Source organism: Kitasatospora sp. NPDC057595 (assembly GCF_042800875.1).
In the GTDB taxonomy this organism is placed as follows: domain Bacteria; phylum Actinomycetota; class Actinomycetes; order Streptomycetales; family Streptomycetaceae; genus Kitasatospora.
Genome location: NZ_JBHVGL010000006.1, coordinates 225,419 through 282,167, shown reverse-complemented (window position 1 = coordinate 282,167; position 56,749 = coordinate 225,419). Strand labels below are relative to the sequence as shown.

The window sequence follows — 56,749 nt, the reverse complement described above, 5'->3', positions numbered from 1 at the left end:
CCAGCAGCAGATCGGTCTTGGCGCGTTCGAAGCCGGAGTCCATGGAGGCCGTCCGCACCCCGGCGGGCAGCGGCGCGCCGCCGTCCTCGCCGGACAGGTCGTACTGGCTCTGGTGGACGAACACCGCCTGGTAGAGCGGCGCCGCGCCGGCCTCGGCGGGCAGGTCCAGGTGGACGGCGAGCCGCTCCAGCGGGACGTCCTGGTGGCTCAGGGCGCCCAGGGTGGCGGTGCGGACGCGGTGCAGCACGGTGCGGAAGCCGGGCTCGCCGGTGAGGTCGGCGCGCAGCACGCCGGTGCGGGCGAAGTAGCCGACCAGCGCCTCCTGCGCCGCCTCCGTGCGGCCGGCGAGCGGGGTGCCGACCACGAAGTCGGTGCTGCCGGTCCAGCGGGCCAGTACGCACTGGTAGGCGGCGAGCAGCACCATGAACGGGGTGCAGCGCTCGCGCCGGGCCAGCGCGTCCAGCGCGGCCGTCAGCTGCGGGTCCAGCGCCACCGTGGCGAAGCCCGCCGGGTGCCGGGGCTCGGCCGGGCGGGGGTGGTCCAGCGGCAGCCGCAGCCGGCCGGTGCCGGCCAGCTTCTCCGCCCAGTAGCGGAAGGCCGCCTCGGCGCCGCCCGCCGCCGCGCGCTCCTGCTCGGCGCGCGCGACGTCGCCGTAGCGCAGGGCGAGCGGCGCCAGCTCGGCCGGCGCCTCGCCGAGCGCCTCACGGTACAGCGCGAGCAGCTCGCGCCAGAGGACCTTGAACGACCAGCCGTCCGAGACGATGTGGTGGACGACCAGCGCGAACGCGTGCTCCTGCGGCCCGGCGGAGACCAGGACGGCGCGCAGCGGCGGGCGCCCGGCGAGGTCGAAGGGCGCGTTGACGGCCGGGCGGCAGGCCTCGGTGAAGTCCAGCTCGGCGGCGCCGGGGGCGAGCGCGAACTGCTCCAGCGGGACGGGCGCGGGCGGTTCGACCAGCTGGACGGGCGCCTCGCCGTCCAGGGCGAAGCGGGTGCGCAGCGGTTCGTGCCGGGCCGTCAGCCGCTCGAGCGCGGTGCGCAGCGCGGCGACGTCCAGCGGGCCGCTCCACCGGCGGCACAGGTACATGTTGAAGCCGGCGTCGGCGGGGTGCAGCTGCTGCAGGAACCAGAGCCGGCGCTGTTCCTCGGTGAGCGGGTGGACGGCCTCGGCGGGGCGGGCGGCGCCGGCGGTCCGGTCGGTGGTGCTGGGGTCGGTGGTGGTCATCGGACGGCGGCCTCGGTTCCGGTACGGCGCGCGGATGCGGCGGGTTCGGCGGGTTCGGCGGAGAGCGTCTCGGCGCGGGTCTCGGACGGGGGAACGGCCCCGGTGCGGGCGGCGAGGGCGGCCAGGCCCACCAGGTCGTCGGGCTCGGCGTCGGGGACGTCGCGGTCGAAGTGGCGCAGCGCCGGGACGGCCAGGCAGACGGCCACCAGCAGCGCCATGGCGAGGCCGAACAGCAGGTAGAGCAGGCCGATGCCGCGGCCCTCACCGGTGCCGATCAGCCGGCCGACGGTGCCGGCCAGCGCGCCGTCCTCGTCGATCAGCGGCTGGACCAGGCGCGGCCCGAGGGGCGCGACGAGCGCGAAACCGACCGGAAGGGTGGACCAGGCGACCATGGTGTTGACCGCGATCACCCGGCCGTGGAAGCGCAGCGGCACCTTGGTCTGCACGATCGTCGCGTAGACGCCGTTGACCAGTCCGAGCCCGTACGCCATGCCGAAGGCGCCGAGCGCCACCGGCCAGACGCTCGGGCGCAGGCCGGTCACCAGGCAGGCGGTGGCCAGACCGAGGGTGGCGAACAGCACGCCGCGCAGCCGCAGCCGGCGCGGACCGCCCCAGACCAGCAGGGTCAGACCGCTCAGCACGGCGCCGAGTCCGGCCGCGACCGAGACCCAGCCCGCGGCCGCGAGCGGGGCGAAGGAGAGCACCAGCGGGGTGGTGAGCAGGAACAGCGGCGACAGGAAGATGTTGAGCACCGCGAAGAACAGCAGCATCGCCCGGAAGTGCCGGCTGCCGAGCGCCCGCCGGAAGCCGGCCCGGATCTCGGCGGTGACGCTCTCGCGCCGCTTGGCGGCCATCACGTCGGGGAAGCGCACCGCCAGCGTGACACCGGTGGCGATCACATAGCTGGCGACGTCCATCACGAGGATGCCGCCGAGGCCGAGCGCGGAGAGCAGACCGACCGCGAACAGCGGGACCAGGAACTGGGCGAGGCCGAAGGCCATCTGGACGACGCCGTTGGCCCGGCCGAGGAAGCGCTTCGGGACGAGCTGGGGCACGGCCGAGTTCCAGGCCAGCCGCTGGAAGGTCAGCGCCGTCGACAGCACCGCGATCAGCACGTAGGCGTGCCAGACCTCCAGTGAGTCGGTGAGGTACAGCAGCAGCATCACCGCCTGGGTCAGGCCCGCCGCGACGTCGCCGTAGAGCATGATCCGGCGCCGGTCGCCGCGGTCCACCAGGGCGCCCGCGAGCGGCGCGGTGAGGATGCCGGGGACGAGGCCGCAGGCGGCCAGCAGGCCGAACTGGGCGAGCGAACCGGTGGTCAGGTAGATCCACACCGGCAGGGCGAACTCGGTGAGCGCCGAGCCGATCATCGAGATCTGCTGGCCGGCCGCGACGCCGAGGAAGCGGCGCATGGTCGGCCGCACCGTCCGGGCCGCCGCCGAAGCGGCCTCGGTGGCGTCCCCGTCCCGGGACCGGGAGAGCCCGGCCAGCCACCAGGTGGCGCCCTCGGTGCGCCCGTGCCGCTCCTCCTCGCCGTCCGCCACCGAGCGGTGCACGGTGGTGAGGATCTCGGCCAGCTCGGCGGCCCGGTACTTGAGGTAGAAGTGGCCCGCCTCGTCGAGCACCACCACGCCGGTGGTGTCGCTGAGCCGGTGCCATTCGCGGTACCGCTCCTCGTAGAACTCGGTGGCCGGGTCCTGGGAGCCGCAGACCGCGTACACCGGGGCGGCGATCCGGCCGTCCTCGCTCTCGAACAGCCGGGTGAAGTACTGCTCGGCCTCCCGGGTGCCGGTCCGCCGGTTGGCGACCATCAGCCGCAGCTGCTCGGTGCCGACCTCGTCGGTCTCCAGGCCCGCCGCCGCCAGGGCGTTGATCATGCCCTGGTCGCTGCGGAGCCTGTCGGCGGTGCGGGCCCACCACTCGCCGACGGCGGCGCCGCGCCCGCGCGGACGGGCGAACGGGAAGATGCCGCCGAGGTGGATCGCGTCGATCTCGCGGCCCGCGGCCTCGACCCGCCGGGCGATCTCGACGGCCAGCCGGACGCCGACGCCGCAGTGGCCGTACAGCACGATCCGGCCCTCGACGTTGTCCAGGATCTCCTGGGCGCAGCCGGCCGCGACCTCGTCGACGTCCATCGCCTCCTCGCCCAGCTCGTGGCCGGGGACGGCGAGCGAGTGCAGGGCCCAGTCGGCGGGCATGGCGTCGGCGAGCGGCTTGTAGATGAGCGCGCTGCCGCCGCCGTACGGGGCGCACACCAGGCTCGCGCCGACCTTGCGCCCGGGCGGGGTGAGCAGGTGCAGCAGGCTGCGCGGGCCCCGGTCGGCGTGCGGGTCGCTGACCAGCGCGGCCAGCCGGCGCACGGTGGGGTACTTGAATAGGTCCATCACCCCGACGGGGGTGGGGAGTTCGGGGTAGGCGCGGCGCAGCTTGGCGACCACCTGGGTGGCCAGCAGGGAGTGCCCGCCGAGTTCGAAGAAGTCGTCCAGGGCGCCGACCCGGGGCACGCCCAGCAGCTCCGCCCACAGGGTGGCGACGAACTCCTCGGCCTCGCCCTCGGGTTCGACGAACTCGCCGCTCGCTGCGGGCTCCTCGGGCTCGGGCAGGTTGCGCCGGTCGACCTTGCCGTGGGCCAGCAGCGGCAGCCGCTCCAGTACCACGAAGCGGGCCGGGACCATGTAGTCGGGCAGCACTTCGCCGAGGGCCTCGCGCAGCTCGGCCGCGGCCGGGGCGGGGCCGCCGCCGGGGTGCTCCAGGTAGGCGACCAGGGTCTGCCGCAGCCCCTCGCCGCGGGTCATCACGACGGCCTGGGTGATGCCGGGCAGGGCGGTCAGGGCGGCCTCGACCTCGCCGGGCTCGACCCGGTAGCCGCGCACCTTGATCTGGTCGTCGGCCCGGCCCAGGTAGTCGAGCGTGCCGTCGGTGCGCCAGCGGGCCAGGTCGCCGGTGCGGTAGAGCCGGTCGCCGGGCGCGCCGAACGGGTCGTCGAGGAAGCGCTCGGCGGTCAGGTCGGGGCGGCCCAGGTAGCCGCGGGCCAGCCGGTCGCCGCCGAGGTACAGCTCACCGGTGACGCCGGGCGGCACCGGCTGCATCGCCTCGTCGAGGACGTGGCAGCGGGCCCCGGCCAGCGGGGTGCCGATCGGGGTGCTGCCGGGGCCGGCGGCCCCGGCGGTGACCTCGTGCACGGTCACGCCGACGGTGGCCTCGGTGGGGCCGTAGTGGTTGAAGACCGCGCACCGGCCGAGGGCGGCGAGTTCGGCGGCCCACGGCCAGGCCGAGGCCTCGCCGCCGAGCACCAGCGCTCGGCGCGGCAGCAGCCGCTCCATCGGGGCGTCGGAACCGAGCGCGGCCAGATGCGAGGGCGTCATCTTGAGGTAGTCGAGCTGCAACTCCTCGATGCGATCGGCCAGTTCGGCGCCGGCGATGCGGCGCGGCAGGAGATGGACCCGGCCGCCGGTGCTCAGCGCCAGGTAGAGCATGGTGATGCTGAAGTCGAAGGAGAGCGACTGCAGCAGCCCGTAGCCCGCGCCCGGTTCGATCCGCAGCCGTTCGCGCACCCCGGCCAGGTAGTTGAGGATCTGCCGGTGCTGGACGGCGACGCCCTTGGGCGCGCCGGTGGAGCCGGAGGTGTAGATCACGTAGGCCAGCTGCTCGGGGCCCGAGACCTCCTCCAGCGGCTCGGGGTCGCGCTGCGCCGGGTCGGTGTCCAGCAGCAGCGTGGCGCCCGTGTAGCCGGGGAAGCGCTCGTGCAGCGCCGAGTCGGTGAGCAGTACCCGCGCGTCGGCGTCGGCGACCAGGTGGGCGAGGCGGGCGGGCGGCTGCTCCGGGTCCAGCGGCAGGTAGGCGCCGCCCGCCTTCAGCACGCCGACCAGGGCGACGGCCAGTTCGGGCGACTGCTCCAGGCAGACCGCGACCCGGTCGTCCGGCCCGACGCCGAGCGCCCGCAGCCGCCGGGCCAGGCCGGTGGCGCGCTCGTCCAGTTCGCGGTAGTCGACGGTGCGGCCCTCGAACTCCAGGGCGGGGCGGTCCGGGTGGGCGCGCGCGGTGTCGGCGAGCAGGGCGGTGAGGGTGCGCGGGCCGTCGGCCGGGTCGGGCAGCGCCGGTCCGGCGGCCCACCGCTCCAGGACGTCCCGCCGCTCGCCGGGGGTGAGCAGCGGCAGCCGCGAGACCGGCCGCTCCGGGTCGGCCACCGCCGCCGCGACCAGCAGCTCGAAGCGCTCGACCAGCTGCCGCACGGTGGCGGCGTCGAACAGGATGGTGCGGTAGGTGAGCAGGCCGTACAGGCCGCCGTCGGACTTCTCCCGCAGGTAGAAGGCGAGGTCGGTGCGGGTGGTGGCGGCCTCGTGCCCGAAGCTCTCGGCGGCCGGCGCGCCGGGGGAGCCGTCCGGGCCGGCGGTGGTGGTGCTGCGGTCTCCGTAGTTCTGGAAGGCGAAGCTGACCTGGAAGACGGCGGAGCGGCTGACGTCGCGCTCGATGTCCAGATCGGCGACCATCTGCTCGAACGGCACCTCCTGGTGGGTGTACGCGTCGAGCGTCGTGCCGCGCACCCGGCGCAGCAGCTCGGTGAAGGTGGGGTCGCCCTCCAGCCGGGCCCGGATCGGCAGCATGTTGACGAACAGGCCGACCACGCCCTCCAGTTCGCGGTGCAGGCGGCCGGCGACGGCCGAGCCGATCGCGAAGTCCCGCTGTCCGGCGTGCCGGCCGAGCAGGGTCTGCAGCGCGGCCATCAGCACCATGTACCCGGAGGCGTTCGCGGAGCGCGCGAGGGCGGCGACGCCTCGGCCGAGTTCGGGGCTCCAGTGGAACTCGGTGGCGGCACCCTCGAAGGTCAGCACCGGCGGCCGGGGGCGGTCGGTGGGCAGTTCCAGGGCGGGGACGTCGCGCAGTTCCTCGCGCCAGTGCGCGCGGGAGGCGGCCAGCGCCTCACCGGCCAGCCGCTCCCGCTGCCAGTGCGCGTAGTCGCCGAACTGCACCGGCAGATCGGGCAGTTGCTCGGGCGTGCCGTGGGCGTGCCGGGCGTACAGCGCGTCGAGCTCGCGGTGCAGCAGGTCGAGCGACCAGCCGTCGCTGACGATGTGGTGCATGACCAGGGCGAGCACGTGCTCGTCGGGGGCGGTGCGCACCAGCAGGGCGCGTAGCAGCGGCCCGTCGGCCAGGTCGAAGGGCTCCGCGACCCGCTCGCCGATCTCCCGGGCGGCGCGGTCGGCCGGGTCGGGGTCGGCGGAGGCGTCGACGAACTCGGCGGTGCACGGGGCCGGTTCGGCGATCCGGACCAGCGCGGTGCCGTCGGCCGTGGCGGGGAAGGTCATCCGCAGCGCCTCGTGCCGGGCGAGCAGCGCGGTGAGGGCGGCGTCCAGCGCGGTGCGGTCGAGCGGACCGCGCAGCCGGCGGGCCGGGGCGAGCGTCCAGGCGGTGGAGCCGGGGGCGAACTGGTCCATGAACCAGAGCCGTTCCTGGCCGCTGGAGAGCGGTACCCCGGTGCCCGGGGGCCGGGCGGGCACGGTGCTCGCGGGGGCGGGTCCGGTGGCGTCCGCGGAGCCGGCCGCGGCGGCGCGCAGCCGCTGGGCCAGCAGCGCACGCTTGGTCGCGGACAGCCCGGTGGCGGGGTCCTGGAGGTCGGTCATCGGGTGTTCCATTCGGCGCACGTCGGGGCGGTGGGCGTCGGGCCGTCGGGCGGGTTCGCCGCGTGGCCGGGCCACCGCGGGGGGGAGGGGAGGCGAGGGCGCAGGGAGGGAGACGGGGAGCGGCTGCCGGGCGGCGCGGGGGGACCGCGCCGCCCGGGGGTCAGCGGAGTTCGCGGACGGCCGCGGCGATGCCGACCGGGGTCGGGGTGGCGAAGAAGACGTCGAAGTCCAGCTCGACGCCGAGCAGGTCGCGGATCCTGGCGGTGATCTGGATGATCGTCAGGGAGTGCCCGCCGAGCTCGAAGAGGTCCTCCTCGGGCCCGAGGTCGGGCAGCCGCAGCACCTCGGACCAGATCCCGAGGACGGCGGTGAGCACCTCGTCCCGGTCCTGGGCGTCGTCCGGCGCGGCGGCGGCCTCGACCGGGACCGGGGGGACGGGCAGCGCGCGCCGGTCCAGCTTGCCGTTGGGCGTCAGCGGCAGCCGGTCGAGCACCAGGAAGCGCTGCGGGACGGCGGCGCCGGGCAGCGAACGCTGGAGGAAGGCCCGCAGCTCGGCGGGGGCGGGGGCGCCGCTCCCGGCGGCCGGGACGAGGTATCCGGCGACGAACGGCTCCTCGCCGTCCTCCTCCCGGTGCACCGCGGCGGCGGCCTCGGCGACGGCCGGGTGGGTCAGCAGCGCGGACTCGATCTCGCCGAGCTCGATCCGGTGGCCGCGGATCTTGACCTGGTCGTCGAGCCGGCCGAGGAACTCCAGTTCGCCCTCGGGGCTCCAGGCGACCAGGTCGCCGGTGCGGTAGAGGCGCTCGCCGGGCGCGCCGAACGGGTCGTCGACGAAGCGTTCGGCGGTCAGCTCGGGCCGGCCCAGGTAGCCCTCGGCGAGCCCGTCGCCGCCCAGGTACAGCTCGCCCGGCACCCCGACGGGCAGCGGGCGGCGCCGGGCGTCCAGGACGTAGGCGCGGGTGTTGGCGATCGGGCGGCCGATCCGGACGGCCTCCGGTGCGGCCGGGAGTTCGGCGCAGGTGGACCAGATGGTGGTCTCGGTCGGCCCGTAGACGTTGAGCAGCCGCTCGGTGCCGGACCGCAGCTGCCGGGCCAGCGGCAGCGGCAGGGCCTCGCCGCCGACCAGGCCGGTCAGCCCGGCGGGCAGCGGCCCGGCGCCGAGCAGGACCCGCCAGCCCGAGGGGGTGGCCTGGACGTGGGTGACGCCCTCGCGCTCGACCAGGGCGCGCAGCCCCGGCCCGTCCACGGCCAGGCCGTCCGGGGCCAGCACCAGCCGTCCGCCGGTGGTCAGCGGCAGCAGCAGTTCGAGGGCGGAGATGTCGAAGGAGAGCGAGGTGAGGCCGAGCCAGACGTCGCGGGGGCCGGAGCCCAGCCGCTCGGCGAAGGCGGCGAGCAGGTTGACCAGCGCCCGGTGGCCGATCTCCACGCCCTTGGGGCGGCCGGTGGAGCCGGAGGTGTAGAGCACGTAGGCGAGCCGACCGGGGGCGGCGCCGGTCGGCGCGGGGGTGTCCGCCGGCTCCGGGAGGCGGAGCACCGCCGGGGCGGCGGCGGTCACCTCGGGCGCCGGCTCGCGGTCGGCCAGCAGCAGGGCGGCGCCCGAGTCGGCAAGTACGAAGGCCAGCCGCTCGGCCGGGTAGCCGGGGTCCAGCGGCAGGTAGCCGGCGCCGACGGTGTGTACGGCGAGCAGTGCGGCCGGCAGGTCGGCGGTGCGGGCGAGGTGCAGGCCGACCAGGTCGCCCCGGCCGACGCCGGCCGCGGTGAGCGCGCCGGCCAGCCGCTCGGCGCGCCGCAGCAGTTCGCGGTAGGTCAGCCGCTGCTCGCCGGCGACCACGGCGAGGGCGTCCGGGGCGGTGGCGGCCTGCTCCCGGACCAGGTCGAGCACGGTCCGCTCGGCCGGGTGGGGGCGGGCGGTGTCGTTCCAGGCGGTGGTGACGAGGCGCTGCTCGGCCGCGTCTAGCAGCGGCAGGTCGCCCAGGGCCGTGCCGGGCCCGGCGGTGGCGGCGGCGAGCAGGGTGGCGAGGTGGCCGGCGATCCGCCGGGCGGCGGCCGGGGCGAGGACGGCCGGGTCGTACTGGAGGGAGAAGTCGATCGCGTCCGCGTCCTCGACGGCCTGCAGGTGCAGGGTGTTGCGGGAGGCGTGGTGGAAGACCGTCCAGTCGACGCGGGTGCTGCTGCCCGGGAAGTCCGGGGCGGCGGTGGTGCGGCGGCGGTAGCCGAAGGAGACCGGGGCGAGTCCGGCCCGCGGGGTGAGCCCGGGCACGGCGGTGCCGAACGGGACGCCGCGGTGGGCCGCGACCAGCCGGACCTCGGCGCGCACGGCCCGGGCGTACTCGGCGAACGGGGTCCGCTCGTCGGCGCCGTCCGGTGCGTACACGGGCAGCTCGTTGACGAACAGGCCGATCGCCTCGTGCCGGCCGGAGCGGCGGGTGGAGAACGGGACGGCGACCGGTACGGCCTCGCCGCCGTAGCGGCGCAGCAGGCCGTGCAGGGCGGCGAGCAGGAACTCGAAGACGGTGACCCCGGCCTCCCGGGCGGCGTCCGCGAGGGCGTCCCGGCCCGGGCCGTCGAGCCGCCAGTCGACGGCCTCGCCGGGGCCGGCGTCGGTGGTGGCCCGCGGGCCGCCGGGCAGCACCGGGTCGGTGGCGGCGGCCCAGCGGGGGCCGTGGAACGCGGCGGCCGACGCGGCGAGGGCGGCGTCGAGCACCGGCGGGGCGCTGTCGGCGACGGCCGCGGCGGGCGCCGTGCCCGCGAGCGCGGCGGCGTACCCGGCGGCCAGGTCGGCGGCGAGCACGTCCTTGGAGTTCCCGTCGAAGACCGCGTGGTGGGCGACCACCAGCAGCTCGGCGCCGCCGTCCGGCCGCTGGTGCAGGGCGAACCGGGCGAGCGGTCCGGTGGCGAGGTCGAAGGGGAGGGCGAGTTCCTCGGCGAGCCGCTTGGCGAGTGCCTCGCCGCTGTCGGCGGCGGTGTCGAGGACGGTGAGCTCCGGCGTCCGGGCGGCGGGTATCAGGTGGACCACGCCGTCCCGCTCCACGAGGGCCGATCCGAGCGCCGGGTGCCGGGCGGCGGTCGCGGTGACGGCGCGGGCCAGGGCCCCGGTGTCGATCCGGTCGAAGGTGAGGCGCAGCGCGAGGTGGAAGACCTCGGGCACGTGGGTGAGTCTGCTGGTCAGCCAGATCCCGTGCTGGGCGGGGGAGGCGGGCCCGGCGGCGTCCGTGGTTCTCGCCGGTTCCCCGGCGGCGGTGGCGGGGTCGGGCCGGTTGGGGGACTCGGACATGCTGTGCTCGATTCGGGAGTCGGATACGGAGCTGCGGGGCACCCGTCCGAGCGGTGGCCGTGGCGGCGCGGACGCGGCACGGCGCGGTCGGACGGCGCGACTGCCGAAGGGCGGCCGGTCCGCCCCGCGGACCGGTCGGCAGGACGCCGGGGTCCGGCCGGACCCGACTCCCAGGATTTCCCCCCTGATGCGTCAGGCGGTTCGATCTTCTCCCCCGTTCGAAGATCATTGGCCTGGACCTGCCGAGAGATTTCCACAGACCCCATGCCTCGTCAAGGGTTGTCCACGACCTGGCCGGTGACCGCCGACGGTTCGTCAACTACCTTTTGTTTCCGGCATTCCCGGGAATTTGAAGGGGTGCTGTCAAAGGGTCTGCGACAGGCGCTCCGGCGGATGTGGTGGCGGGTGCCGCCGAGGGAGGGCGATGCGGGTCAAGTTGTCTGTACAGCTCTGGGTTCACTGTCCGTCACTGGCGCGCCATCGAACCCGCCGCTCCCGTCCATCTGGGGCCCGTACACATAACGGGTCTGGACCAAAGCGCCCGACCACCCCCGCTTTGTACAAGGAGCCACCCCCGATGAGTCCGAAGCCCGAACTGTCGCGCCGCACCCTGCTCGGCGGCGCGGCGGCGGCCGCCGTGCTGTCCGCCCTGCCGCTCAGCGTGCGCGAGGCGCTCGCCGCCCCGGCCCGCCCCGGCCGGCTGGCGGACATCCAGCACGTCGTGGTGTTCATGCAGGAGAACCGCGCCTTCGACCACTACTTCGGCACCCAGGCCGGCGTCCGCGGCTTCGGCGACCGCACGGCGGTGCGCGGCGTCAACGGGCGGTCGATCTTCCACCAGCCCGACCCCGGCCGCAAGGAGGGCTACCTGCTGCCCTTCGCGATGAACGCCGCCCACACCAACGCCTACCAGCAGGGCGCCCCCGCGTTCGGCTTCGTCGACTCGATGAAGGCCTGGAACGACGGCCTCGCCGACGGCTCGGTCACCCGCCGCTCCGGCGGCTGGCTCGGCCAGGGCTACTACGAGAGCGCCGACATGCCCTTCTACCACGCGCTCGCCTCGGTGTTCACCACCTGTGACGCCTACTACGCGTCGGTGCAGTGCAACACCAACACCAACCGCGACCACCTCATGACGGGCACCAGCGGCGGCACCGTCCGGGACACCCCGGTCACCGACAACACCGAGATCCCCGGCGGCTACGAGTGGACCACCTACGCCGAGCGCCTGGAGAAGGCCGGCGTCAGCTGGCGGACCTACCAGGCGCTGGACAACTTCGACGACAACGCGCTCGCCTGGTTCACCCCCTTCGTCAAGGCCAAGCCCGGTGAGCCGCTCCACGAGCGCGGCATGCGCGCCGTCGGCGACCCGGCCAAGAAGGACGACCCCTTCGCCATGGGCGACGCCCTGGTCGAGGCCTTCGCCGCCGACGTCCAGGCCGACACCCTGCCGCAGGTCTCCTGGATCGTCGCCCCCGCCGCGCTCTCCGAGCACGCCAACTACGCGCCGCCGAACGGCGAGCACCTCACCGCCCGGCTGCTGGCGGCGCTCGCGGCCAAGCCCGAGGTGTGGCAGAAGACCGTCTTCATCCTCAACTACGACGAGCACGGCGGCTTCATGGACCACCAGCTGCCGCCCGTCCCGCCGCTGGCCACCGGCCGCGGCAAGTCCACCGTCCCGGTCGACGGCGAGGTCGTCGTCCGGGTGAGCAAGGGCGGCTCCACCTACCACCGGGTGGTCGGCCAGGACGGCAGGTACCGGGTCAGGGCCGCCGACGGCTCGCTCACCTGGTCCGACATCCTGCCCGCCGGCGAGACCCTGGTCTCCGGCCCCTACCCGATGGGTCTGGGCGTGCGGGTGCCGATGGTCGTCGTCTCGCCGTGGACCCGCGGCGGCGTCGTCGACTCCACCGTCTACGACCACACCTCGGTGCTGCGCTTCCTGGAGCAGCGCTTCGGCGTCCAGGAGCCCAACATCAGCCCCTGGCGGCGCTCGGTCTGCGGCGACCTCACCAACGTCTTCGACTTCTCCGGCCGCGACCCGCGCTGGCCCGCGCTGCCGGACACCAGCGGCAACCGGCAGAAGGTCACCGACACCGGCAAGCTGCCCGCGCCGACTGTGCCCAGCCCGCAGGTCTTCCCGCAGCAGGAGCGCGGCACCCGGGCCGCCCGCCCGGCGCCGTACAACCTGATCGTCAAGCCGCGCCTCAAGGGCGACCAGCTGACGATCGACTTCATCAACCAGGGCAAGCAGGGCGCCGTCCTCGCGGTCCACCCGGAGCCCGGCACCCCGCCGCGCCACTACACCGTCGGCGCCAAGTCCCGGCTCTCCGACGTCTGGACGGTCGGCCAGGACGGCTACGACCTGCGGGTGCACGGCCCCAACGGCGCGCTCTGGCACCTGCGCGGCACCGTCGACGCGCCCTACGAGATCTCGCTCTCCGAGGAGCACGACGGCAAGGTGCTGGAGGTGGACGTGATCAACCGCTCGCGCACCGCCCAGACCTTCCTGGTCGGCGACCTCGCCTACGGCGACGGCCTGCGCGAGGTCCGGGTCGCGGCCGGCGACGACCGGACCGTCAACGTCAAGGTCGGCCCCGAGGGCTGGTACGACGTCGCCGTGGGCGTGCGCGGCGAGCTGGGCTTCCGCCGCCGGATCGCCGGCCGCTTCCCCTGGGACGGCGAGCACCTGCTCACCGACCCGGCGATGGGCCTGCCCGACCCGCTGGCCGTGGACGTCGCGCTCAAGGCCGCCTCCACCACCATCGACGAGGCGATCCTGCTGCCCGGCCGCCCGGCCCGGGTCACCGCCCGCTTCACCGCCACCACCGCGCTGACCGCGCTGGAGGCGCAGCCGGTCGTCCCGGCCGGCTGGACGGTCGCCGCCGTCACCGCCGCGCCGACCGCGCTCGCCGCGGGGGCCGCCGCTACCGCCGAGTGGGACGTCACCCCGCCCGCTCAGCTGCCGGACGGTGCCACCCACCGCGTGCTGGTCACCGCCCGGGCGCAGGCCGGCGACCGCTTCGCCGTCGCCGACGGCGAGCTCGCCGCCCGCACCGCGCCGGTGATGGCCGGCCACCTGCTCGGCGAGGACTTCGAGTCGCTGGCCGGCGCGCTCCAGCCGGTCGGCGGTGTCCTCGGCTGGACGCCGCAGGCGCCGCAGGGCTGGTCGGTGGTCAACGCGCCGGGCATGCCGCAGGGCACCACCCGCCTCCAGGGCTGGACCTTCCACACCAAGCGCGAGTGGTCCAGTCCGGCCGGCCAGGACCGCGGCAACTTCACCCGGGGACTGGGCATCCTGGCCGTCGCCGACCCGGACGACTGGGACGACACCGGCTCGCCGTCCAAGAAGGGCGTGTTCGACTCGACCCTGGTCTCGCCCGCCGTGCCCGTCCCGGCCGGCGCCACCACCCTGCACCTGGGCTTCGACTCGCACTACCGGCAGGAGGCCCCGCAGAAGGCCGCCGTCACCGCGGTGTTCGACAACGGTGCCGAGACCCGCCTGGTGTTCTACAGCTCCGACGCGACCGGCAACGACAACGCCGGCAAGGACGTCCAGAACACCTTCGTCGCCAGGCAGTTCGCCGTCCCGGCGGGCGCGCGCAGCGTGACGCTGAAGTTCCGGATGTACGACGCCGGGAACAACTGGTTCTGGGCCGTCGACCACATCCGTCTGGACGTCAGGCCGATCACCGGCTGACGACCCGCCGCTCCGCCCGGCCCGCCCGGCCCGCCCGGCCCGTCCGCGCCCCGTTCCCCGGGGCGCGGACGGGCCTCCGGGTGTCCGACTCCTGGCAGATCAAGCGCGTCTCCCGGTGCGGCATATGCCGGGAACAAGTGTGTCGGCGCACTGTCAACGGGTGCGAATGCGACGCGTAAGGCGGCGTACCGGACCGGAAAGTCACTGTCCGTGTCCATCTTCCCACCGGTAGGAATGGGGACCGGCGCGGAGAGCCCGCGCCGTGGAGAGGAGCCGCTCCGTGTCCCGTCTTCGTGCCGCCGCCCTGGCCATCGGCTGCGCCGCCGCCGCGCTGACCCTGACCACGACCACCGCGACCCTCGCGCACGCCGCCCCCGGCGACACCCAGAACGTCTGCGCCAGCCAGCTCACCCCGACCGGCTGGGTCGACGTCCAGTGGTGGAACGACATCAGCTGCTCGTCGACCTTCAGCCCGAACAAGAAGCAGATCAAGCAGATCGCCGGTCTGCCGATCGGCACCACGCTCACCGTCTGTTCGTCGACCTACCAGCCGGCCGGCTGGGTGCAGCTCTCCTCGTTCTACAACAGCAGCTGCAACTACTCGGCCGTCCCGAGCCTCAACAACAACGCCTGGCAGATCAAGCGCGTCTCCTGACGCCCCGGGCACCCTGCGGGCAGCCGCCGACGGCCCACCGGTCCCGCACCGGTGGGCCGTCGGCGTGTCGCGGGCCGGACGGCGCCAGACTGGGCCCGGTCCCCGACCCGCCGTCCCCGACCCGCCGCCGTCGACCCGTCCCCGACCCGCCCCGGAGGTCCGCCGTCATGCACTCGCCCCTGCTGCGCCTCACCGGCGCCGCCACCGCCGTCTACGGACTCGCCGTCGCCCGCCGGCCCGCGCTGCTCGCCCGCCCCTCCGGCCTCACCGCCCCCGACGGCTCGGTGCCCGCCCCGGTCGCCGCCTGCCTGCGCCCGCTCGCCCTGCGCGACGCCGCCTGCGGCCTCGCCATGGCCCTCGCCCCGAACGACGCCGCGCTGCGCACCGCCACCGCCGTCCGGATCGCCTCCGACCTCGGCGACGCCGCGCTGCTCGCCACCGCCCTCCCCGCCCGGCGGCACCGGGTGATGGCGGTCGCCGTCTCGGTCGGCTGGGGCGCGCTCTCGGTGGCCGGGCTCCTGGCGCGGCCCCGCGATCTCTCCACCCGTCAAGTCTCTTGACGGTCGAGAGATATGATCCGGGCTGTCCGCCACCCCGCCCCAGCCCGGAGGGCGCCCCGCCATGCCCGCTGACCGTCCCGCCCCCGCTGCTCCACCGGCCTCCCCGTCGGATCCGTCGGCCTCGTCCGCTTCCGCTGCCTCGTCCGCTTCGTCCGCCCGGCGGCGCCGGGCCCGGCTGCTCGTCCCGCTCGCGCTGCTGGTCGTCTGGCTCGGCCTCGGCGGCGCCTTCGGCTCCTACGCGGGCCGGCTCGGCGAGGTCGCCACCAACGACCGGGCCGCCTTCCTGCCGCGCAGCGCCGAGTCCACCGAGGCCGCCCGGCTCGGCGCGGACTTCCGGGCCGGGAACGCCCTGCCGGTCATCCTGGTCTGGGAGAGCCGGACCGGCCCCGTCGACGACACCCGGCGCGCCGCCGCCGAACAGGCCCTGCACGCCGCCGCCGCGCTGCCCGGCGCCACCGGACGCGTCTCGCCCGCCCTGCCCGCCGCCGACGGCCACGCCCTGCAGGGCGTCGTCCAACTGCGCGCCGACCTCGGCCGGGAGACCGGCGACACCGTGCGCGCGGTCCGCGCCCTCGCCGAGCGCGTCCCCGACACCACCGTCGGCGTCGCCGGACCCGCCGCGATCCTCGCCGACCTCGGCGGTGCCTTCGCCGGTATCGACGGCCTGCTGCTCGGCGTGGCGCTCGGTGTCGTCCTGCTGATCCTGCTCGCCGTCTACCGCGCCGTGCTGCTGCCCCTGCTGGTCATCCTCGGCGCCGTCTTCGCCCTCGGCATCGCCTGCGCCCTGGTCTACCTGCTCGCCGACCACGGCCTGGTCACCGTCGACGGCCAGGTCCAGGGCCTGCTGTCGATCCTCGTCATCGGGGCCGCCACCGACTACGGCCTGCTGCTCTGCGCCCGCTTCCGGGAGGAGCTTCACCTGCACGGCGACCGGTTCGCCGCGATGCGCACCGCCTGGCGGCAGTCCGTCGAACCGATCACCGCCTCCGGCGCCACCGTCGCGCTCGGCCTGCTCGTCCTGCTGCTCTCCGACCTGACCAACAACCGGGCGCTCGGCCCGGTCGGCGCCATCGGCATCGGCTGCGCGGTGCTCTCCGCGCTCACCTTCCTGCCCGCCGCCCTGGTGCTGGCCGGCCGCGCCGCCTACTGGCCCGCCCGGCCCACCGCCGACGGCCGGGCCCCCGTGCACGCGGTCTGGGGCCGGGTCGCGGCGCTGGTCGCCCGCCGCCCGCGCGCCCTGTGGGCGGCGAGCCTGGCCGTGCTGGCGGCGCTGGCCGCGCTCGCGCCCACTCTCGACGCCGGTGGCGTGCCGCAGAGCGAACTGTTCGTCAAGGCCCAGCCCTCGGCGGCCGGCCAGCGGATGCTCTCCGCGCACTTCCCCGGCGGCAGCGGCAACCCCGCCGTGGTGATCGCCGCCGCCGACCGCTCCGAGGCCGTCACCGCGGCGGTCGCCGCCGTCCCCGGGGTGGCAGGCGTGCGCGCCACCACCGCCGGGGCACCGGGCGGCGCGCCGCTGGTCGTCGACGGCCGGGTCCGGCTGGAGGCGACGCTCACCGACCCGGCCGACAGTGACGCGGCGATCGCCACCGTCCACCGGCTGCGGCAGGCCGTGCACGCCGTCCCGGACGCGCACGCGCTGGTCGGCGGCTACACCGCCCAGCAGGAGGACACCCGGACCACCGCCGCGCGCGACCGCACCCTGATCACACCGGTGGTGCTGCTGTGCGTGCTCGCCGTGCTCGTCCTGCTGCTGCGCTCGCTGCTCGCACCGGTGCTGCTGGCCGCCACCGTCGCGCTCTCCTACCTGGCGACGCTCGGCGTGAGCGCGGTGGTCTTCCCGCACGTCTTCGGGTTCTCCGCCGTCGACCCGTCCGTGCCGCTGTACGGGTACGTGTTCCTGGTCGCGCTCGGGGTCGACTACAACATCTTCCTGATGACCCGGGTGCGCGAGGAGGCCTTGCGCTCCGGCACCCGGGAGGGGGTGCTGCGCGGGCTCACCGCCACCGGAGGGGTGATCACCTCGGCGGGCGTGGTGCTGGCCGCGACCTTCGCCGCGCTGGGCGTGATCCCGCTGGCCTTCCTCGCCCAGATCGCCTTCATCGTGGCGTTCGGGGTGCTGCTGGACACCCTGCTGGTGCGCTCGCTGCTGGTGCCCGCCCTGGTGCGGGACCTCGGTGACCGGGTCTGGTGGCCGGCCCGGACCGGGCGGGCGGTCGTCGCCCGCCCGGCGTTGTCGGAGCCGGATCCGGCTCCGGCGGGTGAACGCGTCGGCCCGGGGGTGTGAGCGCGGGCGACACCGTTAGGCTGAACGGGTTAGCCCGACGTCGCACGCAACCGGAGAACACGCCTTGGCGCACCAGGCGGAACAGGCGGAGCAGGGGGAACCGCGGGGATCCGGTACGCCGGAGCTCGGCCGTCTGCTGCAGGACCTCGCCTCCGAGATGAACCTGCTCGGCCACGGCTTCGCCGCCGCGAGCGGTCTGCACACCACCGACGTCCAGGCCCTGCTCGCGATCATGCGCGCCGGTCCGACACCGCACGGCGCCCAGGACGGCCCCGCCGAGCCGCCGCCGGGGATCACCCCCGGGCGGCTCGGCGAGGAGCTGGGCCTCTCCTCGGGCGCGGTCACCGCGGTGCTGGACCGCCTGGAACGCGCCGGGCACGTCCGCCGCACCCGGGACGCGGCCGACCGGCGGCTGGTCCTGGTGCACTACCTCCCCGGCGCCGGCCGGATGGCGGCCGAGTGGTTCGCGCCGGTCGCCCGCCGCACCGAGACGGTCCGCGCCGAGTTCACGCCCGGCGAACTCGCCGCCGTGGCCCGCTTCCTGGACCGGATGACCGGCGAGCTGGAGGAACTGCGCCACTCACGCTGAGCCGTCCGCGGGGACGCCGCCCGGTCCGCGTGCCGCTCCGCTGCCCGGTCCGCGTGCCGCCTGCTCGGTGATCCGCCGGGCCATCCCGCCGAACACCACGGCGTGGAACGGCGCCACCGCCCACCAGTACGCGTGCCCGGCCAGTCCGCGCGGGTGGAACAGCGCCCGCTGCCGGTAGCGGCTGCCGCCCGCGCCGTCCGGGGCGACCGTGAGCTCCAGCCAGGCCGGGCCGGGCAGCCGCATCTCCGCGCGCAGCCGCAGCAGCCGCCCCGGTTCGATCTCCTCCACCCGCCAGAAGTCCAGCGACTCGCCGACCCGCAGCCGCGCCGGGTCCCGCCGCCCCCGGCGCAGCCCCACACCGCCGACCAGCCGGTCGACCCAGCCGCGCACGGCCCAGCCGAGCGGGAAGGAGTACCACCCGTTCTCGCCGCCGATCCCCTCCACCACCCGCCACAGCGCCGTCGGATCGGTGTCCACCCGCAGCTCCCGGACGTCCTGGTAGAGACTGCCGCCGGCCCAGTCCGGGTCGGTGGGCAGTGGGTCGCTCGGGGCGCCGGGAAGCGAGGCGGAGGACCACCGGGTGGCGACGTCGGCGTCCCGGATCCTCCGCAGCGCGAGCCCGACCGCCGCGTCGAAGCCGATGCCGCCGCCCGGTGGCTCCGGCAGGTAGCGGTCGAGGTCGTGCTCGCCGCGCACCACCTCGTACCGCAGCGATTCCACCAGCGGCCGGGCGAGCGACCCCGGCACCGGCGTCACCAGGCCGACCCAGAGACTGGAGAGCCGAGGGGTCAGGACCGGGACGGCGAGGATCAGCCGGCGCGGCAGCCCGGCCACCGCCGCGTAGCGCTCCATCATCCGCCGGTACGTCAGCACCTCCGGCCCGCCGATGTCGAAGGCGCGGTTCACCTCGGACGGCAGGCCGGCGGTCCCGACCAGCAGCCGCAGCACGTCCCGTACGGCGATCGGCTGGATCCGGGTGTCCACCCAGCGCGGGGTCACCATCACCGGCAGGCGCTCGGTGAGGTACCGGAGCATCTCGAAGGAGGCCGACCCCGAACCGATGATCACCGCGGCCCGCAGCTCCGCGGTCGGCACGCCGCTGTCCCGCAGCACCCGGCCGACCTCGACCCGTGAGCGCAGGTGCGGGGAGAGCCGCCCGGCCGGAACCCCGACGGGGGCGAGTCCGCCCAGGTAGACGATCCGGCGCACCCTGGCCCGGGCCGCCGCCCGTCCGAACGCCGCGGCGGCGGCCCGGTCGGTGGCCTCGAACCCGGGTCCGGTCCCGAGGGCGTGCACCAGGTAGTAGGCGACGTCGATCCCGGCGAAGGCGCCGTCCAGGCTCTCCGGGCGGGTGACGTCCCCGGCGGCGGCCTCCACCCGCTCGCGCCACGGGTGGTCCCGCAGCCGGTCCGGATCCCGGACCAGGCACCGGACGCCGTACCCGGCCGCCAACAGCTCCGGTACCAGTCGGCCGCCGATGTAGCCGGTGGCCCCGGTGACCAGGCAGCGCAGCGGACGGGGAGGGAGGGGGTCTGCGGCATCGGTCACGGCGGCTCCCGGAAGGCGGTCGGCCATCGCCACGATGATCGCCGCCCCCGACCGCACCCGCACCCGCAGCGGCGCGGCCGGCCGCGCCGCTGCGGGTGCGGCCCGTTGTCACAAGCCGGGATGCCGTCCGGTCACAAGGGGTGACCAGCCGCTCCGCCGCCAGGGGCCCGAGGTAAGGCCTACGGACGGCAAGGGGATCTACATCCAGAAGACCCAGCCCAACGTCAAGACCATCCACCCGTGGTTCACATCGGCACGGTCGGGTAGCCCGCCCCTGCTCATCGGGGCCCGGCCGGGGCCTCATCGGTCAGCGGGTCGTCCCGGGCAACCGGGACGACCCACTGACCGGCACCGCCGCCGCTTGATGTCCACCGCCGTTCCGGTCTCGGCGGAAGCGCTCCGGTTCCCTCTGCCGGGCCTGGTACCCGGCTACCGGCTGCGCAGCGCGTCGGCAGCGATCCGGGCGGCCGTGCCGATGGCGGCGTCGGCCGCCGACCGGCGGTCGGTCCGGGCACCGCGCGGGTGCGCCGGAGCGTACGATCGGCGCCGACCGTGCCGCACCTGACCTACGACGTGATCCGGTGATCCGATGACCACAGTCAACGCCAAGGGGATCACCCTGGGCATCGAGTCGTTCGGCGACGACGACGCGCCGCTCGTCCTGCTCGCGGGCGGCACGACGATGCTCTCCTGGCCCGACGCGCTCTGCGAACGGCTCGCGGCCGGCGGGCGCCGTGCGGTGCGCTACGACCTGCGCGACAGCGGGGAGTCGACGGCGGCGGATCCGCAGGCGCCCGCCTACGCCCTGCGCGACCTCGCCGCCGACGCGGCGGCCCTCGTCGACGTACTCGGCGGGGGACCCGCCCACCTCGCGGGCATCGGCGTCGGCGGAATGGTCGCCCAGGTGGCCGTGCTCGACCACCCGGGCGCGTTCTCGGAGCTCACCCTGGTCGGTACCCGGCCGGTCGCCCCCGGCCCGACCGACGACGACCTCCCCGACCACGACCCGGCGACGATGAGCCGACTGTTCGCGCGCCCGATGCCCGACTGGGCCGACCGCGAGGCGGTTTCCGCGTTTGCCGCCGCCGGCGCGGAGATCCGTGGCGACGACCCCGCCGCCGCACACGCCGTCGCCGCGCGCGTCTGGGACCGCACGCCCGGCACGACGCCCCCGGTCCACCTGGCCAACCAGCTGGGCCTGGTCTTCGCCAGGCTCGACTGCACACCCCGCTGGCGCGAGCGGCTGCCGGGGATCGCGGCGCCCACGCTCGTCGTCCACGGCCGCCGCGACCCGTTCTTCCCCGTCGGCAACGGCGAAGCACTCGCCCGCGAGATCCCCGGGGCACGGCTGCTCGTCCTCGACGAGGCCGCCATCGCGATCCCCGACACGGCGGTCGGCGAGGTCGCCGCGGCGATGCTCGCGCTCCGGTAGCCGACGGGCGGCCCCGGGCGGGTGACCGGGTGGGTCGGCAGGCGGGTCGGCAGGCCGGTGCAGCCCGGCGCAGGCCGGTGTCGCCCGTCCGGCGTAGTGGTGCCGTTCCGGGGGCGGGGCGCGGGCGGGGCGGTCCGGTGCCGTCCGGGTCTGAACGGCGTAGGGCGGGAGGGGTCCTTGGTCCCGTCGATTCAGCCCCTTGGCCCCTGGCGGATCGCCCGGTCGGGGGAGATGCTCGCTGGTACAGCCGATTGGACGACGGGGTCCGGTCGGACCGCGCCTTCGGACGAGGTGAACCGGCGTGCGGCATGCCACCGTCGAATCAGTCATGACCAGTCCCGTGGTCCAGGTCGCTCCCCAGACCGGCTTCCGGGAGATCGTCGCGCTCCTGGCCGAGTACGACATCACCGGGGTGCCGGTGGTGGACGGCGACGGCCGGCCGCTCGGCATAGTCTCGGAGGCCGACCTGCTGCTCACCCTGGCGGCCCAGGAGGACCCGGGGAGCCACATGCCGCCGCCGGACCTCCCCCGGACCGGCCCGGGCGGCGCGGTCACCGCCGCCGATCTGATGACCGGCCCGGCGGTCTGCACCACCCCGGAGGCCAGCGTGGTCGCGGCGGCCCGGCTGATGAGCCGGCACGGCCTGAAGCGGCTGCCGGTGCTGGACCAGGACGGCCGGGTTTTCGCCATGGTCAGCCGGGGCGACCTGCTGCGGGTCTTCCTGCGCGAGGACCGGGTGATCCGCCGGGAGATCGTGGAGGAGGTGCTCGGCCGGATCGAGGGTGTGAGCCCCGCCGAGGTGGGCGTCGAGGTCGACCAGGGGCGGGTGGTGCTCAGCGGCACGGTGCCCGAGCCGCACCTCGTCCCGATCGTGCTGAACCTCTGCCGCTCGGTCGACGGCGTGGTGTCGGTGACCGACCGGCTGAGCGCCGACATCTTCGGCGGCGTGGGCCCGGACGGCGGCTCCCCGGCCGCCTCCGACGATGGATTCGGTGAAATCGGCGGAATCGGTGGGTCGGGGGGCGTGGGCGGTGATGGCGCGCGCGGGAGCGACGCGCCTGCGCCCATAGCCTGAACCCGCACGCCCGCGCATCGGGCCCGCTTCCGCGTCGTTCGACCGGACGCCCGGCTGGACCCGGAGCGTCCGGTTCGAATATCGCGCTGCGTACCGGGTATCTCACTCGGCGTGTGCGGCGGTAGCGGGCCGCCGCGCCGCCGGGTACCGGGGAGGCAGCCGTGGCCGTCGTGTTCGACGCGGACTTCACATCGACCAGCCAATGGGTCGCGGGGCGCAGCAGCGCGTATCCCCGGATGGGGCCGACCAACCGGGGCGATCACAAACTCGACTTCCTCAGCCGCTCCTACTGCCCCGACGGCCTGTTCACCGCCGCCCGGCGGCACGGCGGGGACCTGTGGACGTGCAACCTGCTCACCACCGAGGGCAGCCCGGACGGCTTCCAGCTCCGCACCGGCGACACCCTGAGCGCGCAGGTCACCCTGCCCGTCGCGCTGGGCGCCTGGCCGGCGATCTGGACGTGGCGGGACGGCGGCAACGAGATCGACGTGTTCGAGTACCACCCCGACAACCCGGACCTGCTGGAGATCTCCAACCATGTCCGGGGCGGCTACCGCTACTGGCACGGGGCCGACGCCGGCATAGCCCCCGGGGCCAGCTTCGGCCTGCGGGCCGTCTTCGGCGCGTACTCGGTGGACTGGTTCGTCGACGACACCCTCATCCACGCCGACCGTCGCGGTGTCGGCTCCGACTGGCACGCCTACCTGATCGTCAACCTGTCGGTCGCGGACGGCACGTACCACGCCCGTCCGCCGGCCTACGGGCCGGACCGGTTCGGCTGGACCTGCCACAGCCTGCGGGTGGAGCGCGGCGGCCCGGGTGCGGGAGCGGGATCGCCGGGGCGGGCGTGACCGGGGGGTCGTGCGGTGGTGGCCGGTGTTCGGGCGGTCGGTGTTCGGGCGGCCGGTGTTCGGGCGGTCAGTGTTCGGGCGGTCAGTGTTCGGGCGGGAACATCGCCGTGATCAGGCCGCGCGGGCCCGAGCGCTGGAACCAGACCACCCGCCGGTACGGGCCGATGTGCGCGGGATACGTCACGTAGAGGTCGTTGCGCGGCGCGGACTCGTTGCCGGGCGAGAGCGCCGCGTCCACCGCGTTGGCGGCGATGGTCCGCAGCAGTGCGTGCGCGGTCGTCGCCGCGGCGTCGGGCGAGATGGCCAGCGCGGTGAGCTCGAACCAGAGCACCGTGGAGACGTAGCCGATGGCGGAGTGGCCGAGGGCGGCATGAGGGCGGTGGTCCTGGTAGCGGAGCAGCACCCCGGCCGCGACGAGGCGCTCACGGTCGTCGGCCGGCGGGTGGTGGTTCATGGGGCGAACGCTACCCGGCCCGGTGCGGGCGGGCCCGGGTCCGGGGGATTCCCGGATCGCCGGGCGGGCGCCGACGATGCTCGTCGGCGCTATCCGCGCCGTGCTCCCCGCCCCCGTCCCCGGGTCGCCGTCCCGGCTCCTCACGCCGTCCCGACGGGCGCGGGCGCACGATGGTGGTGAGGCGCCGATCGCCCCGGTGCGGGCCGGCCGTCACGGCCGCCACCCGCCCGGCCGGGGTGGTGAGGAGGTCGTGATGAGGTACTGGAACGGCCATGGCTACGGCCATGGGTTCGGCGGCTGGGGCCTGGGTCTGATGGCGCTGGGGCTGCTGCTGGTGGTGCTGGCGCTGGTGGCCGTCGCGGTGGTCCTGGTCCGGCAGTCGCGGGCGCCCGGGCCGCCGTCCAAGGGCGCTTGGGTCGCGGGCCCGCCGGGTCCGCCCGGTCCGCCGGCCGGGGCGCCGTCGGGGCCGTTGCCCGAGCAGGTTCTCGCGGAGCGGTTCGCGCGCGGTGAGATCGACGCCGAGGAGTACCGGCACCGCCTGGACGTGCTGCGTGAGACGGGCGGCGGGCCGACGCCCGGCGCGCCGCCGCCTGTTCCGTCCGGCCCGCCTCCGCCGCCGCGTCCGCCCGAGGCGCCGGGCGGCTGACGCGACGGGGCCCGCCGCGCACCTGCGCGACGGGCCCCGTCGACCGCTCGGATGGTCCGGCTGCTCGACCTGCTCGACCTGCTCGACCCGCTCGATCGGTTCGATCTACGCGACGTGCGTGACCTGCGTGACCTGCGTGACCTACTCGACGACGAGCTCGACCGGGATGTTGCCGCGGGTGGCGCGGGAGTACGGGCACACCTCGTGAGCCTTCTTGACCAGCAGTTCGCCGGTCTCGCCCGCCAGCGCCTCCGGCAGCTCGACCCGCAGCACCACCGAGAGGCCGAAGCCCTCGCCGTCGCGGCCGATGGAGACCTCGGCGGTCACCGAGATGTCACCGGTGTCCACCTTCGACTGGCGGCCGACCAGGCTCAGCGCGCTGGCGAAACAGGCGGAGTAGCCGGCCGCGAACAGCTGCTCCGGGTTGGTGCCCTGACCGCTGCCGCCGAGGCCGGGCGGCATGGCCAGGGCGAGGTCGAGCTGCCCGTCGGAGCTGACCGCGCGGCCCTCCCGGCCGTTGGCGGTGGCGACTGCGGTGTAGAGCGCGTCCATGTCCGTTCCCTTCCGTCCTGCGGTTCGAAGTCTCGGTCCGGCGGTCCGGGCGGGCCGCCTGCCGGAGACAAGTAGAGCACGCAATTCAATTGCGCACAACTCAATAGTGCGTGCGTCCTCGCTACCATGGACCCATGACCGAGCCGACCGAGCCGACCGCGCTGTCCGACCTGCCTGACGTCCCCGAGCTCCCAGACCTCTCGGACCTGCCCGACGACGCCGATCTGCTCCGGCTGGACCGGCAGATCTGCTTCTCGCTGAACGCCGCCTCCCGCGCCTTCGGGGGCGTCTACCGGGTGCTGCTCAAGGACCTCGGCCTGACCTACCCGCAGTACCTGGTCATGCTCGTCCTCTGGGAGGACGGCGACCTGCCGGTCAAGCGGATCGGTGAGCGCCTGCGGCTCGACTCCGGCACCCTGTCCCCGCTGCTCAAGCGGCTGGAGGCGGCCGGCCTGGTGCGCCGCGAGCGCAGCCCCGAGGACGAGCGCTCGGTCACCGTCAGCCTCACCGACGAGGGCTCCGCCCTGCGGGAGCGCGCCGGTCTGGTGCCCCGCCGCCTGCTCGCCGCCACCGGTCTGCCCGTCGAGGAGCTCGCCGCCCTGCGGGCCCTGCTGGACCGGCTCACCCTCGCCCTCGACACCGCCGTCCCGGGGCTCGCCGTGGAGGACTGAGTCCGACCCGGACGTCGGGCGGCAGCGACCGCGGCCGGGCTCAGTTCCCCGCCGCTTGCCAGGGGTCGAAGGGGCTGTCGGCCCCCGGGCCGCTCTGCCGGGCGGTGCGCAGGACGGCGTCCGGCCCGAGCGCCAGGACGACGCGGTGGCCGACGGCGTCGAGTGCCACGGTCGGCGCGCCGACGATCAGCCGGCCGAGGTCGGACCACGACGCGGCGGAGCCCCGGTTGGCGGCCGGCTGCGAGGCCAGGCTGATCCCGCCGGCGGCGTTGCGGATGGCCACGGTCGTCCGGCCGTCGGTGCCGGTCACCGCGGCGACACCCTCCAGACCGGCCGGGCCGCCCAGCGACTCCGGTGTGGTGGTCCAGGAGCCGTTCGGCCGCACGTAGCGGGTGACGACCTGTCCGGTGCCGGCCTGGTGGAAGAAGAGCCCCAGCCGGCCGTCCGCGGTGCGGCTCGTGGTGAGCGGTCCCGCCGGGGGCGGGCCGAGGAAGGCGGCGTCCCGGACGAAGGGGCCGCCGGGCGCCGACTGCCGCCAGTGCCCGATCCCGTCCCTGGTCGGCGCGAACAGCTCGACCCGGCCGTCGGCGGCGAGGGCGGCGGCCAGGCCGTCCCGCACCTGGGTGCCGCCGAGGTCGGTCCAGTCCGCGGGCCAGCCGCCGTCGGGCAGTTGGCCGAGTGCGCTGACGCCGCCGCCCGTGTTGCGGACGAAGACGGTCAGCCGCCCGTCTCCGCCGAGGACCGGGACGGGGCTGCCGATGAACCCCGGGGTGACGCGGTCGGGGTTGCCGAGCACCGTCCAGTCGCCCCAGCTGCCCGGGGCGGTCTGGGCGACGGTGACGATCCGGTCGTCGTCGAGCCGGACGCCGAACAGGTGGATCAGCCCGGCGGCGTCCCGCACCACGCCGAGCGCGGCCGCGAGGCCCTCGCCGCCGGGCACGGGCACCGGTCCGCTCCATGCGCCGCCCGGCCCGGACTCGCGCCAGGCCTGCACCCGGTTGTCGAGCACGGCGAAGGCGTTCAGCGTGCCGGTGCCGTCCTGCGCCGCCCATGCGGTGCCGTTCGACCAGCGCGGATACTGCCGGGACGGGAAGTCCGCGTAGAAATTCGCCTCGTCCGGATTCGGCTGGGGGTCGTACGCGCCGGAATATCCGCCGCCGGTTCCGGGGCGTTTCGGTCCCAGATAGGCGAGAAAGGTCTTCTTCTTCTCCTTCGCGGAACTGGCGGGAAGATTCGGCGGCTCCATGCGCACGTTGTAGTCGCGGTAGTTCCGGAGAATCACCCGGCCGTTTCCGTCCGGTCCGTGATAACCGAGTGCGGCCTTTCCGGCGAATCGCGCGGCGGCGATGTGGTCGGCGTGGTCGGCGGGATTGAGCGGATCGCGGCTGTAGCCGTACGGCACGCGCGGGTCCTGGGCACGCAGCACGGTCGGGCGGAACCGTTCCATCAGCTCGGTCAGCGTGGCCACGAGCTCGTCGTGGGTGTAGTCCTGGTGCGCGTACGCGGGGTCGCACTCGCCGTCCGCAGGCAGGCTGCCGAGCGTGGACTGGTGGGACGGCCCTCCCGAGCCCTCGGTGAAGAGGGTGTCGAGGGTGGCCCGGTTGCCGCCGTCGGGGTAGTTCCCGTCGCCGCCCTCGTGCAGCCTGAGGAACACCAGCTTGATCTGCGGCGCCTGGTCCAGGGTGTCGAGCTGGACGGTCTTCCCGCCGGTCAGCCGTAGTGCGGTGGTGCTCCAGGTCGGCTCGGCCACCCCGGCCAGCCGTGCGTGCGCGGCCCGGGCGCCGGAGTTCCGGCTCTCGGAGTAGGCGCACGGGCTGCCGAGCGAGGTGCCCGGCGTCTCGCCGCCGGTCAGGTAGACGGTGACCGACGGCGCCGCGTACTGCCGGTTCAGGTCCGGGTTCATGAAGAGGATGTCGTCGTCCTGGTGCGCGACGATCTGCAGGAACGATTCGTCGCCCGATGCGGCGGATGCGACGGCCGCGGTTGCCGACTCGGTGAGGTCCTTCGGGGTGGCGCCGACCGGCGCCTGGGGCGCGCTCAGGGCTGCCACGAGCAGCGTGCCCACAACCTTGGGAAATCGCATCGAGCCCCCGCTCTCCTTGCCCCCGAGCAGGAGATCGGTGGTGTCGCCCGGTCGGTCCGGAACGGACTATCCCCAAGGCGATCGGCCGACGTCAAATCCCGGTCGGCGAACCCCGCCGATCGTCGGGGGTGCGGGCCGGACGCCTCGTGATGAATCCCACAGAGAACGGATGAAGTAGATCACTGCTCGCATAGCGCTCTGTATCGCTACAAACCGGACAATGGGCGGGCGGATCATTGGGGAGGAAATCCGGGTGGGGGCCGATTTCGGGTGACCGGGTCTGCCGCGGGCGGCCCGTGGGGGTCCAGGGGCGGCGGGCATGCCGACGCCCGGCCGGGATCGTCCCGGCCGGGCGTGCGAATGTCGGATCCGGCGGCCGTCAGCCGTTGGTCCGCTCGTTCAGGCAGAGGATGTTTCCCTCGCTGTCCTTGAACCAGGCGGCGCGCATGCCCTCGGCCTCCGCGACGCCGTTGACGGTCTTCAGTCCGGGTATGTCGTAGTCCTCGAATTCGACGCCCCTGCCGCGCAGCGCGGCCATCTCCGCGTCCAGATCGGGAACCTTGAAACTGGCCAGGGTGTGGGCGGCCTGGCCGCCGCTGGGTGTCTCGTAGATGCCGAACTCGGTGCCGCCGCATTCGAAGGTCAGGTCGCCCTCCGGGCCGGCGTCGGTGAGTTTGAGGCCGAGGGTGTCGGTGTAGAAGGACTTCGCCCGGGCCAGGTCGACGGCAGGGATGATCGCCACCAGGGGTGCGTCTCCAAGCATGCTGATCGCCTCCTCCCTCCAGCGTAGGTACGCCCCACTGGGCTCGGCCACGCAGGACGACCATCGGACGCCTCTTGGACGGCCGGTGTGGCCCGCTGTGCCCGGCGGACGACGGGGCGTCACGCCGGGGCGAGACGCCACAGCGATGTCACCTCGGCGGCGCGGGCCGCACCGAGCGGATCGATGTCCCGGACGCCGGTGCGTCGGGTGGCCCCGGTCGCGCGGGGGTGCCGGGGGCGGGTGTCGAGGCGACCGGCGACGCGCAGACCGGCGGCGGCGAAGGCTGCGTGAAGGTCGGCGCGCGAACGCAGACCGAGGCGCTCGGCGAGGTCGGAGAGGATCAGCCAGCCTTCGCCGCCGTGCGCGAGGCGCTCCGCCAGCCCCCCGAGGAAGCAGTGCAGCATTCGGCCGCCGGAGTCGTAGACGCCCTGTTCCAGAACGGAGGTGGGCTCGGCCGGCAGCCACGGTGGATTGCAGACCACCAGACCGGCCCGCCTGCCGCCGGGCGGGTAGAGGTCGGTCCCGGCCGCTCGGACGCGGTGGGCCAGGCCCAGGCGGCGCGCGTTGTCGCGGGCGCAAAGCAGGGCTCGCGGATTCACGTCGGTGACCAGCACCCGTCCGGCCCCGCGTCGCGCCAGGACGGCGGCCAGTACTCCGGTGCCGGTGCCGAGGTCGAACACCGTCCCGCCGTCGAGCGCGGCGGCGGGAATCGGCGCCCGGGCCACCAGGTCGACGTACTCGCCGCGGACCGGGGCGAACACGCCGTAGCGCGGATGGACACGTGCACCGAGTGCGGGCACATGCACGCCCCGCTGGTGCCACTGCCACGCGCCGAGGACGCCGAGCAGTTCCCGGAGCGCGACCAGTCGCGGCCCGTCGGACGGTCCGTACGCCTCGCGGCAGGCCTGCCGGACGTCGGGTGCGCGGCGCAGCAGGAGGGCGTGGTCGGCCTCCAACCGCACCACGAGACGGCCGAGCAGACCCGCGGTCCGGGCGCGCTCACGCCTCTGCTCCCGGAACGCCTCACCCGGGGTGGTCGTGCCGGCGGCTCGTTGTGGGCGTGCCTCGCGTTCGGCCCGGCGGGCGAGGGCGGTGAGCAGCTGGCGGGCGCCGTGGTAGTCGCCCTGCCAGAGCACGGCGGCACCCTGGGAGATCAGCCGGTGGGCGGCGTCGGCCCGCAGCCGGTCGTCGGCGAGGACGACGCGGTCGGGTGGCGGCGCGCCGGTCTCGCTGTGCCAGCGGGTGGTCGAGAGATCAGCAGGAGTGAGGGCGGTGACGGTTGTACCGGCGTCGGTGCGGGTGGTTGCGAGCACTGGGACTCCTCGTGGTCGAACGTGCGGAAGGGCACGAAGGACACGCCGACGAGGAGGGGAACAAAGGTGCGTCAGACGCGGTGCGGCTCCCCGGTCGGCGTGCCGACCGAGGAGTCGCCGAGCACCAGGCCGGGTACGGCGCGGCCTGCCATGAGCGGCCCCTTTCGTGGGATCACTGACGTGGGGATCACGGTCACGGTGTCACGCGCTGCGGTCGTCCCGCAACCGGATTTGTCCGGTGGCGGCTCGTCACCAGGTGTGCGGGATGCGCTCCAGGACACCGCCCGCGAAGATGTCGTACAGCGGCAGGGTCTCCAGGTGGACGTAGCCGATGTGGCAGTCGCAGACCGGCAGCGGGCAGGGGCGCGGGGCGAGCCGGGCGCGGTAGGAGCCGTCGTAGAGGTTGCCGAGTTCCTCGCGGACGAAGTGGCAGCGGCGGACGGTGCCGTCCCCGTCGACGGAGAGCACCGACTCGCCGGTGCGGCAGGGGCGGCCGGCGCTGGGGTGGGCGTGGCGGCTGAAGCCGAAGTGCGGGTCGAGCGCGGTCCAGGCGGCCGCCTCTTCGTCGGTGTAGGTGTACCCCTCGGCGGCGTTGATCCAGAGGTAGACGGCGGGGGACAGCTCGGCGCGCAGCCGCCGGGCCGCCGCCAGGTGCTCCGGCTGCCCGACCACCCCGATGCTGTACCGCGCGCCCAGGGCGTCGAGTTCGCGGCACTTGGCGAGGAAGCGGTCGTGGTCGACCTGGCCGGGGTGGTAGGTGACCCAGAGCGCGAGGGTGTCGAGGTCGGCCTCGGCCAGCCAGCCGGTGCGGCAGCTGAGATTGGTCTGGACGGCGATCCGCGGGACGTGCGGCAGATGACTCAGCTCCACCATGGCGCGCCGGTACCAGGACCGCACCAGCGCCTCGCCCCAGGGCGTGAACAGCACCGAGACGGTGTCGCCGGTGCCGGCGCGGCCGGCCACCCAGCCGGCGAACCGCTCCAACGCGGCACGGTCGGCGCGCAGTTGCCCGGGCGTGTCGCGTCGCTTGGCGAACGGGCAGTACGGGCAGTCGTAGTCGCAGGAGGCCAGCGGGCCCCGGTAGAGGATGCCGAGGTCGACGGGCTGATCGGGAGCGGGGTCGGGGGAGGCGGACGCGGCGGTGGGCATGCCGAGGAAGGTCACTTCGCCTCGTATCCGGCCATCAGCGTGCGCACCTCGGGCGAGAACAGCATCGGCCCGACCGCGTCCGAGTGCGCCAGCCCCTCGGGGGACAGCCGCAGTCGGTGGGCCGTGTCCGCGTCGTCCGCCAGCCAGCCGCGGGCCGCGAACTCCGCCAGTTCGGCGGGGAAGTCCTCGGTCGGCGTGCCGCCGAAACGGGCCCGGTACTCGCCGAGCGCCAGCCCCTCGGCCTGGAGCAGCGACTGCACGAGGTGCCGCCGCCGTGCCTCGGCCGGTGTCATCGCCCGGCCGACCACGGCACGGTCGAACGACTCGGTCGCCACGTAGTCGTCGATGATGCGGCGCACCTCGGTCGCGTCCACCGCGTAGTCGAAGGAGTAGTGCAGGCGGGACGTGTAGGAGCGGGCACCGCAGCCGAGGCCGACCATGCCGTCGGTCTGGCAGGCGTACTCGCTCACCCCGGCCTGTGGCGCGGCCGCGCGGCGGAACATCCGCATCGACACCTGCTGGTAGCCGTGCGCGAGCAGGTGGTCGCGCCCGGCGCGGTAGAGGGCCAGCCGGCGGGCGTCCCACTCGTCCGGGCCCTCCGCCTCCCCGCGCCGGGCCAGACCGGTCAGCGGGCGCACGTAGAGCGGGTAGAGGTACAGCTCCTCGGGCTGCCAGGCCAGCGCGGCGTCCAGCGAGTGGAGCCAGCTCGCCTCGGTCTGGCCGTCGATGCCGTAGATGAGGTCGATGTTGAGGACCGGGAACCCGGCGTCGCGGATCCGGCCCAGCGCGGCCTCGACGTCGGCGCGCTTCTGCGGGCGCACCGCCGATCGCGCCTCCGCGTCCACGAAGGACTGCACACCCAGGCTCAGCCGGGTGGCGCCCCGCTCGGCGAGCACCGCCAGACGGTCGGCGGTGGCGGTGGCGGGGGAGGCCTCGACCGACAGCGGGACTGCCCGCAGGTCGGCGCCCATCCGGTGCTCGGCGATGGCGCAGAGCCGCTCCAGCTCGGCGGCGCTCAGATAGGTCGGGGTTCCGCCGCCGAACGCGGCGAGCGCGAACCGGGCGCCCTCGTCCAGCGCCGCGCGCACGGCCACGGCCTGCCGGTCCAGCGCGTCCAGGTAGGCGGTGGTCAGGCCGTCGGGGCCGCCGATCCGGGTGAACAGGTTGCAGAAGCCGCAGCGCACCTCGCAGAACGGGATGTGCAGGTAGAGGGAGAGCGCGTGCTGCGGCTCGCCCGCCCACAGCTCGCGCAGCGGCGGCCGGTCCGGCAGTTCCCGGTAGGCGGTCTTGTGGGGGTAGGCGTAGACGTACGACTGGTAGGGGGGAGCGTACGGCGGCTCGGAGACGGGCTCGGAGACGGGCCCGGCGGTCGGCTCGGCTGTCGGCGTGGAGCCCGGCGCGGAGGGGGTCGCGGGCGCCGGGTCGTGGGCCGGCCGGGCGGGGGCGGTGGTCATGCGGTCTCCTCGGCGGGCGCGGCGGACGGCGGGGTGCTCGCGGGGAGCGTGAAGTGCGCGTACGGGACCGTCCAGACCACCTCGTGGCCGATCCGGTGGCCCGTGTAGCCGTCCTCCCCGTAGGCCGTGCCGTGGTCGGAGCAGACGATCGCGAAGCACGGCCGACGGGCGCTCATCGCCGCGAACAGCCGGCCGATGTGGGCGTCCACGTACTCCAGGGCGGCGGCGTGGCTCGCCCGGCTGTCGCCGTGCTCGCGCGTGGCGCCGGGCAGGTGGAACCAGTTCGGCTGGTGCAGCGCCGAGACGTTGAGGAAGAGGAAGAGCGGCTGGTCGGTGGGCTGTTCGGCGGCGACCCGCTCGGCGCGGGCGACCTGTTCCTCGAAGGAGGTCGGCGAGGGGACGCCCATCTCCGGTGACCAGTGGCTCTCCTGGAAGAGACCGGGCAGCACCGAGCCGAGCGGGCCCTGCTTGTTGAAGAAGCCGACCCCGCCGATGCAGACCGTCCGGTAGCCGGCGCCGGCGAGCGCGGTCGGGAGGTCCGGGGCGTCGAACACCCAGGTGCGCGGCGCGGTGCTCTCGGAACCGGCGAACCGGGCAGCGAACAGGCGCGGGTGCGGCCCGTTCGGCGAGGCGGGGGTCGGCAGGAAGCCGGCCAGGATCGCCTGGTGGGCGGCGTAGGTGAAGCTGCCGGGGGAGTGCCGTCGCTCCCAGCGCCCGCCGGGCAGGTGGGCGGCCAGGTGGGGGATCCGTCCGGCGGCGGCCAGTTCCTCGGCGACGTCGAAGCGCAGGGTGTCGAGCGTGACGAGCAGCAGGTCGTGGCTGCCCACCACCGCGTTCATGTCGGGCGAGTCGGCGGGGACGGCGGGGGCGGGGGTGCTGGGGCGGTGGTTCATCAGGGCTGTTCCGTACGTGGGTGGATCGTTGGTGCGGGTGCGGGTGCGGGTGCGGGTGCGGGTGCGGGTGCGGCGTCGTGGGTGGGTGCGGCGCCGAGGACGGCGAGTTGGGCGGCGTAGGTGTCCAGGCCCTCGGCGGGGCCGCCGGGCAGGCCGGTGAGGCCGGGCAGCAGGTCCCCGAAGGCGTTGACCTCGCCGACCACCGTGCGTCGCCACGCGGCGGTCGGCAGCACGTCGACGCCGACCATCGGGGAGTTCGGGAAGCAGGCCGCCGCCCGTTCCGCCGTCTCCAGCAGGTCCGGCCAGGCCGGTCCGGCGGCCTCGCGGGCCAGGTCGAGGCTGCCCCGGGCGCCGCCGAGGTGGAGGTTGGTCATCGGCTGGGCGCTGGTGCGGACCACCGCATGGGTGGCCCGTCCGGCGACCACCACGACCCGCAGATCGGCCGAGCGCCCCGACTGTGAGGCCTTCGGCACCCACTGCTCGACGTGCAGGCCGTCCGGGGCGAGGCGGTCGACCAGCTCCGCGACCAGCCGCTCCTCCCGGTAGCGGCGCACCCGCAGCGAGTTGTGCAGCCGCCCGTCGGCGAGCTCCACCGAGGTGGTGGCCCGCAACTGGCCGCGCGGCCCGAACTCCAGCGCCACCACCCCCGACGCGGAGGAGCCGTGGGACGGTTTGACGAAGACCCGGCGCAGCCCGTCGGCGTCCAGCCGGGCACGGAGGTCCTCCCAGCCCGTGACGGTGGCCCCGCCGAGGGCACGCGGCACCGGCACGCCGGCGCGCGACAGCAGTGCGTGCGTGCGCCGCTTGTCGAACATCACGGCGATCTCCTCCGGGTCGCCGAGCAGCCGCACTCCGGGGGTCCCGGCCAGCGCGCGCAGCGCGGCCGTCACCCCGGCGTACCAGGCCGCGCCGCCCTCGACCCGGGTCGGCGCGTACTGCGCGCCGAGCGCCGGTCCGCGCAGCAGCACGTCCACCGCCTCCTCCTCTCCCGGCGACTCGATGCGCAGCACGGTGCCCTCGGGCAGCCGGTACGCACCGCGCAGCAGGTCGAGCCAGGGCAGGACGGTGGGCTCGGGCAGGCCGGCGGCCCGGGCGGCGGCCGCGAACAGCGTCACCCGGCGGTGGCCGGGATTGCCGAGCACGGTCAGCCGCCCGTCCGGCGGGAGCCGGTGCTCTGGCCGGGGCGGACGCGGAGCCCGGGCCCGGGTTGGGTCGTCGGCCCGGGTGGCGGCCCGGCCGGCGGTCCGGTCGGCGGTCTGGGGGGTCGTCGTCAGCATCGGTGCCCGCCTACTCGGCCACCGCGACGTAGCGCCACTCGTCCTCGTCGTCCTCCTCGGCGTCGGAGAGGTCGACCTCCACGCCCGGCAGGGCCTGGTGCACCCGCTCCTGCATGGCGTCGGTGAGGTAGTGGTGGTGCAGATCGAGGGACTTGAGGTGGGTGAGCGGCTGGCCGTCGAGCAGCGCGGCCGCGCCCTCGTCGCTCAACACGCCCATGGCCAGGCTCAGCGACTCCAGCTGCGGCACGACGGGGGCGTGCGCGACAGCGGCGGCGATCTCGTCCTGGAACTCGCTGTTCTCCAGGCCGAGGTGGCGCAGCGACGGCAGCCGGGTGCCGGCCAGGAACGGCGCGAGGTCGTCGATCGTCGCGTCGCCCCCGTACTCGTCGACGCCCAGCCACAGCTCCAGGCGCTCCAGCGCGGGCAGTTCGCTGGCCGCGACCGCCCGCACCACGTCGTCCGGCAGCCCGCCGCTCTCGAAGCGCAGGTCGGTCAGCCGGTCGTGCCGGACCGGGTGGAGCACGAGTCCGTTGCCGCCGCGTACCACCAGGTCGGTGAGCTGCGGGAACGCCTTCAGCACCGGGGTGATGTCCGACATCTCCAGCCAGGAGATCTCGCAGTCCTCGGACGTCACGTCGGCGATGAACAGTGCCTCCAGGGCGGGGAACCGCTCGGCGTCGGCGACGATCCGGGCGAGCGTCTCGCCCACCGGCACGTAGTCCCGCATCCACCAGGGGCCGATGAGCAGGGCACGGACGGCGGCCGGGTCGACCGCGGCGAGGAAGGCCGACCAGACGTCGTCGAAGCCGGCCTTGGAACCGTAGCCGACGGTCAGCCGCCAGGCGGCGGCGTCCGCAGCCGGCAGCTCGTCGATCAGCCTGTGCCGGTCGCCCCGGTGGGGCTCGTTGAGCGAGAAGGTGACGACCGGCAGGTGGAGGAAGCGGTCGACGGATTTGGTGATGAACACGGGTGCCCCCCCTGGGCGGCATGACTGGCGCTGGTGCTTGAGCGGATGCGGGTAACGGACGGGTGGGCGCGGGCGCGGGCTACTCGGCGACGGCGACGTAGCGCCACTGGTCGTCGGGCCGGCCGGCCCCGGACAGGTCGATCACCGCACCCGGCAGGGACTCGCGCAGCCGCTGCTGCATGGCGTCGGTGAGGTAGTGGTGGTGCAGGTCGAGGGACTTGAGGTGGGTGAGCGGCTGGCCCTCCAGCAGCGCGGCCGCGCCCTGGTCGGTGAACGCGCCCATCGACAGGTTCAGCGACTCCAGCCGGGGCACCACCGGGGCGTGCGCGACGGCGGCGGCGATCTCGTCCTCGATCTCGCTGTTCTGCAGGCCGAGGTGGCGCAGCGCGGGGAAGCGAGCGCCGTCCAGGAACGGCTCCAGGTCGGCGAGCCTGGTGGTGCCGCCGTAACCCGCCACGCCGAGCCAGAGCTCCAGCCGCTCCAGCGCGGGCAGCTCGCTCGCCGCGACCGCCTTCGGCACCCCGCTCGGCAGGCCGCCCGACTCGAACCGCAGCGCCCGCAGGTGCTCGTGCCGCACCGGCCGGAGCGAGATGCCCTCGCCCCCGCCCGATTCGTCGGAGGCACCACGCACGACCAGCTCGGTGAGCAGCGGGAAGGTCGTCAGCACCGGCGTCACGTCGACCATCTGGATCCAGGAGATCTCGTTCTCCTCGTACGTGATGTCGCCGATGAAAAGGCCGCGCAGGGCGGGCAGCCGATCGGCGGCGCCGAGGATCGCGGCCAGCGGCCCGGCGAAGCTCTCCGGGCCGTCCTGCGACCACTCGCCGACCACCACGGCGGTCACCCGGGCGGTGTCCACGCGCTCCAGGAACTGCTGCCAGCGCGCGGCCCAGTCCTGGTCGGCCTCGAACTCGACGGCGATCTTCCAGGCCGCGGCGGCGGGCTCGGGCAGCGCGCCGCCCTCGTCGACGGCCGCGACGAAGTCGAAGACGGGAAGGCCGTGGAACTCCTCGATGTGGTTGTTGACCGTCATGCGCTGCTCCTCGGAGGGTCGGTGCGGGCCGAACAAGTGTCTACCAGCCCGGACCGACAATCCGGTGCCCGGGGCGTCGCCCGGGCGCGTTGCACTCTGCTCCCCGCACGCCCCGCCGGCCCCGTCCGGCACAGCCGCCACGCGGGTACCGGGCGTCGTTGTCGGACCCTTGCCCTATGGTCCGTGACGTGGGATTCCGATGCGTCGTCGAGTCGGCGAGGGAGAGCTGATGTTCCGTCAGGGAGACGTGCTGTTGGTGCCGGTGGAGGAGCCGGCGGTGCCGGGCCGGGTGGGTTCGTTGGCCGCGCAGCCCAGGGACGTGCGGGGCCGGCTGGTGCTGGCACTGGGCGAGGTCACCGGGCACGCGCACGCCGTGGTCGGCCCGGGGGAGCTGCGGCGCGAGTCGGGGCCGTTCGGCACGGCGTGGCTGCACCTGCCGGAGGGCGGCCGGGTGGTCCACGAGGAGCATGCGGCGATCCCGCTGCCCAAGGGCTGGTACCGGGTGGTCCGCCAGCGCGAGTACGTGCCGGGCGCGGTGCGCATGGTCGCGGACTGACGGACGGACGGCGCGCGCCGGGGCGCGCGGACGAGGGACCAGGATCGGGGCGGGCGCGTGGCGCCCGCGGCACGGCCGGGCGGGGTGCCCGGCCGGGAACGGAGAGTGTGATGGTGACTGGACAGACGGCACCGGCCCCCGCGGCGGGCGGGCCGGCCGAGGTGACGGCCCGCTGGCGGGCTGCGGCCGCCGCCACCGGCCCGGCCGACCGGGCGGGCGTCGAGCGGGCGGTGCGGGCCGCCTACCGGGCGGCCGGCCTGGCCGAGCCCGCCGCGGTGCGGTGGTTCGGCTCGCCGCAGGCGGCCGTCGAGGCGGCGCTGGAGCTGCGCGCGGCGGGCGCCGTGACGGTGCGCGAGGCGGTCCGCACCCTCCCGTGGGACGCCGTGCGCCGGCAGGCCGTCGACCGGACCGGCGCGGCCGGCTGGGCACCGCTCTGGGCGCTGACCGGCGGCGAGCTTGGCCCGGTGACCAACGCGCTCGCCGACCGGATCCGCGGCGCCGTCCTCGACGGGCTCGCGCCCGAGCCGGACACCGAGAACGACGATGACGACGTGGTCGAGGCGGCCCGCGAGCGCCGGACCGCCGTCCGCCTCGCGCTGCTCGACGCCGTCCGCGGCCAGCACGACGCCCCCTGGTTCGCCGCCTTCGAGGCGGCCGGGGTGCTCGGCTCGTCGTCGGACGTGCCGGGCGGCCCTGCGGGCGAGGCGATCGCCGCGCTGGCCGAGGTCGCCGGCGGCGCCGGCTGGTGGTGGCCGTACGCGGACGTGGCACTGGTCAGCGAGCGCCCGGTCGCCCTGCACCGCGACGAGGCCGGCCGGCTCGACCGCGCCGACGGCCCGGCCCTGGCATACTCCGACGGCTTCGCCCTGCACGCCTGGCGGGGCATGCCGGTGCCCGCCGAGTTCCTCGCCGGGCTCGGGACCGTCACCGTCGAGCGGATCCGCACCGAGGAGAACGCCGAGCTGCGCCGCGTCCTGCTGGAGCACTACGGCTACGAGCGGTACCTGACCGACTCCGGCGCCGTCCCGGTGCACCAGGACGAGACCGGGGTGCTCTGGCGGATCGAGCTGCCCGACGACGAGGCGGTGGTGATGGTCGAGGTGGTCAATTCCACCGCCGAGCCCGACGGCACCTTCCGCACCTACTGGCTGCGGGTGCCGCCCAGCACGCTCACCGCCCGCGCCGGGGTGGCCTGGACCTTCGGCATAACCGAGGCGGAGTACCACCCGCAGCGCCAGACCTGAGCGCGTGGTGCTCCGCGCGGGGCGGCCGGTCCCGGAGGGCGGTGCGGCCCGGGGCGTCCTCGTTCCTTGACAACAGCAGAGGGAAGTGTCGAAGGGCCGCTTCATCAAGGGGAGCCGATGCCGCGCGGGCCGGGTTGCCGAGGCCGGGGTGGAAATCGGGTCGACGCGCCGGGTCGCGGGGCGGCACCCTGCGGGCATGGAGTTCTTCACCTACCACCGGGACCGGCCGCACTCCGGGTCGCTGCGCCAGGACCTGAGGGAGGAACACTGGTCCTACATGGACCGGTTCGCCGCCGAGATGATCGCCCGCGGCCCCACCTTCGGCGACGCCGGCACCCCCACCGGCAGCGTCCACATCCTCGACCTGCCGGACCCCGCCGCGGCCCGCGCGTTCGCCTTCGACGAGCCCTGTTACCAGGCGGGCGCCTACCGGGACGTCCTGGTGCGGCGGTGGCGCAACCTCCTCGGCCGCACCATGGCGGAGTTCCCCGGCGGCCCCACGGGTGGCGACCGCTACCTGGTGCTCGGCCTCGGTGCCGGCCGGCCCGCCGACCTCACGCCCCCGCCCGACCGCGACGAGCTGATCGCCTACGGTCCGCTCCTCTCCGACGACGCCGGCACCTGGCTGGGCACCGCCGCCCTGCTCCGCGCCCCCGACCCGGACGCCGCCGGGGCCGTCCTCACCCCGCACCACTACGCCGCCGTCGAGGTCCACCGCTGGGAGTTCGGCGGTCGCCGCTGACCGTCCCGGGGCCGACCGTCCTGGCGGGTCCGGCCGGGTGGACGCGGCACCGCCCGCGCCTGGGGCGGGCGCGGGCGGTGCGTGTTCGATGCTGCGTGTCCGGTGCGGCGGTGGGGTCAGTGGACGTCGATGCCGTCGAAGGAGCCGATGATGGCGTCGCCGCCGACGTTGGTGATCTCGCCACCGGCGAGCTGGTTGCCGGTGCCGATCACGGTGATGGTCGTCGTGTTGACCGTCACCTCGTCGGCGAAGGCCTGGGTGGTGGGCAGGGAAACGGCGCCGATGGCGGCGATGAGGACGGCGAAGGTACGGACGGTGCGGTACATGGCGGGTATCCCTTCGTGAACCAACGGTGCTTCAAACCCTAGATACCGGGGCCGCGTCAAAGATAGGCATGTCACCCGAAGGGGTTGATGTGCGTGTCGTCCGAGCCTGTCCGTCGTTAGCGTCTGAATGGCCCTGATCAGGGGGGCGCGCATCGGGAAAACCGGATTGCGAGGCCACCGGCGCGCTGTCACAGTGCACCTACGGTCGAGCTCCGACCGGAACGAGGGCCGGGGGACGGGGGAGGGCCCGTGACGGTGTCGCGATCACCCGCCGAACTGGCGGCGGCCTACGCTCAGCCGCCCTACCGCATGCCATCGCCGCCACCACGGGAGGGCCACCAGCTGGTCCTGGACGTGCTGCTGCCGTGGCGGCTGGCGAGCCGGGTCTACGGACCGTACCGGATGATGCGGCTGACCGCCTCCGGGGTCACCGCGGCCGTCGGTGCCGACGTCCTCGGCCCGTACGCCCAACCGGTCGTGACCAGGGCCGCCGCGCAAACGCTCGACCCAGTCGTCGAACGCCTGCTCACGCCGCGCGCGCTCCTCGGCCTCGGCATCGTCCTGTTCCTCGTCCGCACGGTCACCGGCACCTGGACCTCCGGCGACCTGCTCATCGAGCTGATCGGCGAGGACAGCGTCGTCATGCTGCTCACCGGCCCGATCGCGTTGCTGCTGGCCTGTCTGCCGCTGGTTCTCCTGGCCTATCCGGGCACCCGGCGGCAGGTGGGGCGGCTGGTGGCGCGGCCGCTGCTGGTGGGGGTGTTCACCGCCGTCGTGTTCGTCGTCATGATGCGGTCGGCCCTCCTTCCGTTGGCCGGCGTGCTCCTGCTGTGGCTGGCGCCGTTCAACCTGTGCGTGCTCTACCTCGTGCACCGCAACTCCTTCGCGGTGCGTGCGCATCCACTGGTGAGGCCCCTGGTGGCGACACTGCTGGTCTGGCTGACCGCGCTCGGGCACGTCCTGTTCGTCGACAGGGACGGGACCTCCACCCACGGCGCGGCCCTGGTCGCGCTGGTCGCGGGCCCGGTCGGGGTCACGGTGACGGCGGTGATCGAGATCGTGCTGCTGCGGCGCCGGCACGGGGTCGGGTTCCGTGGACCGCTCGGACCGCTCGGACCGCTCGGACCGCCCGGTCCGCTCGATGCGGCCGGGTCGTCCGGTCCGGCCGGGTCGTGATCGCTGACGACGGTCTTCAGCGGCTGTGGCCCGGCCCGGCGGCGCGGGCGAGCAGGATGGGCTGGAAGAAGCCGCTGGCGGCGGGCGGCTGCCACTCCACGTCGGTGAAGCCCGCCTCGGTGGCGAACCCGTCGATCCGGTCCCGGGTGAGCGCCCAGTAGGAGCTGCGGCGCACGCTCGCCTCGCCCCACCCCGCACCGCCGCCGCCCTCCCGCTCCGCGAGCCGGAAGTGCTCCAGGTCGTACCGCTCGCCGTCCTCGTGCCAGTGCCACAGCTGGAAGGTGACGGTCCGTCGGCCATCGTCGTCCATGGACGGCTGGGGCGCCGTGGACGTCGGTCGGCTGAGCCGCAGTTCGTCGTACGGCCGGGTGGACAGCATCAGCAGGCCACCGGGCCGCAGTACCCGGTGCAGTTCGGCGAACGCGGTGCGCACGTCCGCCGCGGTGAGCAGGTGCGGCAGCGAGTTGTCGGCGCACACGACGGCGTCGAACCGTCCGTCGGTGCAGGGCAGTCGGCGCATGTCGGCGGCGGCGGTCGGCAGGTGCAGCCCGCGCGCCGCCGCCTCCCGGCCGGCCCGGGCGGCGGCGGCCGGGCTGAGGTCGGTACCGGTGACCCGGTGGCCGTGCGCTGCGAGGCCGATCGCCTGGGTGCCGATGCCGCAGGCGCAGTCGAGCACCTCCGCCGGCGCGTCGCCGAGCCGGGCACGCAGGAGCGCGTCCAGGCTCGCGCCCTGCCGGGTCACGCTGGCGGCCCAGTCGGCGTACACCAGGTGGTAGTCCTCGGCCAGTTGGTCGTAGAAGCGGGCGACGGAGTGGCCCGACCCGCCGGACGACGCGGCCTCGGACGACGCGGTGCTCGGGCCGGTCGGTTCGCTCATGCGGTCACGCTACCGAAATCCCGGCCGTCCCGTCCTGGGGGCTTCCGGTGGCCCTGCCCGGTCCGTGCCGGGTCGGTAGACGGTCAGCGCCCGCGGGGCCTTCGCCAGTCGGAGCGCGCCTGCGGCGGGCACGGATTCGCCGTCGACGGCGATCCGGCCGGCGTCGCCCAGGGCGTCCAGGTCGAGGGCGCGGATCCGGGCGGAGTGGTAGACCCGGGAGCGGGCGAGCGTGCCGGACAGGAAGGCGGCGGCGAGCCGGGTGCGGGTGAACGGCCGCCCGCCGTCGACCACTCGGACGTCCAACAGGCCGTCGGCGAGCCCGGTCCGGTGGGTCGGGGCGAAGCCCGGCGGATCGTAGACACCGTTGCCCGCGAACAGCAGCCAGAGCCGGCGGTCGCGGCCGCCGGCCCGGACGGTGACCGGCCCGGCGGTCGCCAGCACCCGGGCGGTCGCCACCGCGAGCGCCGGCCACTTGCCCATCCGTCCCTCGAACTCCTCGCGCAGCCGGACCAGTTCGGGGTATACGCCGAGGCTGAACGTATTGATGAAGTGCCGGCGCCCGGTGTCGTCGGCGGCCACGCCGAGGTCCACCCCGCATGCCCGGCCGGCCATCACGGCGGCCGCCGTCGCCTCGATGCCGTCGATTCCGAGGTCCAGCGCGAAGTGGTTGAGCGTGCCGCCGGGGAAGACCGCGAGCGGCACGTTCCGCTCGACGGCCAGCCCGGCGGCGAGGTTGACACTGCCGTCGCCCCCGCAGATCCCCAGCGCGCCGCCGGCCGCCGCGGCCCGGTCGGCGGCCTCGGCGAGCAGGGCGGGCAGGTCGTCCCCGGGCTCGCAGAGCCGGACGTCGGCCCGGGGCAGCAGGTCGCGCAGCGCGGCGACCGTGTCCTCCGGGCCGCCGGCGGAGAACGCGCCGCTGCCGGAACCGGAGTTGACCACCACCGAGAGACCGGCCCCCTCGGGCAGCGCCGGGGCCGGGCGGCGCGGCGGTCCGGCAGCCGGCCGCAGGTGGGAGGCGCGCGGCCACCACCGGAGGGTGAGCACCGCCAGCGCCGAACCCAACGCGAATCCGGCCAGGACATCGCCCGGATGGTGCGCGCCGGTGTACACCCGGGAGACACCGACGGCCAGCGCGGCGGGTGCCACCAGGGCGGCAGCGGCCGGGGACTCGATCGCCACGGCCGTGGCGAAGGCGGCGGCGGAGGCGGAGTGCCCGGAGGGGAAGGAGGTGGTGACCGGCTGGCGGAGCAACCGCCGGGTCGCCGGGACCGGGCCGAGCGGGGGTCGCGGGCGACGGGTGAGCTGCTTGGCCGCGATGTTGGCGGCGGTGGACGCGAGCAGCAGCGAACTCACCCCGCGCAGCGCCGCCCGCCGTTCGGCCCGCCCGCCGATGGCCCCGAGCGCGGCGGCTGTGCCGAACCAGAGCATCCCGTGGTCCGCGGCCCGGCTCAACCGGCGCAGCCAGCGGCCGGTCAGTGACCCGGTCCCGAACGGACGGTCGGCCGCGGCGACCCGGTGGAACAGAGCCCGGTCGATGACGTCCAGTCGCCTCATTCGTTCGAGCCTAGACGCGGTCGCTTCCCCGCGCTCGGCGAGCGGCCGCGCGGGGCCGGGGGGATACCCGGGCCAGGCTGAGTACAGCTACTCAGGCGCCGCCCGGCGGGGCCCGCGCAGACTGGTCGGCAGGACCCGCACCACCATCACCGAGGACCCACGCCACCGCCATGCTGAGCCGCGCCTCCGCCCTCCTCGTGCCCGCCTTCGGGCGCCTGTACATCACCGCCGATGCCACTGATACCACCGCCGAGGCCACGGACGCCGCCGACGCCGGCCGCCCCGCGCCGGGCAGCATCGTCGCGGCCAACCACACCTCGCTCGCCGACCCCGCCGTCGTGCTCGCCGCCCTGCACCGGCTCGGCGCCCGCCCGGTCGTCCTGGCCACCGCCGGGCTCTGGCGGGTCCCGGTGCTCGGACCGGCGCTGCGCCGGGAGGGGCACATCGCCGTCCACCGGGGCACCGCGCGGGCGGCGGAGTCGCTCGAAGCGGCGGCCGAAGCCCTCGCGGCCGGGCGGGTCGTGCTGATCTACGGGGAGGGCAGGCTGCCGCGCCGCCGTGACTCCGGGGAACTGCCGCCCGGCCCGTTTCGCAGTGGCCTGGCCCGGCTCGCACGGGCCACCGGCGCCCCGGTCGTCCCGCTCGGCCAGGCCGGCGCCCGCAGACTGACCTCCGGCGGGCCGCTCAAACAACTCGCGGGCCTGGCCACCGCTCCCGTCCGCCGCCCCGCCCTGCACGTCCACCTCGGCCGCCCGCTGCACCTGCCGCCCGACACCGTCGAGGCCACCGTCCGGGCCCACCACGCCGTCACGGCCGCCTGGAAGGTCGCCGCCCGCCGGGCCGAGGGGGAGGGCGACTCACGCCGGCCGGCGTGAGTCGCCCTGTCCGGTGGCGCGGGGCGATCCGTCGTCCGGCTGCGCCCACGCGGCCGGCGCTGTCCGTCACCGTCAGGAGAAAATTGCCTGGTGGACGGAGGGCATCCCCGTCACAATCCCGGCCATGCCCACAACGACAGTTCTGGTGATCTGCGGTCCCGCAGGTGTCGGCAAGTCCTCGACCGCCTACGAGGTCGCCCGTCTGCTCGCCGAGCGGAACATCGCCCACGCCCTGATCGATTCCGACGGACTGGACCGGGTCCATCCCTGGCCGCTGGAGGGGCGGGAACCCAGCGAGCTGGCTCGTCGCAACCTCACCGCGCTCTGGGCCAACTTCGCGGCCCTCGGCCATACGCGGCTGATCATCGCGGGGGTGTTCGCCGACCTCGACGACGAACTCCGCTGGATCTCCGACGCCGTCCCCGACGCCGAGATCACGCCCGTCCGTCTGATCGCCGATCTCCCGACCCTGGAGGCCAGGGTCTTCCGTCGGGAGATCGGTTCGGGCGGCGCCGACCAGCTCCGCAGGACGATCCGGCAGCTCGACCGGATGGGGCGGTCGGACTCGACGGCCGCGGTGGTCATCGATACGAGTGACCAGCAGGTCGGCGACATCGCGAAGCGGGTCATCGACGTCTGGCTGGCGGGTCCCGGCCGTCGGTGACCGTGCCGTCCTCGGCGTGGCCGGCCCGGTGTCAGGGGGGGTCTACGGTTCGCGGCACGAACGACGAACACGACGCGCCGACAGGGCTGTTCACGGCGGTGGTCCGGACGGTGGTGCTGGTCGAGGACGCCGAGGCGGCGCTCGCCGTCTACCGGGACGGCCTCGGCTTCACCGTGCTCTTCGACGGCGACCTCGACGGCTACCGACTACTGAACGTCGGCCCGGCGGGCGGTCCGGGCGGTCCGGGCGGTGATCCGGGGGCAGGGCTGTGACTGATGCCGGCCGACTCCCGGACGCCCGGGCGGCGGTCGGCCGGCAGACGGGCGGCATGCCCCTCCTGGTGCTCCACACCGACGACCTCGACCGGGTGGCGGCCAGGCCGGCGCAGCTCGGTGCGCCCACCCGCCCCGGTGTGCCGGACGGCGGACCGGGGCGCTCGCTGCACTTCCGGGACTTCTACGGCAACAAGCCGATCGCCGCGCAGCTGTAGGGCGGGCCGGGGGCGGACGCGGCAGGATGGGCGGCATGGAGCGTACCTTCGAGGAACTGGTGGACGAGGCGGCCGAGGCCCCGGTCGACGGGTGGGACTTCTCCTGGCTGGACGGCCGGGCCACCGAGGAGCGCCCGTCCTGGGGGTACCAGCGGCTGCTGGGGGAGCGGCTGGCGCTCGCGTCGGCGGCGCTGGACGTGCAGACCGGTGGCGGGGAGGTGCTCGCGGGCGTGGCGGACCGATTCCCGCGCACGATGGCCGCCACGGAGGCGTGGCCGCCGAACGCGGCCAGGGCGACCTCCGTGCTCCATCCGCTCGGCGCGCTCGTGGTCGCGGATCCGGACGAGCCGCCGTTGCCCTTCGCCGATGCTGCCTTCGACCTGGTGACCAGCCGTCACCCGGTGACCGTGTGGTGGGCGGAGGTCGCCCGCGTGCTGCGACCCGGCGGCAGCTACCTGGCCCAGCACGTGGGTCCGGCCTCGGTGTTCGAGCTGGTCGAGTTCTTCCTCGGGCCGCAGCCGGAGGCGCGCCGGGCCCGGCGGCCGGAGGACGCCGCGGACGCCGCCCGGGCCGCCGGGCTCGAGGTGGTCGACCTGCGCTCCGAGCGGCTGCGGGTGGAGTTCCTGGACATCGGCGCGGTGGTCTGGTTCCTGCGCAAGGTGATCTGGATGGTGCCGGGCTTCACCGTGGAGGCGCACTGGGCGCGGTTGCGCGAGCTGGACGCCCTGATCCGGGCGGAGGGGCCGTTTGTCGCCCACTCCGCCCGGTTCCTCATCGAGGCCACCAAGCCCTGACACCACCGCGGGCCCCGATACCGCCGGCCCCGGCCGGTTTCCACCGGCCTCCACCGGCCTGCGGCGTCACCGGGGCCTCGGGTCAGTCCGCGGCGACCAGGTCGAGGCAGTCCTCGCTCCACAGGTCCTCGTCCCCGCCGGGCAGCAGCAGCACCCGGTCCGGCCGCAGCGCCTCGACCGCCCCGGGGTCGTGGGTGACCAGCACGATCGCGCCCGGGTAGTCGCCCACCGCCGCCAGCACCTCGTCCCGCGAGGCCGGGTCGAGGTTGTTGGTGGGCTCGTCGAGCAGCAGCACATTGGCGCCCGAGTGGACCAGCCCGGCCAGGGCGAGCCTGGTCTTCTCGCCGCCGGACAGCACCCCGGCCGGCTTGTCCGCGTCGTCGCCCCGGAACAGGAACGCGCCGAGCACCTGCCGCACATCACCGTCGGTGAGCGCCGGCGCGGCCGCGGCGAGGTTCTCCCGGACGCTGCGGCCCGGATCGAGGGTCTCGTGCTCCTGGGCGAAGTAGCCGAGCCGCAGCCCCGGTCCGGGGACGACGCGCCCGCCGTCCGGGGTCTGCCGGCCGGCCAGGACCCGCAGCAGCGTGCTCTTGCCCGCCCCGTTCGGGCCGAGCACGACGAGCCGGCTGCCCCGCTCGACGGCGAGGTCCAGTCCGTCGAGCACGGCGCGCCCGCCGTACGACTTGGTGAGGCCGACCGCGCCGAGCGGCGTCCGCCCGCAGGGCGCCGGCTCGGGCAGCCGGATGCGGGCGGTGCGCTCGGCCCGGCGGACGGGTTCGAGGGCGGCGAGCATCCGGTCGGCCCGGCGGGCCATCGAGCGGGCGGTGACGGCGGTCGCCACGTTCGCCCGCATCCGGTCGGCCTGGGCGTGCAGGGCGGCGGCCTTGCGTTCGGCGTTCGCCCGCTCTCGGGCGCGGCGGCGCTCGTCGGCCGCGCGCTGCGCCAGGTAGGCGGCCCAGCCGGTGTTGTGGACGTCGACCGTGGCGCGCTGCGGGTCGAGGTGGAAGACCCGGTTGACGGTGCCGGCCAGCAGCGGCACGTCGTGGCTGATCAGCACCAGGCCCCCGGGGTAGCCGGCCAGGTAGCCGCGCAGCCAGGCGACGGCGTCCGCGTCGAGGTGGTTGGTGGGCTCGTCGAGCAGCAGGGTGGCGTGGTCGGCGAAGAGGATCCGGGCCAGCTCGACCCGGCGCCGCTGGCCGCCGGAGAGCGAGCCGAGCGGGCTGTCCAGCAGCCGGTCGGGCAGGCCGAGGCCGGCCGCGACCCGCGCGGCCTCGGCCTCCGCCGGGTAGCCGCCACGGGCCTGGAACTCGGCCTCGGCCCGGGTGTAGGCGGTCATCGCGCGGCGCTGCGCGCGCTCGTCGCCGGCCGTGGCCATGGCGCTCTCGGCGGCCCGCAGCTCCCGGACGGCGGTGTCCAGACCGCGGGCGGACAGGATCCGCCCGGTGACGGTCACGGCCGGGTCGGCGGCGCGGGAGTCCTGCGCCAGGAAGCCGACCGGTCCGGTGCGGGTGACGGTACCGGCGGCGGGGCGCAGCCGCCCGGCGAGGGTGGCGAGCAGGGTGGTCTTGCCGGCGCCGTTGCGGCCGACCAGGCCGATGCGGTCACCGGGGGCGATGTGGAGGGTGAGGTCGGACAGCAGCAGGCGGGCGGCGACGCGCACGTCGACACCACGGGTGGTGATCAAGGGGATGACGCTCCGTAACAGCTAGCGGACACACGGGTGGCGTGGAGGCGGGTCCGTCAGCTAGGAGATGCGGGGCGTCGGCATGGCGCCGAGGTTAACCCCCGGGGCCCGGCGGGCGCATCCGGATTTACCGGGGGACCGACATTCCGGAAAGTCCTTGCCCGGGCATGTCCGTGACATGTTCGATGTGCCCATGGGGCGTAGCGAGCTCGTTCTGATGACCGATCACAGCTCGACCGAAGGCAGCCGGGAGGCGCTGGTGGCCGCCGTTCGGCGGCTCACCGGAAGGGCGCCGGTGCTGCTCGACGCGCGGCACTTCATGACCGGCGGACCGGACGGGCCGGCCGGTGGCGGCCGGGTCCGCGGCAGCGGCGACGGCGTCGCCCTGGAGGTTCCCGCCGAGGGCCTCGCGGTGACCGCCCGGTCGGTGATCCTCTACGAGATACCGCCGCACCGGCGTGCGGAGCTCGTCGACTGCCAGCGGACCCTGCTCGCGCACGGCGTCCGCTCGCTCGGCACCGCCGCCGACGGATGGCGCACGGCGAGCGACAAGCGGCTCACCGTCGAGTGCTTCGCCCGCGACGGCGTGCGCCAGATGCCCACCGTCACGCTCTCCCGGCCCACCGCCGCCGAGGCCGCCGAGGTGTTCGACCGGCTCGGCGGCGACGTCTGGGCCCGCCCGACCGTCGGCATGAGCGGGCAGGACGTCTTCCACGTCACCACCCACGCCCAGCTCGCCGAGGCGGCCGAGCGCTACGCGCGGGCCGGCACCGACTGGCTGCTGGCCCGGGACGCCCGCAACTTCACCGCCGACGGCCGCCGCCACCAGTACCGGGTGACCGTGCTCGGCGGGCGGGCGCTGCGCGCCGTCGAACACGTGCAGGACGACCCGGACGAGCCGTGCAACCTCGCCCGGGGCGCCGTCTCCACCCCGCTGCCGCTGGCGGAGCTGCCCGCCGGCCTGGCGGAGCTGGCGGTGGCGGCCACCGGGTCGGTCGGGCTGCCGTTCGCGGCCGTCGACCTCGCGGCGGAGAGCGGCGGCGTGGTCTTCGAGGTCAACGTCCACCCCGCGTTCGGCTCGCCCGGCGCGCTGGAGGCGGTCGCCGTGCCATACGTGGCGGCCCACCTCGGCTCCTCCGACTGACCCCGAAGTCGTCCCCCCACCCCGAAGCCGAACCCGATCCGGGCCCGATCCGATCCCTTGTCCGCACAGGGAAAATGACGCAACGTCGGCAAAACCGGCCGCCGGGGCGCCCGCCGCCGCTGCGCGCCCCCCGTCGGGTCGCCGCAGGGCCCCTGGTCGAAGGACCCCTTTCGGGGGTACTAGACTCGGGGAGGTTGTGAAGGCACCTCGTTCGGTGAGGCGTCGCCATGGACACAGGCCACTGACCCCACGACGTCGAGAGACGCCCAGGGTCAGGACAGGTCTCCCCGGCCTAAGGGGTGACCCCAAGTGGCTGCACCCCGGAATCCCGGGGCGCTACGCCGTGGCGTGCCAAAGCTCTGACGAGATTCAGGGGTGCCCACCCGTCGTCGCGGCGCCCGTGTGCGCCCGCTCGGCGGTGTGGAGCCTCCTGGTGGCCCGGTAACGGCGACCCCTCGCGGGCGCCCCGACGGCGAGGAGGTGAGAGCAGTGGAGTGCGGTAGTCCGGGTCGAAGTCGGCCCCGCCCCAGGACGTCCCCCACTCTTCCTGGCACCCGGCACCCCTCCTCCCGCACCGCTCCCGACCCCCACCGCCGCACCGCCCGCCGCTGACCCCGGCGCGGCCGCGCGCGGCCCGGGCGCCGTGCGTGGTGGAGGGCGGCCGGGCGCCTCCCGCCCGCCCCGCACCCCGCGACGTGCCACGTCCCCGGGTGCGGCGGCCCCCGAACCGCGGAGGTACCCCGTCATGTCCGACTGGCGTGTGCGCGCTGTGCGCGCGAGCAAGCGTCCCTTCACCCGTCCCGTCACCTCGGCCGGCGGCGCGCCCGCCCAGCCCGCCCCCGAGCACTCCATGGACCCGCGCCCGGACCAGCCGGTCGAGCACGTGAGCCTGGAGCGCTCCGTCGTCGACGCGGCCGTCTACCGCGACGGTCACCGCGTGCAGTCGGCCGCCAACCTGGCCGACGTCTACCGCGAGCTGCCCGGCAAGCCCGGCACGATGGCCTGGATCGGGCTCTACCGCCCCGCCGAGGCCCAGCTGCTGGAGGCCGCCGAACGCTTCAACCTGCACGAACTGGCCGTCGAGGACGCCATCGTCGCCCACCAGCGCCCCAAGCTGGAGCGCTACGGCGACACCCTCTTCGTGGTGCTGCGCGCCGCCCGCTACCTGGACGACGTGGAGGAGGTCGACTTCGGCGAGATCCACCTCTTCGTCGGCCCCGACTTCGTCCTCACCGTCCGCCACTCCCAGGCCCCCGACCTCTCCGCCGTCCGCCGCCGGGTGGAGGCCGACCCCGAACTGCTGGCCCTCGGCCCCGAGGCCGTCCTGTACGCGGTGCTCGACGCCGTCGTCGACGGCTATGCCCCGGTCATCGCCGGCCTCCAGCACGACATCGACGAGATCGAGACCGAGGTCTTCGGCGGCGACCCGCAGGTGTCCCGGCGCATCTACGAACTCTCCCGCGAGGTCATCGAGTTCCAGCGCGCCACCCGCCCGCTGCTGGAGATCATGAAGAGCCTGGAGGCCGGCTTCGGCAAGTACGGCACCGACGAGGAGCTCCAGCGCTACCTGCGGGACGTCGCCGACCACGCCACCTACGCCGCCGAGCGCGTCGACGGCTTCCGCCAGATGCTGCAGAACATCCTCACCGTCAACGCCACCCTGGTCTCCCAGCGGCAGAACGAGGAGATGAAGCAGCTCGCCGAGGCCGGCCACGCCCAGAACGACGAGATCAAGAAGATCTCCTCCTGGGCGGCCATCCTCTTCGCCCCGACACTGATCGGCACCGTCTACGGCATGAACTTCGACGAGATGCCGGAACTCCACTGGGCCTTCGGCTACCCCTTCGCCATCGCGCTGATGGCCCTCGTCTGCACCAGCCTCTACTTGATCTTCAAGCGCCGCAACTGGCTCTGACGCCTCTGACGCCTCCGGCGGCTCCGGCGGGCGACGAAGGGGTGCCGGGGGAGGACGGCCGCCGCAGGCGCTTCGCGGCAGGAGGTCTGCCGACGGGTCGCCCCTGAACGGTCACGATTCGGGTGCGCCGCACCCGGTCCGAGTGCGGGCGCCTGCGGCAGGAAATGACTTGGCGTCAGTCAAGTGGCGAAGGAGGTGACTTGGCTCGGAGGTGGATCCTTCGTGTCAAGGCCCGTGGCGGTGCTGTCGGTGGTGGCGCGGACGTTCATGAGGATGAGGCGCCGGGGTCGGGGGCCCGACCGGAGGCGGAGGGAGGATCCGCCTGTCGGTGCATGGGCCGGTAGTCGGTGTGCCTGCTACTTTCCCGAACCATGGGATCACGTGGAGCACGTGGGATGGCGGCGCAACAGGCGATCGAGGGGCTCCGGGAACTCGTCGGAGCGGGGCTGACGGCCGAGAAGGTGTTCCGCAGGGCCGATGAACTGCTGCGCACGCTCCTGGAGTACGACGCGGTCTGCTGGCACTCGGCGGACCCGGCGACCGGGTTGGTGACCTCGGTGCTGAGCGACGACCTCAGCCTGGTGGGGTTCGAGAACGCCGTGCGTCTGGAGGTGTGGGCGGACGACGTGGCGACCTTTCCCGCGATCCGCCGCAGTGGCGTCCGCGCGGAGACGCTCAGCCGGGCGACCGGGGGCCGGCCGGCGGACAGTGTGCGGTTCCGCGAACTGATCGGCCCGGCTGGGTTCGGCGACGAACTGCGGGCGGTGTTCGACGCACATGGTGGGATGTGGGGCTGCGCGGCGTTCATGCGGGCCGCCGACCGGGGGCCGTTCCTGGCCCAGCAGCGGGAGCTCGCGGACCTCGCCGCGCGCCACCTGGGCAATGCCCTGCGGGCCTGCCACGTGCCGCCGGCCGTCGCCGAGGGCCGCTGGGAGACGGAGTCGGGCTGGTCGCGGGACGACGGGCCGGCCGTGGTGGTGCTCGGTCCGGCGAACCGGCCGCTGGCGCTGTCCGGGCCGGCGGAGGAGCTGCTCGGCCGGTTGGCCGACCCGAGCCGGACCTCGCTCGGTGTGCCGACCGCGTTCGCGGTGGCCGCCGAGCAGGCCCGCCGGGCGGCGCGCGGGCTGGCCACGCCGCAGTCGAAGATCCGGGTGCAGGACGGCGACGGCCGGTGGTACGTGCTGCACGGGTCGACCTTGAAGGGCGGCAGCGAGGGCGAGGTGACGGTGGTCGCGGCCCCGGCGACCCCCGCCGACGCGATGCCGCTCTACCTCTCCGCGTACGGGCTGACGGCGCGTGAGCAGGAGGTGGCGCTGCTGCTGGTGCGCGGGTGCGACACCCGGGACGTGTCACGGCTGTTGGCGATGAAGCCCTACACCGTGCAGGACCACCTGAAGTCGGTGTTCGCCAAGGCCGGGGTGGCCAGCCGCCGTGAGCTGGTTGCGCGGATCATGCTCGGCGGCGGGACGGCGTAGCAAGGGGGCGACCCGGCCGGGTGGCCTGCCTGGGCACCGGGTCGCGGGTGTACGTTCTGACGGGTCGGCGGGAACCACCGTTCGTTAGCTGACAACGGGGGGTCCCGCGGCGGGGCCCGTCGGGCCGTCCGGAGGGGGCCAGGGATGAGCATCGAGGAGACCGCGGGTTCGGCGGGCAACGGTGAGGCCGGTGCGGGCGCCGGTCCGGCGAGCGGCCAGGCGGGCGCACCGGGGATGGGGGAGGCGGCGCCGTCCGCCGCGCCGGTGGCTGCCGCGGGCACCGCGACCGCCACGCACGGGCCGGAGGGGCCGGATGGGTCGCGAGGGCCGGGCGGTTCGGGTCGGCCGGGGGAGGACGGCGAGGGCACCGACGCGGCCGACGGCGGCGGGGGCGGCAAGGCGGCGAAGAAGAAGCGGCCGCTCTGGCAGGAACTGCCGATCCTCATCGGCATCGCCCTGCTGCTCTCACTGGGCATCAAGACCTTCTTCGTCCAGGCGTTCTCCATCCCCTCCGGCTCGATGCAGCACACGCTGGAGAAGAACGACCGGGTCCTGGTCGACAAGTTCACGCCGTGGTTCGGTGCCGAGCCGGAGCGCGGCGAGGTGGTGGTCTTCAAGGACCCGGGCGGCTGGCTGGACTCGGTGCCGCGGGAGAAGGGCAACGCCGTCGTCGAGGGCATCCGCACGGTGCTCAGCACCGTGGGCCTGCTGCCGTCCGACAACGAGAAGGACCTGATCAAGCGGGTGATCGCGGTCGGCGGCGACACCGTCGAGTGTCGGCAGGGCAGTCCGCTGAAGGTCAACGGGGTGGCGCTGGACGAGCCGTACCTGTTCCCGGGCGCCACGCCGTGCGACGACGCGCCGGTGGGTGAGGTGACCGTCCCCAAGGACCACCTGTGGGTGATGGGCGACCACCGCAACGACTCGCGCGACTCGCGCTTCCACGTCAACGAGCCGGGCAACGGGTTCGTGCCGGTGAAGAACGTGATCGGCCGGGCGTTCGTGATCGCGTGGCCGCTGTCGCGCTGGGACACCCTGCCGGTGCCGGACACCTTCGGGCAGCAGGGTCTGGCGTCCGGCGGGTCGGCCCTGGTCGCCGGGGAGGCCGGGCGCCCCGGGGACGCCGGGAGTGGCCGGCCCGGTGGCGACCGGCCGGCCGAGCCTTCGGCGCCCGAGGCCGCCGCCGTGGCCGCGGCGGTGCCGTTCGCGCTCTGGCAGCGGCGCCGGGCCGCGCGGGCCGGAGGCGGGCGCCGCTGACGTCGGCTCCGGTTCCGGCCGGACAAGTCACCGGGTCACCCGCTCACCAGGTCATCGGGTCCCCGCCGCCTCCGTCCCGGTCGTTCCGGGGTCGGGGGCGGCGGCGGGGCCGTTCACGCCGGGCCGTGCCAGCGCGGGGCGGTGCCGTAGCGGGCGAGGAAGAGGTCGACGCCCGCCCCGATGACCCGGGCGAGTTCGGCTTCGTCCACGGGGGTGGCCGGGGAGAAGGTGTACACCAGCTGCGGGATGCCGACGGTACTGGCCACCAGCTGCTGGACGGCGAGCTTCGGGTCGGACACGTGCAGCGCGCCGCTGTCGGTCAGCTCGGTGAGCAGGTCGACCAGCGGGCCGTTGTTCATGTCGTAGGTGACGCGGTACCAGAGCTGGCCGAGCTGCGGGAAGCGGTCGATCTCGCCGATCACCAGACGGCGCAGCAGCATCACCTCGGGGCGCAGCAGGATGCGGGCGAGGGCGGTGGCGTGGCGCACGAGCGCCGTGCGCAGGTCCGGGGCGTCGGCGAGGGTGCGGGCGGGCGGCGTCAGATCGGCGTAGGTCTTGGGCAGCACGCCTCCGACGACGGCCAGGAACAGGCGCTCCTTGCTGCCGAAGTGCTTGTAGATGGTGGCCTTGGAGACGCCGGACCGGCCGGTGATGGTGTCCATCGAGGCGGCGGAGTAGCCCTCGGCGAGGAACTCGGTGAGGGCGGCGTCGATGATGGCCTGCCGCTTGCGCGTCGCGGCGTCGCCCGGGTCGGGAATGATCGGGATGCCGTACTCGTCGGTGGCGTCCTGGCGCTCGGCTGCCATGTGCGGCCGCCCTTTCATCGGGTGGGGGAGTGCTGAGGGTGGGAGTGCCGACCGTGTACTGACCGGTCGGGTCCGTTGTACTGACCGGTCTGTTCGGTGGACTGCGCAGGTCAGCCTATGAACTGAACCGTTCGGTACGCAAAACCCTCGGGGCTCCGGCCGACTGAACTACACGGACCGGCCTGCCGTCAAGACTGAACTGTTCAGTTGACAGACTGAACTGATCCGTTTAGTTTTCTCGACGTCGGCAAGCCCGACACCCGACGGAAGCCCGATCACCCGCACCACGTCCGAGGAGCCCCCCATGACCGCGTCCAAGATCTTCGCCATCTCCGGCTCGCTGCGCGCCGACTCCCACAACACCCGCCTGCTGCGCGCCGCGCAGAAGTTCAACCCGGGTGGCCAGGAGATCGAGATCTACGAGGGCCTGCGCGATATCCCGCCGTACGACCTGGACCTCGACACCCCCGAGCTGAGGCCGGCCGTCGTTCAGGACCTGCGCCGGCGGGTCCAGGAGGCCGACGGCCTGCTGATCGCGACCCCCGAGTTCAACTACTCCATCCCCGGCGTCCTGAAGAACGCCCTCGACTGGCTGAGCACCGACTGGACCCGCAGCGAGGGCCTGCCGCTGCACCGCAAGCCGGCCGCGATCCTCGGTGCCGCGCCGACCAACTTCGGCACCGTCCGCGCCCAGCTGGCGCTGCGCCAGGTGTTCGTCTGGACCGACACCGACGTCGTGGTGAAGCCCGAGGTCATCGTCTTCCGGGCGCACGAGCGCTTCGACGAGAACGGCAACCTGACCGACACGACCACCATCGAGCTCCTCCAGGGCCTGCTCGTCGCGCTCCAGGAGAAGATCGACGCCAAGGCGGCCCGCGAGGCGAGCTGAACCACGACGCCGCCGGCCAGGCGCACCCGGTACACCCGGCAGACGCCGGCCACTCGGCAGACCCTGGCCACTCGGCAGACCCTGGCCACTCGGCAAGCCCGGGCCACTCGGCAGACCCGGCGTCCTCGGCCGGTGGGGCGACCGGCGGGCCGGTCAAGGGCCACCGGGCCCGGATTGGACCTGTTCCCGTCGGGCCCCGCCCCGCCAGCATGGGCGGCATGAGCGACCACCACCGCGCGCTGCGCCCCGAGAGCCGGATCGTCCACCCGCCCGTCGAGGAGGTGACCGGCAGCCGCCCGCTGGGCGTGCCGCTGCACCAGGGCCACGTCTTCGCCTTCCCCGACAGCGACACCCTCGCGGACGCCTTCGGCGCCCCTGACGGGGCGTTCCTCTACAGCCGGTTCGGCAATCCGACGGTCCGCTCGCTGGAGCGCGCGGTGGCCGATCTGGAGGGCGGCAGCGGCGCGCTGGCCGCCTCCTCCGGCATGGGCGCGATCACCACCGTGCTGCTCGCGCTGCTCCGCTCCGGTGACCACGTGATCGCCCAGCAGAGCCTGTACGGCGGCACCTTCGCGGCTCTCGCCGACCTGACGGCGCGCTGGGGCGTCACGGTCACCTTCGTGCGCGGCGACGACCCGGAGGAGGTGCGGGCGGCCCTGCGGCCGACCACCCGGCTGCTGTACCTGGAGACCGTCTCCAACCCCGTCGCGCGTGTCACCGACCTGCCGGCGCTGATCGGCGCGGCCCGTGAGGCCGGTGTGCTGAGCGTGGTGGACAACACCTTCACCACGCCGCTGCTCTGCCGCCCGATCGAGCACGGCGCGGACATCGTGCTCCACTCGGCCACCAAGTACCTCGGCGGCCACTCCGACGTCCTGGCCGGGATCGCCGTCTTCGCCGACGCCGGGCTGCACCACCGCGTCTGGCACCACGCCCTGGAGCAGGGGGCGGCGCTCGACCCGTTCGCCGCCTGGCTGACGCTGCGCGGGATGCAGACCCTGGGCCTGCGGATGCGCCGGCACAACGAGGTCGCGCTCGACCTGGCCGGGCGGCTCGCCGCCCACCCGGCGGTCGCCGCGGTGCACCACCCGGGCCTGCCCGGCCACCCGGACCACGAGCGGGCCCGGCGACTGCTGCCGGACGGTCAGGGCGGGGTGTTCGCCTTCGACCTGGCCGGCGGGCGGGAGGCGGCGCGCACCTTCGTCGGCGCGGTCCGCCTCGCCTCGCTCGCGCCCTCGCTGGGAGGCGTGCACACCCTGGTCCTGCACCCGGCCAGCACCTCCCACCGCCAGCTGTCCGACGACGAGCTGACCGCCGCTGGCATCGGCCCCGGCACGGTGCGGATCGCCGTCGGCATCGAGCACCCCGAGGACCTCTGGGCCGATCTGGAGCAGGCCCTGGCCGGACTCTGACCGGTCCCGGGCCCGGACGGGGGCCACCGGCCGCCGCGCCCCTGCGCCGCGGGCCCCCTGCGCCGCGCCCCTACGCCGTGGGCCCCCTATGCCGCAGGCCGGGGCCGCGGCCGGGCCGCCAGCACGGCGATGTCGTCCTCCGCCGGGTGGCCGGCGTCCGGGCCGACGCCGTGCAGCGCCGCGTCCAGCAGGTCGTCGAGCGGCCCGGCGGCCGGCAGCCGCAGCGCGGCGAGGCGGGCCAGCGAGGCGTCGATGTCCTCGCCGCGCCGCTCCACCAGACCGTCCGTGTACAGCAGCAGGGTCTCGCCCGGCAGCAGGTCGCGGCCGGCCTGTTCGTACCCGCCGAGCCCGGTGCCGAGCGGCGGCCCGGTCGGGAGCCGCAGCAGTTCGGTGGGCCGGCCCGGGGCGATCAGGGCCGGCGGGAGGTGCCCGGCGCTGGCGAACGTCCACCGGCCCCGGCCCGGGTCGGCGAGGGCGAGCAGGCAGGTCGCCGGGCGGGCGGACTCGTTGGCGGCGATGACGGCGTCCAGCTGGCGCAGGATCCGGTGCGGCGGCAGGTCCATCGCGGCGACGTCGCGCAGGGTGGCGCGGTAGCTGCTCATGTCGACGGCCGCCTCGACGCCGTGGCCCATCACGTCGCCCATGACCAGCAGGGTGCGCCCGAACGGCAGGCGGACCGTCTCGTACCAGTCGCCGCCGACCACCGAGCTGCTGCCGGACGGCAGGTAGCGGGAGGCGAGTTCGAGGTTCTGGTGCGGATGGCCGGGCTCGCTGAGCAGCGCGCGCTGGAGGTCGAGCGCGAT

General features: G+C 74.9%; 46 protein-coding genes and 1 riboswitch (2 of these 47 cut by a window edge). Of the genes, 25 read left to right on the top strand and 21 right to left on the bottom strand.

The annotated features are described in order from the left end of the window. The 3 genes from ACFU9E_RS12940 to ACFU9E_RS12930 form a co-directional block, all read right to left on the bottom strand. On the bottom strand, positions 1-1,222 hold the 5' end (the start) of the coding sequence (locus ACFU9E_RS12940; protein ID WP_380686084.1) for an amino acid adenylation domain-containing protein. 1,958 nt of this gene lie to the left of the window's left edge; the window shows 1,222 of its 3,180 coding nt (coding positions 1-1,222); it begins with the start codon at positions 1,220-1,222; its stop codon lies off the left edge, out of view. Then, positions 1,219-6,843 carry an amino acid adenylation domain-containing protein gene (locus tag ACFU9E_RS12935; protein ID WP_380686086.1) on the bottom strand — a complete coding sequence of 1,875 codons (5,625 nt, stop codon included), beginning with the start codon at positions 6,841-6,843 and terminating at the stop codon, positions 1,219-1,221. The genes ACFU9E_RS12940 and ACFU9E_RS12935 overlap by 4 nt, the downstream gene beginning before the upstream one ends. Positions 6,844-7,003: 160 nt before the next feature. Then, positions 7,004-10,117, bottom strand: coding sequence for an amino acid adenylation domain-containing protein (locus ACFU9E_RS12930; RefSeq protein ID WP_380687431.1), 3,114 nt, complete (start codon positions 10,115-10,117; stop codon positions 7,004-7,006). Positions 10,118-10,694: 577 nt separating this feature from the next. On the opposite strand from ACFU9E_RS12930, the gene ACFU9E_RS12925 reads away from it, so the two are divergent. The 5 genes from ACFU9E_RS12925 to ACFU9E_RS12905 all read left to right on the top strand — a co-directional run bounded on the left by ACFU9E_RS12925 (position 10,695) and on the right by ACFU9E_RS12905 (position 17,905). Further along, positions 10,695-13,817: a phosphocholine-specific phospholipase C gene (locus ACFU9E_RS12925; protein ID WP_380687433.1), complete on the top strand. Its 3,123-nt coding sequence runs from the start codon at positions 10,695-10,697 to the stop codon at positions 13,815-13,817. A gap of 280 nt (positions 13,818-14,097) precedes the next feature. Next, positions 14,098-14,472 carry a hypothetical protein gene (locus tag ACFU9E_RS12920; protein WP_355359033.1) on the top strand — a complete coding sequence of 125 codons (375 nt, stop codon included), beginning with the start codon at positions 14,098-14,100 and terminating at the stop codon, positions 14,470-14,472. A 167-nt stretch (positions 14,473-14,639) separates the two neighbouring features. Continuing rightward, entirely contained in the window at positions 14,640-15,032 is a 393-nt protein-coding gene (locus tag ACFU9E_RS12915) for a hypothetical protein (RefSeq protein ID WP_380688556.1), read from the top strand. A gap of 61 nt (positions 15,033-15,093) precedes the next feature. Next, positions 15,094-17,316, top strand: a complete 2,223-nt coding sequence (locus tag ACFU9E_RS12910) for an MMPL family transporter (protein WP_380688554.1) — start codon at positions 15,094-15,096, stop codon at positions 17,314-17,316. A gap of 64 nt (positions 17,317-17,380) precedes the next feature. Then, positions 17,381-17,905, top strand: a complete 525-nt coding sequence (locus tag ACFU9E_RS12905; RefSeq protein ID WP_380688552.1) for a MarR family winged helix-turn-helix transcriptional regulator — start codon at positions 17,381-17,383, stop codon at positions 17,903-17,905. Here the strand turns inward: ACFU9E_RS12905 and ACFU9E_RS12900 are convergent. Next, positions 17,897-19,453 (bottom strand): SDR family oxidoreductase, encoded by a 1,557-nt coding sequence (locus tag ACFU9E_RS12900; protein WP_380714979.1) that lies wholly within the window; start codon positions 19,451-19,453, stop codon positions 17,897-17,899. The two genes, ACFU9E_RS12905 and ACFU9E_RS12900, sit on opposite strands and share 9 nt — an antisense overlap. A 589-nt stretch (positions 19,454-20,042) precedes the next feature. Between ACFU9E_RS12900 and ACFU9E_RS12895 the strand changes: the two genes are divergently transcribed. From ACFU9E_RS12895 to ACFU9E_RS12885, 3 genes are all read left to right on the top strand, one after another. Next, on the top strand, positions 20,043-20,885 hold the full coding sequence (locus tag ACFU9E_RS12895; protein WP_380689011.1) for an alpha/beta fold hydrolase: 843 nt from the start codon (positions 20,043-20,045) through the stop codon (positions 20,883-20,885). 328 nt (positions 20,886-21,213) lie between these two features. Next, on the top strand, positions 21,214-21,960 hold the full coding sequence (locus tag ACFU9E_RS12890) for a CBS domain-containing protein (RefSeq protein ID WP_380689013.1): 747 nt from the start codon (positions 21,214-21,216) through the stop codon (positions 21,958-21,960). A gap of 161 nt (positions 21,961-22,121) precedes the next feature. Then, positions 22,122-22,811 (top strand): beta-glucanase, encoded by a 690-nt coding sequence (locus ACFU9E_RS12885; RefSeq protein WP_380689015.1) that lies wholly within the window; start codon positions 22,122-22,124, stop codon positions 22,809-22,811. Between the two features lie 82 nt (positions 22,812-22,893). Here ACFU9E_RS12885 and ACFU9E_RS12880 read toward each other — a convergent pair whose 3' ends face one another. Beyond that, positions 22,894-23,265: a hypothetical protein gene (locus ACFU9E_RS12880; protein ID WP_380689017.1), complete on the bottom strand. Its 372-nt coding sequence runs from the start codon at positions 23,263-23,265 to the stop codon at positions 22,894-22,896. A 253-nt stretch (positions 23,266-23,518) separates the two neighbouring features. Between ACFU9E_RS12880 and ACFU9E_RS12875 the strand changes: the two genes are divergently transcribed. Beyond that, the gene (locus ACFU9E_RS12875) at positions 23,519-23,911 is read left to right on the top strand and encodes an SHOCT domain-containing protein (protein ID WP_380714977.1); all 393 of its coding nucleotides are present in this window, start codon (positions 23,519-23,521) and stop codon (positions 23,909-23,911) included. Positions 23,912-24,052: 141 nt separating this feature from the next. Here ACFU9E_RS12875 and ACFU9E_RS12870 read toward each other — a convergent pair whose 3' ends face one another. After that, the gene (locus ACFU9E_RS12870) at positions 24,053-24,463 is read right to left on the bottom strand and encodes an organic hydroperoxide resistance protein (protein WP_355359061.1); all 411 of its coding nucleotides are present in this window, start codon (positions 24,461-24,463) and stop codon (positions 24,053-24,055) included. Between the two features lie 134 nt (positions 24,464-24,597). On the opposite strand from ACFU9E_RS12870, the gene ACFU9E_RS12865 reads away from it, so the two are divergent. Further along, the gene (locus ACFU9E_RS12865; protein ID WP_380682954.1) at positions 24,598-25,134 is read left to right on the top strand and encodes a MarR family winged helix-turn-helix transcriptional regulator; all 537 of its coding nucleotides are present in this window, start codon (positions 24,598-24,600) and stop codon (positions 25,132-25,134) included. 40 nt (positions 25,135-25,174) lie between these two features. Here ACFU9E_RS12865 and ACFU9E_RS12860 read toward each other — a convergent pair whose 3' ends face one another. From ACFU9E_RS12860 to ACFU9E_RS12820, 9 genes are all read right to left on the bottom strand, one after another. Continuing rightward, entirely contained in the window at positions 25,175-27,217 is a 2,043-nt protein-coding gene (locus tag ACFU9E_RS12860) for a PIG-L family deacetylase (RefSeq protein WP_380682953.1), read from the bottom strand. 379 nt (positions 27,218-27,596) lie between these two features. Next, positions 27,597-27,980: a VOC family protein gene (locus ACFU9E_RS12855; RefSeq protein ID WP_380682952.1), complete on the bottom strand. Its 384-nt coding sequence runs from the start codon at positions 27,978-27,980 to the stop codon at positions 27,597-27,599. 119 nt (positions 27,981-28,099) lie between these two features. Further along, positions 28,100-29,293, bottom strand: a complete 1,194-nt coding sequence (locus ACFU9E_RS12850; protein WP_380682951.1) for a methyltransferase — start codon at positions 29,291-29,293, stop codon at positions 28,100-28,102. Positions 29,294-29,542: 249 nt separating this feature from the next. Beyond that, positions 29,543-30,442: an STM4011 family radical SAM protein gene (locus ACFU9E_RS12845; protein WP_380682950.1), complete on the bottom strand. Its 900-nt coding sequence runs from the start codon at positions 30,440-30,442 to the stop codon at positions 29,543-29,545. An 11-nt stretch (positions 30,443-30,453) separates the two neighbouring features. Next, positions 30,454-31,896 carry an STM4012 family radical SAM protein gene (locus ACFU9E_RS12840; RefSeq protein WP_380682949.1) on the bottom strand — a complete coding sequence of 481 codons (1,443 nt, stop codon included), beginning with the start codon at positions 31,894-31,896 and terminating at the stop codon, positions 30,454-30,456. Next, a complete protein-coding gene (locus ACFU9E_RS12835) occupies positions 31,893-32,735 on the bottom strand; it encodes an STM4013/SEN3800 family hydrolase (protein ID WP_380682955.1) in 843 nt (280 codons plus the stop codon). The genes ACFU9E_RS12840 and ACFU9E_RS12835 overlap by 4 nt, the downstream gene beginning before the upstream one ends. A gap of 53 nt (positions 32,736-32,788) precedes the next feature. After that, entirely contained in the window at positions 32,789-34,066 is a 1,278-nt protein-coding gene (locus ACFU9E_RS12830) for an STM4014 family protein (RefSeq protein ID WP_380682948.1), read from the bottom strand. A gap of 10 nt (positions 34,067-34,076) precedes the next feature. Further along, positions 34,077-35,033 carry an STM4015 family protein gene (locus tag ACFU9E_RS12825; RefSeq protein WP_380682947.1) on the bottom strand — a complete coding sequence of 319 codons (957 nt, stop codon included), beginning with the start codon at positions 35,031-35,033 and terminating at the stop codon, positions 34,077-34,079. A gap of 79 nt (positions 35,034-35,112) precedes the next feature. Next, positions 35,113-36,066, bottom strand: coding sequence for an STM4015 family protein (locus tag ACFU9E_RS12820; RefSeq protein ID WP_380682946.1), 954 nt, complete (start codon positions 36,064-36,066; stop codon positions 35,113-35,115). A 229-nt stretch (positions 36,067-36,295) separates the two neighbouring features. Between ACFU9E_RS12820 and ACFU9E_RS12815 the strand changes: the two genes are divergently transcribed. The 3 genes from ACFU9E_RS12815 to ACFU9E_RS12805 all read left to right on the top strand — a co-directional run bounded on the left by ACFU9E_RS12815 (position 36,296) and on the right by ACFU9E_RS12805 (position 38,608). After that, positions 36,296-36,622 carry a hypothetical protein gene (locus tag ACFU9E_RS12815; protein WP_380682945.1) on the top strand — a complete coding sequence of 109 codons (327 nt, stop codon included), beginning with the start codon at positions 36,296-36,298 and terminating at the stop codon, positions 36,620-36,622. A gap of 110 nt (positions 36,623-36,732) precedes the next feature. Next, positions 36,733-37,866, top strand: coding sequence for a DUF6745 domain-containing protein (locus tag ACFU9E_RS12810; RefSeq protein ID WP_380682944.1), 1,134 nt, complete (start codon positions 36,733-36,735; stop codon positions 37,864-37,866). A 196-nt stretch (positions 37,867-38,062) separates the two neighbouring features. Next, on the top strand, positions 38,063-38,608 hold the full coding sequence (locus tag ACFU9E_RS12805) for a YciI family protein (RefSeq protein ID WP_380682943.1): 546 nt from the start codon (positions 38,063-38,065) through the stop codon (positions 38,606-38,608). 116 nt (positions 38,609-38,724) lie between these two features. Here ACFU9E_RS12805 and ACFU9E_RS12800 read toward each other — a convergent pair whose 3' ends face one another. Next, positions 38,725-38,934 (bottom strand): hypothetical protein, encoded by a 210-nt coding sequence (locus tag ACFU9E_RS12800; protein WP_355359097.1) that lies wholly within the window; start codon positions 38,932-38,934, stop codon positions 38,725-38,727. Positions 38,935-39,183: 249 nt separating this feature from the next. Here ACFU9E_RS12800 and ACFU9E_RS12795 point away from each other — a divergent pair, with 249 nt between their 5' ends. Beyond that, complete coding sequence (locus ACFU9E_RS12795; RefSeq protein ID WP_380682942.1) at positions 39,184-40,110, top strand: hypothetical protein; 927 nt, start codon at positions 39,184-39,186, stop codon at positions 40,108-40,110. A gap of 16 nt (positions 40,111-40,126) precedes the next feature. On the opposite strand, the gene ACFU9E_RS12790 is transcribed toward ACFU9E_RS12795, so the two are convergent. Continuing rightward, positions 40,127-40,987, bottom strand: a complete 861-nt coding sequence (locus ACFU9E_RS12790) for a class I SAM-dependent methyltransferase (protein WP_380682941.1) — start codon at positions 40,985-40,987, stop codon at positions 40,127-40,129. A 9-nt stretch (positions 40,988-40,996) separates the two neighbouring features. Further along, positions 40,997-42,541 (bottom strand): bifunctional phosphatase PAP2/diacylglycerol kinase family protein, encoded by a 1,545-nt coding sequence (locus ACFU9E_RS12785; RefSeq protein WP_380682940.1) that lies wholly within the window; start codon positions 42,539-42,541, stop codon positions 40,997-40,999. Between the two features lie 170 nt (positions 42,542-42,711). Here ACFU9E_RS12785 and ACFU9E_RS12780 point away from each other — a divergent pair, with 170 nt between their 5' ends. The 5 genes from ACFU9E_RS12780 (at position 42,712) to ACFU9E_RS12760 (ending at position 45,364) form a co-directional block, all read left to right on the top strand. Next, positions 42,712-43,416, top strand: coding sequence for a lysophospholipid acyltransferase family protein (locus ACFU9E_RS12780; RefSeq protein ID WP_380682939.1), 705 nt, complete (start codon positions 42,712-42,714; stop codon positions 43,414-43,416). Positions 43,417-43,540: 124 nt separating this feature from the next. Next, a complete protein-coding gene (locus ACFU9E_RS12775) occupies positions 43,541-44,080 on the top strand; it encodes a hypothetical protein (RefSeq protein WP_380681457.1) in 540 nt (179 codons plus the stop codon). Positions 44,081-44,178: 98 nt separating this feature from the next. Further along, positions 44,179-44,352 carry a hypothetical protein gene (locus tag ACFU9E_RS12770; protein WP_380681459.1) on the top strand — a complete coding sequence of 58 codons (174 nt, stop codon included), beginning with the start codon at positions 44,179-44,181 and terminating at the stop codon, positions 44,350-44,352. Positions 44,353-44,408: 56 nt separating this feature from the next. Beyond that, positions 44,409-44,570, top strand: coding sequence for a hypothetical protein (locus ACFU9E_RS12765; protein WP_380681461.1), 162 nt, complete (start codon positions 44,409-44,411; stop codon positions 44,568-44,570). 35 nt (positions 44,571-44,605) lie between these two features. Beyond that, positions 44,606-45,364: a methyltransferase domain-containing protein gene (locus tag ACFU9E_RS12760; protein ID WP_380681463.1), complete on the top strand. Its 759-nt coding sequence runs from the start codon at positions 44,606-44,608 to the stop codon at positions 45,362-45,364. Positions 45,365-45,446: 82 nt separating this feature from the next. Here ACFU9E_RS12760 and ACFU9E_RS12755 read toward each other — a convergent pair whose 3' ends face one another. Then, positions 45,447-47,048, bottom strand: coding sequence for an ABC-F family ATP-binding cassette domain-containing protein (locus tag ACFU9E_RS12755; protein WP_380681465.1), 1,602 nt, complete (start codon positions 47,046-47,048; stop codon positions 45,447-45,449). Between the two features lie 193 nt (positions 47,049-47,241). Here ACFU9E_RS12755 and ACFU9E_RS12750 point away from each other — a divergent pair, with 193 nt between their 5' ends. From ACFU9E_RS12750 to lepB, 4 genes are all read left to right on the top strand, one after another. Next, entirely contained in the window at positions 47,242-48,192 is a 951-nt protein-coding gene (locus tag ACFU9E_RS12750; RefSeq protein WP_380714974.1) for a RimK family alpha-L-glutamate ligase, read from the top strand. A gap of 199 nt (positions 48,193-48,391) precedes the next feature. After that, positions 48,392-48,574: riboswitch (M-box (ykoK) riboswitch) on the top strand. 363 nt (positions 48,575-48,937) lie between these two features. Next, complete coding sequence (locus ACFU9E_RS12745; RefSeq protein ID WP_380681469.1) at positions 48,938-50,107, top strand: magnesium and cobalt transport protein CorA; 1,170 nt, start codon at positions 48,938-48,940, stop codon at positions 50,105-50,107. Positions 50,108-50,502: 395 nt separating this feature from the next. Next, positions 50,503-51,582, top strand: a complete 1,080-nt coding sequence (locus ACFU9E_RS12740; protein WP_380681471.1) for a helix-turn-helix transcriptional regulator — start codon at positions 50,503-50,505, stop codon at positions 51,580-51,582. Between the two features lie 144 nt (positions 51,583-51,726). Then, the gene (lepB, locus tag ACFU9E_RS12735) at positions 51,727-52,839 is read left to right on the top strand and encodes a signal peptidase I (protein ID WP_380681473.1); all 1,113 of its coding nucleotides are present in this window, start codon (positions 51,727-51,729) and stop codon (positions 52,837-52,839) included. A 113-nt stretch (positions 52,840-52,952) separates the two neighbouring features. Here the strand turns inward: lepB and ACFU9E_RS12730 are convergent, their stop codons facing one another. Then, positions 52,953-53,645 carry a TetR/AcrR family transcriptional regulator gene (locus tag ACFU9E_RS12730; protein WP_380681475.1) on the bottom strand — a complete coding sequence of 231 codons (693 nt, stop codon included), beginning with the start codon at positions 53,643-53,645 and terminating at the stop codon, positions 52,953-52,955. A gap of 304 nt (positions 53,646-53,949) precedes the next feature. Between ACFU9E_RS12730 and ACFU9E_RS12725 the strand changes: the two genes are divergently transcribed. Both ACFU9E_RS12725 and ACFU9E_RS12720 read left to right on the top strand, forming a co-directional pair. After that, positions 53,950-54,534: an NADPH-dependent FMN reductase gene (locus ACFU9E_RS12725; RefSeq protein ID WP_380681477.1), complete on the top strand. Its 585-nt coding sequence runs from the start codon at positions 53,950-53,952 to the stop codon at positions 54,532-54,534. A 218-nt stretch (positions 54,535-54,752) separates the two neighbouring features. After that, positions 54,753-55,946, top strand: a complete 1,194-nt coding sequence (locus ACFU9E_RS12720; protein ID WP_380681479.1) for a trans-sulfuration enzyme family protein — start codon at positions 54,753-54,755, stop codon at positions 55,944-55,946. Positions 55,947-56,032: 86 nt separating this feature from the next. Here ACFU9E_RS12720 and ACFU9E_RS12715 read toward each other — a convergent pair whose 3' ends face one another. Next, a protein-coding gene (locus tag ACFU9E_RS12715) for a SpoIIE family protein phosphatase (protein ID WP_380681481.1) crosses the window boundary here: on the bottom strand, positions 56,033-56,749 show its 3' end. 1,068 nt of this gene lie beyond the right edge of the window; only the last 717 of its 1,785 coding nucleotides appear in the window; its start codon lies beyond the right edge, outside the window — the gene reads right to left on this strand; its stop codon occupies positions 56,033-56,035.

Bases quoted from the DNA above. Each gene is read 5' to 3' on its own strand.
- ACFU9E_RS12930 (WP_380687431.1), bottom strand. From the start codon at position 10,117: ATGTCCGAGTCCCCCAACCGGCCCGACCCCGCCACCGCCGCCGGGGAA.
- ACFU9E_RS12860 (WP_380682953.1), bottom strand. From the start codon at position 27,217: ATGCGATTTCCCAAGGTTGTGGGCACGCTGCTCGTGGCAGCCCTGAGC.
- ACFU9E_RS12730 (WP_380681475.1), bottom strand. From the start codon at position 53,645: ATGGCAGCCGAGCGCCAGGACGCCACCGACGAGTACGGCATCCCGATC.
- ACFU9E_RS12790 (WP_380682941.1), bottom strand. From the start codon at position 40,987: ATGAGCGAACCGACCGGCCCGAGCACCGCGTCGTCCGAGGCCGCGTCG.
- ACFU9E_RS12865 (WP_380682954.1), top strand. From the start codon at position 24,598: ATGACCGAGCCGACCGAGCCGACCGCGCTGTCCGACCTGCCTGACGTC.
- ACFU9E_RS12890 (WP_380689013.1), top strand. From the start codon at position 21,214: ATGACCAGTCCCGTGGTCCAGGTCGCTCCCCAGACCGGCTTCCGGGAG.
- ACFU9E_RS12775 (WP_380681457.1), top strand. From the start codon at position 43,541: ATGCCCACAACGACAGTTCTGGTGATCTGCGGTCCCGCAGGTGTCGGC.
- ACFU9E_RS12745 (WP_380681469.1), top strand. From the start codon at position 48,938: ATGTCCGACTGGCGTGTGCGCGCTGTGCGCGCGAGCAAGCGTCCCTTC.
- ACFU9E_RS12935 (WP_380686086.1), bottom strand. From the start codon at position 6,843: ATGACCGACCTCCAGGACCCCGCCACCGGGCTGTCCGCGACCAAGCGT.
- ACFU9E_RS12855 (WP_380682952.1), bottom strand. From the start codon at position 27,980: ATGCTTGGAGACGCACCCCTGGTGGCGATCATCCCTGCCGTCGACCTG.
- ACFU9E_RS12740 (WP_380681471.1), top strand. From the start codon at position 50,503: ATGGCGGCGCAACAGGCGATCGAGGGGCTCCGGGAACTCGTCGGAGCG.
- ACFU9E_RS12875 (WP_380714977.1), top strand. From the start codon at position 23,519: ATGAGGTACTGGAACGGCCATGGCTACGGCCATGGGTTCGGCGGCTGG.
- ACFU9E_RS12805 (WP_380682943.1), top strand. From the start codon at position 38,063: ATGGAGTTCTTCACCTACCACCGGGACCGGCCGCACTCCGGGTCGCTG.
- ACFU9E_RS12780 (WP_380682939.1), top strand. From the start codon at position 42,712: ATGCTGAGCCGCGCCTCCGCCCTCCTCGTGCCCGCCTTCGGGCGCCTG.
- ACFU9E_RS12845 (WP_380682950.1), bottom strand. From the start codon at position 30,442: ATGCCCACCGCCGCGTCCGCCTCCCCCGACCCCGCTCCCGATCAGCCC.
- ACFU9E_RS12765 (WP_380681461.1), top strand. From the start codon at position 44,409: ATGCCCCTCCTGGTGCTCCACACCGACGACCTCGACCGGGTGGCGGCC.
- ACFU9E_RS12895 (WP_380689011.1), top strand. From the start codon at position 20,043: ATGACCACAGTCAACGCCAAGGGGATCACCCTGGGCATCGAGTCGTTC.
- ACFU9E_RS12800 (WP_355359097.1), bottom strand. From the start codon at position 38,934: ATGTACCGCACCGTCCGTACCTTCGCCGTCCTCATCGCCGCCATCGGC.
- ACFU9E_RS12720 (WP_380681479.1), top strand. From the start codon at position 54,753: ATGAGCGACCACCACCGCGCGCTGCGCCCCGAGAGCCGGATCGTCCAC.
- ACFU9E_RS12785 (WP_380682940.1), bottom strand. From the start codon at position 42,541: ATGAGGCGACTGGACGTCATCGACCGGGCTCTGTTCCACCGGGTCGCC.
- lepB (WP_380681473.1), top strand. From the start codon at position 51,727: ATGAGCATCGAGGAGACCGCGGGTTCGGCGGGCAACGGTGAGGCCGGT.
- ACFU9E_RS12915 (WP_380688556.1), top strand. From the start codon at position 14,640: ATGCACTCGCCCCTGCTGCGCCTCACCGGCGCCGCCACCGCCGTCTAC.
- ACFU9E_RS12840 (WP_380682949.1), bottom strand. From the start codon at position 31,896: ATGACCACCGCCCCCGCCCGGCCGGCCCACGACCCGGCGCCCGCGACC.
- ACFU9E_RS12815 (WP_380682945.1), top strand. From the start codon at position 36,296: ATGTTCCGTCAGGGAGACGTGCTGTTGGTGCCGGTGGAGGAGCCGGCG.
- ACFU9E_RS12750 (WP_380714974.1), top strand. From the start codon at position 47,242: ATGGGGCGTAGCGAGCTCGTTCTGATGACCGATCACAGCTCGACCGAA.
- ACFU9E_RS12830 (WP_380682948.1), bottom strand. From the start codon at position 34,066: ATGCTGACGACGACCCCCCAGACCGCCGACCGGACCGCCGGCCGGGCC.
- ACFU9E_RS12725 (WP_380681477.1), top strand. From the start codon at position 53,950: ATGACCGCGTCCAAGATCTTCGCCATCTCCGGCTCGCTGCGCGCCGAC.
- ACFU9E_RS12810 (WP_380682944.1), top strand. From the start codon at position 36,733: ATGGTGACTGGACAGACGGCACCGGCCCCCGCGGCGGGCGGGCCGGCC.
- ACFU9E_RS12880 (WP_380689017.1), bottom strand. From the start codon at position 23,265: ATGAACCACCACCCGCCGGCCGACGACCGTGAGCGCCTCGTCGCGGCC.
- ACFU9E_RS12925 (WP_380687433.1), top strand. From the start codon at position 10,695: ATGAGTCCGAAGCCCGAACTGTCGCGCCGCACCCTGCTCGGCGGCGCG.
- ACFU9E_RS12760 (WP_380681463.1), top strand. From the start codon at position 44,606: ATGGAGCGTACCTTCGAGGAACTGGTGGACGAGGCGGCCGAGGCCCCG.
- ACFU9E_RS12835 (WP_380682955.1), bottom strand. From the start codon at position 32,735: ATGAACGCGGTGGTGGGCAGCCACGACCTGCTGCTCGTCACGCTCGAC.
- ACFU9E_RS12910 (WP_380688554.1), top strand. From the start codon at position 15,094: ATGCCCGCTGACCGTCCCGCCCCCGCTGCTCCACCGGCCTCCCCGTCG.
- ACFU9E_RS12820 (WP_380682946.1), bottom strand. From the start codon at position 36,066: ATGACGGTCAACAACCACATCGAGGAGTTCCACGGCCTTCCCGTCTTC.
- ACFU9E_RS12870 (WP_355359061.1), bottom strand. From the start codon at position 24,463: ATGGACGCGCTCTACACCGCAGTCGCCACCGCCAACGGCCGGGAGGGC.